The organism is Vreelandella hamiltonii, assembly GCF_014651795.1.
In the GTDB taxonomy this organism is placed as follows: Bacteria; Pseudomonadota; Gammaproteobacteria; order Pseudomonadales; family Halomonadaceae; genus Vreelandella; species Vreelandella hamiltonii.
The window spans coordinates 57,414-113,424 of sequence record NZ_BMXO01000004.1 but is presented as its reverse complement, the minus strand read 5'-3'; the positions used below and the strand labels follow the sequence as shown (position 1 = coordinate 113,424).

Sequence of the window (56,011 nt, the reverse complement as noted above, 5' to 3'; positions counted from 1 at the left end):
TCGCCACTTCCGCCGGGGTAGAGGGCCTGCCCAGCGGAATGCCGCCCAGCGCGCCCATGATGATCTGCTTGCCCCCCTCGTAATCGGTGCCTGCCTGCTCGGCCAGCCGCTCTGCCAAGGCAACGGCAGCCTCCGTCTCGATCCAACCCGGCGAGACGCGCACCACTCGAACGCCTTGCGGCGACACCTCCTTCGACAAACTCTTGCTGTAAGTCGAGAGCGCCGCCTTGGCCGCCGCGTAGGCGGTGGTGGATTCCGGCAAAGGCAGCTCCCGCTGAATAGAAGTCACGTGAACGATCACCCCTTCACCCTGGGCCAGCATGCCCGGCAGCAGGGCGCGGTCTAGCCGCACGGCGGGGAACAGGTTCAGGTTCAGCTCCTGCTGCGACTCGTCTTCACCCAGGGCCGCAAAGCCGCCCGCCGGGGCGGATGAGCCGCCCACCACATGCACGATGATATCCACACCGCCCATGCGCGCCTTCACGGCTTCTGCCACTGTCGCGCAGCCTTCGGCCGTGGTGAGATCGGCGGCGACGAACAGTTCTTCAGGTAGGGCAGCGGGGCGGTTTCGGGCGGTGGTGAGCACCTGCGCGCCCTCTTCACGAAACAGCGCCACCACAGCCGCGCCCGCGCCTTTACCACCGCCTGTAATCAATACGCGACGGCCACTAAGCTGCAGGTTCATGGGGTAATCTCCAGGCTGTGGATGCGCTCATCGACCAATTCGATATGGTGAAACAGCTGCACCGGGCTACCGGGAAAATTGCCGGTCACGGTGGTGGTAATCACCATCTTGTCGCCATCACGAGAGACATCGGTGGGCGCCACGTGGTACTCAAACTGGCGGCGGGTGTCGCGTAACCAGGCACGAATGGCGGCAATGCCCTGGTGGGTTTGCCCTTCATCCAGCACGCGGGCATCGGCGGTAAAGCACTCCGCCAGCGGGGCATCATCCGCGCCGTTGCTAATGGCGATATAGGTGGCAATGGGAGTAGAGAGTGACACGCTCATGGTAGGCCTTCCTCATCGTGGTTGCTGTACGAGGATCTTCTGCTTAGGCTTACCGATTATCAAGAACGCACAAAAAGGTAAGTGGCTTACCCATGAGAAGGATTTACACGCCCACTAGCGCGGCCAGCGGAGTGGAAGATGTATTAAAAATGCTGGAAGGGCGCTGGAAGCTGATTATTCTCTTCCACCTCTTTGACGGTAACGTGCAACGCTACTCCGATTTTGAAAAGCTGATCCCCGGCATCTCGCAAAAAATGCTCGCCCAGCAGCTACGGCAACTGGAAGCCGATGGCATCGTGGCGCGCAAGGTGTACCCGCAAGTGCCGCCCAAAGTGGAGTACCGCCTAACCGAGTGGGGCCAAGCGCTCTGCCCCGCGCTGGATGCGCTGCTGAAATGGGCCGAGCAGAAGGATCACTTCAACCACCTTGCCGAGCAGAACGAACAAGACGATGTCGCCACCCAATGAGAACCGCCTGATGCGCTACCGCACCATGACGATCAACGACTACGAAGCCGCCATTGCCCTGTGGAGCGAAAGCCAAGGCGTGCGGCTACGCGATGCCGATTCACGGGAAGGCATCGAGAAGTACCTACTGCGCAATCCCGGCCTCAGTTTTGTGGCCGAATTAGAAGGTGAAGGAGAGAGCAAAGAGGGAGATAGAAACCAAGAGAGAGCAGGAGAGCTGGTGGGTACCATCATGGCGGGCCACGATGGCAAGCGCGGCTATGTGCAGCACTTATCGGTATCACATACCCACCGCCGATTAGGCATTGCCACACAGCTGGTTAGCCTCTGCCTGGAAGCATTGAAGAACGAAGGTATTTTGAAATCACACCTGATGATTCTTCCTGAGAACGAAGCCGCCCAGCGGTTTTGGGCAAGCCAAGGCTGGGCCTACCGATCTGATATTTTGCTTTATTCGTTTGTTAACGGGGATAACCACAACGTTTAACTGAGCTGAGCCTCAATCGCAGCCTGCACGCGACATGGGGTGAATCAATCGCCAAAAGCTCAATATTGAAGTGAAGGTCCGGTATCTGCTCATAATTGGCTTCAAGCATAGCGCGATAACCCTCAAGCCCTAGACTGGTTGGCGTGCGGGCATTCGCCAAGGGTAAGCAGGCTCAGTATCATACGCAGTCTAAACCAAGCCAAAGAAGTTATCGTTTATGTCATGCCCACCGTGCCCCCATTGCCAATCCGAATTCGTCTATCAAGATCAAAGCCTATTCATCTGCCCCGAATGCGCCCACGAATGGAACCCTGCTGAGGTTCAGGCGGAAGACACCGTCACGGTAAAAGATGCCCACGGCACGCTGTTAGCGGAAGGCGACAAGGTCACGATGATCAAAGACCTCAAGGTCAAAGGCAGCTCACTGGTACTCAAGGTGGGCACCAAAGCCGTGATCAAGAGATTAATGGACAGCAAGGATCACCAACTAGACTGTAAGGTAGATGGCGTCGGCGACATGATGGTGACCGCCCACTTTGTGAAAAAAGCCTAAACCAGCCCAGGATGCTTCTTGCCACCTCACGACGCCGTCAGCAATAACCATCCAACAAGGAGATACGAATGAAAGCCATCGTGTTTGACGTATTTGGCACTATTGTTGATTGGCGATCCAGCTTGATTCATCAGTTCAGGGGACTTGAGAAAGAACTGGGGATCGATCTACTCAGTGAAGAACTGGCTGACCAATGGCGGCAGCTTTATGCGCCTTCCATGGACAGGGTGCGCAGAGGGGAAATCCCCTGGACGGTACTCGATGAGCTGCATCGAGAAAGCTTGGTCAAACTATTCGATCAACAAGGCATAGCGCTAGACGAAGCGACCATTGATCGCGTCAATCACTTTTGGCACCAATTAGACCCCTGGCCGGATGTACCGCTAGGCCTACAGCGCTTGAAAGAGCACGGCATCATCGCCACGCTAACCAACGGTAATGTCTCATTAATGGTCGATGTTGCCCGTCACGCCAAGCTACCGTGGGATATGATTTTTTGCGCCGAGTTATTCGAGCACTACAAGCCTGACCCAGAGGTTTATTTAGGGGCTTGCCGCTTGCTACGCCTGCCGCCGGAAGAGGTAATGCTGTGCGCCGCGCATAATGCTGACCTGCGTGCTGCCCGCGCAGTGGGCATGAAAACGGCGTTTATCCCCCGGCGCACCGAGTATGGGCCCCACCAGAGCAAAGATTTAGAAGCTGAAGAAGCGTGGGATTTTGTGGCTGAAGATCTCGTCGCGTTGAGCGAGCATCTAAGACAGTGAGCCAACAACACGCACCTTAAGCGCACGGCGGCGTTGGTTCGAAAGCGGGTTGGAAAGGGCACGCGGGGGCCGTTTAAAGGCGACACACTCTAAAAGTGTATTCTTCTAGCATCCCGCGTGCACCGCAGTCATCACTAGTCCCTCCCTTCTCACTGACAGATATGACTAACGAAAGTGGAGACTGGTGGTTGCCGTGCAAGCGTCTCCGGGCAGATGACGCTCAGGTTCTTGGCCAGCCCGGCATCACTGACCGGGATAGCACACAAAGTGCCCGCTCGGATCTCCGCTTCGACGCAAGCCGCCAGCACCAGTGATACGCCCAGGCCTGCTTTGACAGCCTGTTTAACCGCTTCGGTACTGCCCAGTTGCATTGAAACCTTCGGGAACGGCCCTCTTTCGCCGAAGAAACTCGCCAGCAACCGGCCCGTACCTGTTCCGGGTTCACCGCCCAGCAGGCTCATTCCTGCGAGGGTTTTCCGGTCTATTTCATGCCATTCCGCACAGGGGTGATCGGGTGAAGTAATTAACACCACGGGCTCCTGTCGCCAATCCATTGCCTGGAAGCCAGATTTCGGGTGCCACCACTCCATCACCGCTATATCCAGCTCGCCGCTAGTCAGTTGTCTAGCAATGTTAGGATTGTTATCAATCACAAGATCCAGCTCAGGTACCGCCGGAATGTTCTTGAACGTGCTCACGTAGGGCTGGAGCATGTAAATACCGATGTTGGAACTTGCCCCTACGCGTAAACGCGTACCGCTAACGACTTCTCGAGCACGCTCGTCCAGTTGCAACATACTAAGCGCAAGCGGCATAAGCGCCAGGGCTGCTTTGGTGGGCTCGCAACCCGTTTTACTGCGGCGTATCAACAGGGCACCTAGCTGTTCTTCGAGCTTTTGAATGTGCTGTGAAAGCGTGGGTTGTGCGATACCGAGAGCTTGGGCGGCGGCCTGAAAACGTCGGTGCTGAACCAGTGTGGTAAAACTTTTCAGCCAGACCAAGTTCAGCATGGAGTTGTCTCAGTGATAGTGGGCGAATTAGCCGCATCCTGAGGGCATTCTCCTTGTAACGCTTGAAGAATGTTGTCGGCAGCACGCTGTTCAATCATCAGCCGCACATCCTGGACGGCAGAGCCAATGTGTGCCGTAAATAGCGTGTTGGGATGTGCTCGCAAGGTGGGGCAAATCTCTTGCGGGCGATCCTCTCGAGCCCAATCTTCCATTTCAAAAACATCCGCTGCGTAGCCGCCTAACTGCCCTGACTCCAATGCTTCCAAAACGGCAGCTTCCTGCACTACAGAACCCCGGCATGGGTTGATCAAAAAAGCGCCTGGTTGCATCAGGGCCAAGCGCGCAGTGTTCATGGTATGCAGGGTTTGTTTATTGAGCGGCAGGGCCAAAATGACAATGTCGGCTTGCCCGAGCAGCTCTTCAAGCGACTTGCGCGCCACGCCTAGCGCGGCCTCCTCAGCAGCGGGCAAGGCGTCTGGCTGAGAATACAGCAAGCTCGCGCCCCACCCCTGGAGCCGTGTTGCCACTGCCTGGCCGATGGGACCCATGCCGACGATACCCACGGTCGCGCCGGCAACCCCCAGCCCATAAAACGTGGGCTGCCATCCCTTGAACTGGCCGGAACGAACGTACTCATCGGCCGCTCGGACATGGCGGATTAGGCTAATGGTTAGCCCGATGGTTAGCTCAGCCGTTGGCACCGTCAGCAGATCCGGCACGAAGGTCAGCCAAACGCCATGACGCGTACAGGCCTCCACATCAAAATTATCGTATCCCTTCAGGGCGGCACCAATAACTTTCAGCTTGGGACAGCCCGCTAGAAATTCCTCGCTGACCTGGTCCGGCATAAACACCATCATGGCGTCTGCGGTTGCCGCGCGGGCCTTTACCTCGGCGGCGGTCAAGGTAGTGGCTGACTGGTTGGTGATCACTTCACAGTGTTGTTCCAGCCTTTCCAACACACTGTTGTGTACCCGGTGGGTAATGAAAACCCTTGGTTTCATTTGATTTCCTTACTTGAATTTCTTACGAAGATGGCCGCTAAGGCTATCCACCATCGTCACCATAACGAGTATGACAATCAGGATGGCGCTGACTTCCTGGTACTGCATGACGCGTAAAGAGCCCATTAGCTCGAAGCCGATCCCGCCAGCCCCCACCATGCCCATCACCGTAGAGGCGCGGAAATTGTATTCCCAGCGGTAGATAGAGACATCAGCAAACTGCGGAAGCACCTGCGGGAGCACCGCGTGCCAATGAACCTGTAATCGCGTCGCGCCAGCGGCATTGGCGGCCTCTACCGGGGCTGGGTCGACATGCTCGATCGCTTCGGCAAAGAATTTACCCACCATGCCGATAGAATGAAGGCCGAGCGCGAGCACGCCCGGTAAGGCGCCAAACCCCACGGCAGCAACGAAAATAATGCCCATAATCAGCTCGGGCACCGAGCGAAGAGCGTTCAGCAGCGTGCGGGTTACGTGGAATACCACGGGGTGGGGCGAGGTATTGCGAGCGGCCAGGAACGCCAGGGGTACGGAAGCAGTGACCGCTATCGCCGTGCCGGCAATGCTCATGGCAAGGGTATCGACCAGCGGCGCTATCCAATCCATGGCGTTGGTAAAGTCGGGCGGTAGGGATTCTCCCATTAGGGTAGCGATGGCAGGCACCCCGTTGGCCAGGGTGCGAAAATCCAGCAGATCTACATACCAACTCGCCAGAAGAACCACTGCCAGCACCAAGCCCGCTTGGAAGAGCTTGCTCCGCCAGCCGCGGGCGTGTTCGTCCAACACGGCGTCAGGAGAAAGCGATGAAAGGGGTGGCGGCACTGTTTTGGACGGATTCATCATGCCCCCTTACATCTTGCCGAAGTCGAGGTTGAGCAGACTACCCATTTCCCGAATCACATCGTAATCGGCGTCCGTGATAACGGCGAAACCTTCGGCTTTTAGGTTGTCCAGAATCTCTTCATCATCGATGCTGATGAAGGCATCCTGGATCTGCTGCTTGAGTTCAGGGTCCAGGTTGGAACGCATCGCCCAAGGGTACTGAGGGTACTCCCCGCTGTGACCCAACACCCTAACCTGGTTGCGGTCTATCAGGCCGCGGTCCATTACGTGCTCAAAGATCACTTCCGATAGCCCGCCTGCATCCGCATTACCATTGGCCACGTTCACCGCCACGGCATCATGGGAGCCAACGAAATGGGCTTCATAGTCCTCGCCTGCTTCCAGCCCCGCCGATTCAAGCAGCACGGTTTTGGGAATCAGGTGGCTTGACGTAGAGGCACGGTCGCCATAGGCCATTTTCATGCCTTCGATATCCGCATAGGACTCAACGCCGGAATCGACATTGGCAATAATGATGGAGCGATAGGTGGGCTTGCCATCCACAATCATGGCGGCAAAGGGTTCGATCTCACTTTTGCTTCTTGCCATCACATAGGAGAGCGGGCCGAAGTAGGCGAGGTCGATGCGACCAAAGCGCATGGCTTCGATCATGGAGGAGTAATCCGTGGTGACGATTAACTCAATTTCTTTCCCAAGGGTACTTTCAAGATACTCTTTCAATGGCTGGTTGCGTTTGATCAGTTCAGAAGCGTTTTCATCGGGGAGTAGCGCGACTTTTAATAGATCCGGATTTGGATCAGGGTCCGCCGCCAAGGCCGGCATGGCGATTCCAAACATAAGACAGATGGCAAAGAAAAAGCTGAATAGCGGTTTCATTGGGCAATCTCCAGTTTTATCGGGGAGGGAGTGGTGGTTTGAGGGTTGGGTTCGGTGGTCTCAGCGGCGTCGGTCACAGCTCCGCGCGTGCCGTGGTAGATCTCGTTCAGGTGGCGTTGCTGTAACTGTGAGGGGGCCGCATCGAAAACGATTTGGGCATTCGCTAACCCGATAATGCGGTCAGCAAACCGCTGGGCATACTCCAGCTGGTGCAGTGAAATAATGGCGGTAATACCATCCTCACGGCATATATCTCGCAGTAGCGTTAGCACTCGCTCAGAGGTTGCCGGGTCAAGGCTGGCCACTGGCTCGTCCGCCAATATCATGGCGGGCTGCTGCGCCAAGGCACGCGCAATGCCCACCCGCTGTTGCTGCCCGCCGGAGAGTTGATCGACCCGGGTAAGCGCTTTCTCGGCCATGCCTACGCGGTCCAGGCAGTGCAGAGCAAGCGCCTGTTCCTGCCTGGGTAGCGGAAACAAACTGCGCCAGGTGCTGTGGTAAGCAAGCCGACCGGTCAGCACATTCTGGAGCGCCGTATGGCGTTCAATGAGCTGATGGTGCTGGAAAACCATGGCGGTTTTGCACCGATGGCGGCGTACCGTAGACCGGGTTTCGAGCGCACCTAGCTCGGCCGAGATCACTTTGCCAGTGCTGGGCCGCACCAAGTGGTTGAGAGAACGCAGTAACGTCGATTTACCCGCACCGGAAAGGCCGAGTAGTACCGTAAACTCCCCTTTGTGGAAATCGACGGTGGTGGGGCGGAGTGCGAGGACATTCCCAGGATATGTCACCCCCATTTTCTCGATGCGGAGCATTAAGTCAGAGGATTGAATAGGCTCCATTGGATCACCTTCTGCAATGTATAAGCTCACTTTATTGTGACTTACAATGCAACGGTAGCCCGCCTAAGTGACAAAGCTGTGTCGTTCAGGTGATAAGTTAATGACTATCCAAGGAGCGCAGGTAGCCAGTCAAACGGCTCAGATAACGCTTCTCTAGACCAATATCGTCACAAAACGAGGCCCACCAAGGCTGGGCGTACCGATCCGATATTCTGCTCTATTCGTTTGTTAATGGAGATAACCACAACGTTTAACCAAGCTGAGCCTCAATCGCGGCTTTATCAATGACCGACCAGACCTCCCTAATCTTGCCATCGCTAAACAGGTAGAACGCGTTTTCGCAAAACGTCACGTTTTTGCCATCCACCGCAAGGCCAAGGAAGCTACCTTTGGGTGTGACATCGAATCGCAACCTGCACGCGACATGGGGTGAATCAACGGCCAAAAGCTCAATGTTAAAGTGAAGATCCGGTATCTGCTCGTAATCGGCTTCCAGCATGGCGCGATAACCATCAAGCCCTAGGCGCCTGCCGTTGTGGTGGACATCGTCATGCACGAACTGGTCAAGGTTCGTCCAGTCTTGATTATTGAGGCAGGTGATGTAATCACGGTAGGTTGCTTCCAGGTCACGTTTGTTCATCCTGGTTCTCCTTTCTTGGGCAGGCGTGAAGGCATTCGCCAAGGGTATACAGGCTCAGTATCATAAGCAGCCTAAACCAAACCACAGAAGTCATCATTCATGTCGTGCCCACCTTGCCCCCATTGCCAATCCGAATTCGTCTATCAGGATCAAAGCCTGTTCATCTGCCCCGAATGCGCTCACGAATGGAACCCTTCTGAGGCTGAGGCAGAAGAGACCGTGACGGTAAAAGATGCCCACGGCACCCTGTTAGCGGAAGGCGACAAGGTAACGATGATCAAAGACCTCAAGGTCAAAGGCAGCTCATTGGTACTCAAGGTGGGCACCAAAGCGGTTATCAAGCGGCTCTTGGATAGCAAGAATCACCAACTGGACTGCAAGGTCGACGGCGTCGGCGACATGATGGTGACGGCCCATTTTGTGAAGAAGGCCTGCAGGAGCCAGTAGGCATCAGTAGCATTTGTTGGGATAGTGGCAGTTATAGGTATTAAGTATTTAAGCCGTGAGTTGGATTCCTGGGCCCAGGCTCAAGCAGATAGCGGAGGCAATCAAAAATATTTAAAAGGACACGCGATGTATTTGCAGAAAATGGCATAAACCGCAACATTCACGGTAACCCAAGGTAACCTATAAAAGTATTTTCTACGTACCTAAAAAAGGTAGTCACCATGTCAGCCACGATGAGCAAAGATGACGCGCACAAGCTAATTGAGCAACATTCCTGTGAATGCCACCTGGGAAGACCTTATGCATGAGATCTACATCCGGGAGACCATCGAAAAGGGCATGGCAAATAGCCAAGCGGGTAACATTACGAGTGTGGCGGATATTCGCAAGAAATACGGCTTGCCTGAATGAATGTGTTTTGGACAGCAACGCTATAGCGTATTGTCGCTACCCCATTCACGACGCAGTCAACTGAAGTTCATCCTCCACCACCGCATCACGCAACGTCTCAGCGAAGCTTGCCAGGGCGGGTGTCCAGGTTTCTGGTTCGGGGGCGACAAAATAGGTATCTATATTGGCGATGGACGCGGGCAGTGCCAGCGTGTGAATCCCGAACCGGTGCTGGTGGGCTTCAACCGTGCCACGGGGGAGCACCGTGTAACCCATTCCGGCAGCAACGCAGCCAAGCATTGCGTCCAGTGAACCAAACTCGAAGATCCGACCTGCATTGACACCCTGGGAGGCCAGCAGCAGCTCGATACGCTGGCGGTAGCTGCATCCCTGGCGAAACGCCAAGAAGGCAGATGTCAGCAGCGCTTGTGAAGAGGGCATCTTCGTCATCGGCGCAGAGCCGACTAATACAAGCTGCTCGCTAAACGCTTTGAGCGAGTGGTAGCGGCCATGCTCGAGCCGACCGGCCACGAAAACACAGTCCACCTGCCCGTTAAGCAACAACTCGACCAACTCAGCCGTAGGCCCGGTCTTGATCTGGATATCAACGTCAGGCTGCGCTGCGTGGTACGCCGCTAGTATCGGCGGAAGGCGCAACGCCGTCGTGGTCTCCATGGCGCCGATGCGCAGCCGCCCACACGCCTTCTCCTGGCCTTTGAACAGCGACACCGCTTCATCGTGGGCCGACAGCATGCGCTCGGCGTACTCCACCAGCGCCAACCCGGCACTGGTAGGGCGAACCCGCCCCGCACGGTGAATCAGCTGTACGCCTAACTCCTCCTCGAGCTTTTTAATGTGGGTGGTCACATTGGATTGCACCGTGTGCAGCTGCTTGGCCGCCGCACCAAAGCTGCCGGTGTCGGCCACGGCCACGAGCAGTCGCAGCGATTTAAGTTGCACGCGCCGTCTCCCTGTCAGGTTATCTATAAACAAGATAGTAGCTATCAAAACTAATCGTTTCTAGAAATAATTCCTCGCGCGTAGTCTGGCGATGTACCAACGTGCTGACGACCCCACCAAAGGGTGGCACAAAAAGGAATTGGCGTGATGAAGCGAACACTCACTACCCACGATCTGCCCGCGCTGATGACAGGCATAATGGCTACCCTGGCGGCGATTGGCATCGCACGCTTCGCCTATACGCCGCTATTGCCTGCGATCATTCAAGAGGGTTGGTTCACCGCGAGCCAAGGCGCTTACCTGGGGGCCGCCAACCTGCTGGGATATTTTATCGGCGCACTCGCCGCCCACTCGCTGAGTGAGCGCTTTTCTCCTCGCATGGTGATGGCCGCAAGCTTCGCGGGTATCGCGCTCAGCTTTGTGCTCTGCGCCGGGGCGGGTGGTTTTCTATGGTTCTTCTTCTGGCGGTTGGTCTCGGGGATTGCCGGGGCCATCTTGATGGTCGTTGGACCCTCGCTGGCGCTGGCAGCCACGCCCCCTGAAAGGCGAACGCGTGTCGGCGCCATGGTATTTACCGGTATTGGCTTTGGTGCACTGCTTTCGGCTTTCATCGTACCGTTACTCCTAGGGTTAAGCCTCTCCGTCACCTGGGGCACGCTTGGGCTGCTGTGTATTGCCGCTGGCCTTTTGTGCGACTGGGGAATAGCGCACTTGGCCTCACCGATCACGGCTAGCCCAAGGGGGAATAGTCCCATACGGGGTGCGGGTGTAAAGATAATCGTTATGTTGGTGGTGGGCGCTTACGCCCTGGATGCGATTGGCTTTGTGCCGCATACCGTGTTCTGGGTGGACTATCTCGCCAGGGAAAACGCCCTGGGCAATCAAGCAGCTTCATTGCAGTGGGGTATCTTCGGGTTGGGCGCCCTGTGTGGGCCGTTCATGATAGGCGCACTGGCGCATCGAGTGGGTTGGCAGGGGGGCTTGATGATCGCCTTTGCGGCAAAGGCCGCCGCCGTCTTACTGCCGGTGTTCTCGCTTGCACTGCTCAGCCAGTCGGTTTCCTCGTTTATGGTAGGGGCTATGATCCCCGGCATTGTGGCCCTCACCTCTGGCCGCCTTGCTGAGCTGGTAGGGCCAGCCGCCCACAAGAAACTCTGGGGGCAAGCCACCGCCGCTTTTGCTGCCGCCCAGGCAGTAGCAGGCTATGCCATGTCGGCGCTTTATGGCACTTGGGGCAGCTACGCGCCACTGTTTGCCATCAGCGGCCTTATCCTCGTCGCTGGCTTTTTGCTGGTGCTGCTTAGCCGTGGCTTACAGCAGCGCCACACGGATCCTTCTGCCCAACAACCTACAAAGCACTACAGGAGTCAATAATGGAACTCTACTTAAACGCAACCTCGCCCTATGCTCGCCTTGTGCGCATCGTATTACTGGAAAAAGGCCTGGCGGACACCGTGACGCTGAAGTGGTGCGACCCTTGGGCAGACGATGCCGAACTCTTAAAGGCCAACCCCGCCGGGCGTATTCCCGCGCTGGTAACGGAGGAGGGCACCACGCTTAGCGAATCAATGCTGATTGCCGTTTACCTGGATAGCGTTAGCCCCAACCCGCCAATGCTGCCAGCAGCCAGCCGGGGGGATGTGCTGCACCTAGCCGGGCTGGGCCAAAACCTGATGGATGCCGCGTTCACGACCGTGATTGCCAGAAAGCATTATGGCAACGAGATTGACGAGAGCGAGCTGGGTCAGCGCCGTTCGCGAGCCATTCAGCGGCTGCTTAAACAGCTGAACAATGAGCTTGGCGAAAAACAGCAGGCCTCAAACGTTAACCTGGGCGAAATCGCCATTGCGGTCGCGCTGGATTATTTGGCATTCAGGCTGCCAGAGGTGAACTGGAAAGAAGAGTATCCGCGGCTTCTGGCATGGCATGCGGGTGTGACTGCACGTGGAAGCTTTCAGGAAACTGCATTCGTTTAGCCAAGCGTACGCTAATATCCAGGCTGCTAATATCGCCTCGCGACTGCGGGGTGATATCGTCGGGTCAACCATCCCCAAGCTGCTTTTGTTTTTGGCCGATAAGCGGTATTTACCTTGTATGGCAAAAAACCGATAAAGGCACGGTGGGAGGTGGCTTTAGCCCGCGACCCTTCCAGCACCCAGCCAGCGAAGCAAAAAATGACAACCACCAAACCAGCCCCCATCACCATTGCACTCGCCCAACTGGCGGTTAGCAAAGCAGCGGTAGACGACAACCTACAAATGCACCTAACTTGCATAGAACGCGCCGCCGCGCTGGGGGCCAACGTGGTGGCCTTTCCCGAACTCTCGCTCACCGGTTACGAGCTGGCGCTACTCAGCCAACTGGCCATGCCCCGCGACGATGCCACCTTTGCCGTCCTCACCGCCGCTGCCGTCGCCAATAACACGGTAGTAATAGCAGGCTGCCCACTGCACAACCCTAACGGCAAACCCCACATCGCAGCGGTGATCTGCTTTCCCAACGGCGAACATACCTTCTACCTAAAACAGCACCTTCACGAAGGGGAAGATATTTACTGTGCCCCCGGCTGTGAGAGCGACCTGATAAACGTTAACGGCACACGCATCGCCCTGGCCGTATGCGCCGACTTCACCCACCCAAGCCACGCCGCTACCGCCGCCGCCCAACAAGCGGACGTATATCTCGCCAGCGCGCTGATCTCCCCAAGCGGCTATGCAAAAGATGCCGAGCTACTTTCCGCCATCGCAAAGCGCCACCAACTGTCGGTACTGCTTGCCAACCACGTTTCTACTACGGGCGGCTGGCAAACCTGCGGTAATAGCGGTAGCTAGAATACAGCAGGGGAGCTAACCGTTAAGGCCAACGGCACCCAGACCAGCTTAGTGCTGTGCCGCATTCACTGCGGTGTATTAAGCGGTGGCGTAAAAGTGATGACTCACCTACAACCCAAAGCATCCATTACCGACTAAAAGTTAAGCTCCCAAGGTAGGCTTAACTTATTTTTACTGCTAGTCTCGAAGCACTAGAGCGAACAACGCCGCAGGGACAACACGATGCAGAATGCACGCATAACGCTTCACTCAAGCAAGCAGCGCATGCAAGTGCGGGTGGGTGGCATTCTGTTAGCTGACTCTACCAATACATTGGAACTTCGCGAACACGGCTACCCGCCACGCCACTACTTCCCACGTGAAGACGTGCGGATGGACTTACTTACCACTTCGGAAACGATCACCCATTGCCCGTTTAAAGGGCATGCGGTGTATTTCTCGCTGGGTGAGCGGCGGGATATTGCTTGGAGTTATGAGGAGCCGATAGAAGGTGTGAGGGCTATTGCTGGAAGGGTGGCGTTTTATGAGGAAGTAAGCGAATGACGCTTTGCGACTCAAAGCTGACGTATATTGACCTGTAAGTATTGACTACGTCTAGATTTCAAAGACTTACATGCATTTAGCCTTGAGTCAACCAAGTTGAGCGAGATTCATGATTTTAACCAGATCAAAATGTTAATAAAATTATCTGCTTAGGAACTCTGTTCGATTCCCACTTGAATATGGATGTCGATTAAGTGAACGATACAATCAAAATACCACCTTTGCGCAAAGCTAAGCTGGATGGTCAGCTATACTGCCGTCGCCAACCGATAGAAAACATGCTGGTCGAAATTGCGAGCGTATCACTCGAAGTTTTCACAGAACGTGCGCGCATCCTTGATCGACGTTCGCCAGATTACATACCTTCGGAAGTTCTAGTTCATTGGGTTCGGCAAACCCGACATCACAAGTCTGACGCTCAATTTAACGTTCTGTACCCACTTCTAGAACAGCGGATTCGTCATGCTTGCCCGAAGAAGGAAATTCGTGGTGGCAGGTATACAGATCTTCAGGAGTACGTTCTTGAGCGCGTAGTTAAGCTCCTGCTTTGCGACAGATCAAACTACGAGGAAAAGCTTGATATTTACGAAGTGGTCTTTGACCGAACAATTGCAAGTCTTCGTGCCAGTGCTTTTCGGCATGGTTTTGCCAAAGACGTACCACTGACACCAATTGAGTATGACGAAAGTGGTGAAGTCACAAGTGAAGTAGAGGAGAGCCTGAGTCAGTACCAGCCAGGAGGTATGACACAAGAGGAGGAATTTACTTACCGGTTTCAGCTGCGTGCTGCGATTGACTCCCTCCCAAAGGATGAAAGAAGACTAATTGATATGGAAGAAGCAGGCTATTCTGACCAAAGTGAAGATCCAGAAGTACATACGATTGCAAAGCTACTTGGTCGTACACCAAAGACAGTTCGGGCAATGCGTAAGCGTGCTTATCAAAGAATCCGCGAACGCCTCTGCATTGAGGTGCAAGATGACTAATGACATTAACATGGAAGACATACTCGATGAGCTTACAATGGAAGAACCTCTGAATCATGCGGTTCTTAAGAGCTATATCGACAGATACCCCAGCTTGGCATTGGAATTGACAGACCTTTACCATGAGTTGGCATTGACGGATGCGCGAAATGATATACAAAGCGTGCAGCTGAAAACACGGCACTTAGCTCCCGCAACAGCAATTGGCCGTAATGGGATTGAGGAAGCACTGGCTGGCGATAAACTCCGATCTTTGGCTCGGAAAGTTGGTTTGCCTAGAGACTTCTTTGCTGGCTTTCGGGACCGCAAAGTTCGGCTTGGCTCTATACCTGAGCCAGTTGTAACAGGTTTAGCCCGAGAACTGGGTGTTGCGGTTCACGCTTTGGTTGACTTCTTGCGGAGTCAACCTCGGACGAGCATAGGTTTTGCTTTCAAGGCTGATGGAAAGCCAGACGAAGGGGCTGTGCTTGAGTATAACGAGTTTCTTGATAGTCTAGGTTTGAGTGATCAGGAAGAGCGCGCACTAGATCGGCTCTGCGAAGTAGATGGACGTAGCTGAGTTTGCTCGACAACGTGCAGCCGCGCTGCATGATGATCTCGTCTGCGCAGGATATGATCCAGCGCAGCCGTATACATTCGTCTTGGCGGAAGCTGCTAGGCGGGATATCGAGGTTCGAGGGTATCCACCAGGACACGCCATGCTCAATGGTGGTCGAGCGCTTTATGACCCTGCTGGAACCATTCGACACGAACGTACAGGCGATGAGTTTCTGGATGCATTTTTCGTTGCCCATGAGATTGGACACGCCGAGCTCGGTGGGCACGTGGGCATCACGACGAGCTCAGAGATTGATCCTACCCGCCCATCAGACGGCGGTGCCTCTGGTGCCGAACGAGCTGTTGATTACAGCCGGAAAGCTCGACAGGAAGTGCAAATGGACCTATTTGCGCGAGAGCTTCTGTTTCCACGAGCGCTTGCTCGCCGCTGGTATCTCGAAGAAGGACTTTCCGCTCAGGCAATAGCGGAAAAGCTTCGGGCTCCTTACGATATGGTCGCGGTCCAGATATTTGATGCAATCTGGCTTCCCACAGTCGCAGAAGCGAAAGTGTCAAAAGGCGATCATCCGAAGCCATTAAACGCCGCACAAAACCGCGCTGCATGCCACCGTGGCGGGCCTTTGTTGGTGCGAGCGGGACCCGGCACTGGGAAAACTCAGACGCTCATAGGCCGGCTGGCCGCGCTAAGGGACTCTGCGGTTGAGCCATCTTCCATACTTGTCCTGACATTTTCTAATAAATCTGCCGGTGAAATGGCGGACAGAGCGCTATCCGCGTGGCCAGAGGCGGCAGGGGAACTGACTATCGGCACCTTCCACTCATTTGGACTGGACATTCTTCGGCGTTTTCATGAGCGAGCGTCACTGCCGGCTGAACCGAGGCTGCTCGATACAGCCGAATCTGTCGCCTTGTTAGAGAATGAATTTGTTCGGCTGAATCTCCAACACTTTAAGGAGTTACATGATCCGACAGATATTCTTAGGGACCTGCTAGCTGCAATTTCCCGTGCCAAAGACGAAGTGGTCGACCACCAAGATTATAAAATACTTGCTCAATTGACATACGGCTCGGCTCAAAACGATGAAGAACGCATTCATGGCGAGAAGTGTTTGGAAATTGCCCAGGTGTATGAGGCATATGAGTCCCTTAAAGCCAAGCATGGTGCGGTCGATTTCGGTGACCTGGTATCTCGTACCGTTAGGCTTATCGAGACGGATGCAGATGTGTGTGGGCAGCTATGCTCACGTTACTCCCATGTCCTTGTCGACGAATACCAGGATGTCAATCGAGCAAGTGTCCGGTTATTGAAGGCGTTGAAGCCTGACGGGCAAGGCCTGTGGGTTGTGGGGGATGCCAAACAGTCGATTTATCGTTTTCGTGGTGCCTCATCAATCAATATTGCGCGATTTGAGACCGACGACTTTCCTGGTGGTCAGACAATGGGGTTGACGGTTAACTACCGTTCTTTCCAAGAGGTTTGCGATGCTTACGCTGGATTCGCACGTGCAAATATGAGAGCTGCCGAAGCTGGATTTCAGTCGGAGGCATACCGGGGCCCATCCGGCCAAAAGCCCATTTTTGTGCGTGTAGGTACGAAAGACGACGAACTAAATGAGCTTGCTGCTCGGATTACCGCTTGTAAGGACAGCGGAATCACCTACAAGAATCAGGCTGTCCTCTGTAAGTCCAATGATCGGCTGGCAGAGGTGGCTGCTAGTCTTGAAGCGCAAAACGTACCCGTCCTGTTTCTGGGCCCTCTTTTCGACCGGCCAGAAATCAAAGAAGCGCTCTCGCTACTTTCTCTTCTCGTCGACCCGCGTGCGATAGCACTCATAAAGGTTGCGACAATTCCTGAGTTTTCAGTGCCATTGCACGACGTTGTGGCCGCTGCAAAGGCCTTGGCTGATGCCTCTCCCCTTGAGCCGCTCGCCTGGCGCGTCTTACTTCCTACAGGTGGCGCAATTTCGTCTGAAGGTGCAAGCGGGTTTGCCGCTCTTGCGAAGGCGTTTAATGGGCTTAAGCCCGAGGCAACGCCTTGGAGGGCTTTCGCTTCGCTTTACCTTGATCGTACTCGCCTTGCAGCCCGATATGCACATGGCCTGACCGAAAAAGAGCCTTTGTCTGCGATCGCATTGTGGCAACTGCAAAATTTTCTGAGATCGACATATATTGAGCGGCGTGGTTACCCAGTTGGTGACCTGCTGGATCATATTCGTCGACTCGTCATTTTGTCGGACGAGAGAGACTTGAGGGATCTTCCCGTGGCCGCTCAATCCCTTGATGCTGTCCGCCTTTTGACGATTCATAAAAGCAAAGGGCTTGAGTTCAAGGCGGTGCATATGCCCTCACTGTCTGCCGGTTCATTGCCTCAATCCGCCAATCAAATTCGGGCCTTGTCGCCCCCAAATGGATTAATTGGTGGGGAAGGTATTCGGGGCCTCGATGCACTTAAGCCTGGGCATGATGAAGAACAGGAGTGTCTCTTCTTCGTCGCTTTGTCCCGTGCAGAAGACCGCCTCTTTCTCTACGCGCCTTCGAAACAGCGAGGCGTGCAATCACGGGGAGGCGCCAAATCCCAGAAGTCGTCACCGTTTATCGACCGTCTCGGTGATACGGTGAGCATCGAAGCGCCTCTGGCTGCAAACGAAGTGCCGCCGCTTTTGTCAAGCTGCGTAGACGTCCAGTTTGAGGAGACGGTTACCTTAACGCCTGCACAACTCGCGCTCTTCGACAAATGCCCGCGCCGCTTCTTGTTCACGCACGTCCTTAAATTAGGTGGGCGTCGTACTGAAAGTGCTTTTATGCAAATGCATGCCGCTGTTCAAGGTGCAATTGATGCTCTCTTAAACGGCCCTTCGAATGAAATTCCCGACTTTGATGAGTACTGGCAGGCGCGTGGCCCGGCAGAGAACGCAAATGCAGAAGATTATGAAGTCGCTGGACGCAGGCTGTTCGACTTTTTGATTACCCTCCGAAAAAGCGACAAACCACTAGCTCTGTGCGACTTCGAAATCGACATAGGCGCGGCTAAGATAGTGGTTAAGCCTGATGATTATGTCGAAAGGAGCGACGGTCGGCTTGTATTCCGTCGCATCTGGACCGGTCGTAAGACTTCCAACGCTACCGAGTCACTCGATGCTGCAGCATACCAGTTAGCGGCTGGTCGGGATGCAGAAGTAGAGTTTGTTTTCCTTACGGATGAGGTAGCCGCTCCTATTTCACTGAGCCAGAAGAAGATAAAAAATCGCCAAGACAAGATCGTTGACGCTGTCGGTAAAATTCTATCTGGCGATTTCCCACCCAACCCCAATCGAACCTGCCCCCGTTGTCCACACTTCTTCGTTTGTGGCAATCCTCCAGATGGGCCGCTCATCAAAAAAAATCTCAACTGATTTACCGGTCTTATGGAAATGCTGCGATTAACCTTCTGAAAGCGGGGCACAGTGCCCCGCAACTACAGAAGGAAGTACCTTATGACTGATAATCCTCAAGACCAGAATGTAGATGATCTCTTTGACGCCGTTCGAGACGGACGCCCGCTCAAGCCTGGTGCCCATTTTCGGGTATTAATCGCGGATGAAACATTGGACTTCAAAAAACATATTTTTGATGACCCTATGCCTCTGGGTCGCCAGTTCATCGAAGCAGCAGGTGGTGCTCCCGTTTACGAATATACAGCGACGGCAATCCTCCCCAGTGGTGATTTCGAGGATATTCGCCTCGATGAATCCTATGATCTGCGTGGTCGTGGCGCTGAACGAATACTGGTAGCCCAAACCGACCGCAAGTTTTTATTTAAGGTTGATGACAAGGATCTCGAATGGCCGAAGCGTTTCATTTCCGGCTTCGTTGTCAAAAAACTTGCTGCTCTTGCGCCTAACTATGCGCTTTGGCTCGATGTTCCGGGCGGCCATGATCAGAAAATCAATGATGACGATCTCATCGATCTCGGAAAAACTGGTGTCGAACGTTTCATCTCGATCATTGATCATACCACTGAGGGTAAGGAGTTAATTCCATCTGGGGATCGTGTATTTCTTGAAAGCCGAGCCCTTGACTTCGAAGTCGTTAAGAGTGGTGACATGATCGGGGTCATTCTTACCGCGTACTCCTTACCGCAAGGCAAATACGACCATGATATCACTGATGTCCTGATCATCTTGCCCCCCGGCTATCCGGACACTCCGCCCGATATGTTTTATACATCACCGTGGATCAAGCTATCTGCCAGCGGACGCGAAGCTCGTGCAGCGAATGTGAACCACAATTTTGCTGACCGAGTCTGGCAGCGGTGGTCGCGTCATTGCTCGGCTTGGCGTCCTGGGGTGGATGGCCTGCAAACAATGGTAGCCCGGGTTCGTGTGGCTCTCGAAGAGGCTCGTCCATGATGATTAGCTTTGATCTCGTTCTTCAGGCGTCACACGAAATGCAGATTAGGTCGCTACTTGAAAGTTCAAACGGCCATGAGGCTGCGGCAACACTGTTATTTGGTGTCGCCGATATTGAGAAGGATCCATGGTCTGGAGTCCGGCGTCGCCGGTTTGTCAGTCACTCCTTCCAGCATATTGACCGGGGAGAGGTGGTCGACACTTCGCCGGTTCACATCACCTGGACGACAGATAGCTTGATGCTCCTCTTTGGGGAAGCCGCGCGTGAAGGATGGATTCCGGCAATTGTTCACACACATCCAGATGGGATCGCTGAGTTTTCGGAGCAGGATGATCGCAATGAGGCTGAGCTTGCCCGTACGGCAAAATTGAAGGGTACACAGGGCCTGATTAGCATAGTAATCAACAGTGATGGTGTGATGGCTGCGCGGATATGGGGCTCGCGTGATCAAGTTGAGCCGATCGAACGTTTTCTTCATTCTGGACCACGCATTGCCTTAACCTCAGCTAAAGGCAACATTGCACCTCCTGATTTTCTTGATCGGCAGCAGCTTCTATTCGGGGATACTGCAAATCGCACTCTTTCAAATCTTCGTGTAGGTGTGGTTGGAGGTGGTGGCACGGGTAGTGTGGTGCTTCCGCTGCTGATGCGTCACGGCGTCCAGCAGGCGATATTGTTCGAAAGAGATAAGGCGGAGCTTTCCAATCTTAATCGGCTTCACGGCAGCCGTCGCAAGGATGTCGTAGACAAAACGTCCAAGGCGGAAATTCATCAACGTATGGTTCAAGAAACTGACATTGGAATGAAACTTGTCACGGTCGACGCATTTGTTGGTGATACTGGCACCGTGGAGGCCTTAAAAGCTTGTGATGTCGTGTTCTCTTGCACAGATGATCACGCTGGCAGACTGATCTTGAATAGGTTCAGCCGATTCTATGGCATCCCTGTTATCGATGTCGGCCTTGCCATGCAGCGACGACCAGATAGCGGCTTTGATCTCTTTGCTCGTGTTTCAACTCTAGTCGACGGCCATCCGTGCCTGCTATGTGGTGGAAATATTGATCCGCGGCGTGCGCATGAGGAAGCTCTTAAACGCCGTGATCCGGTAGGGTATGAAGCCTTAAAACAGGAGGCCTATGTACTTGGTGAGGGAGACCCCGCTCCAGCGGTGGCTGCATTTACGACAGAGGCTGGGTGCATGGCTATAAGTGAACTCCTCGCTGCGCTTACTGGCTTTCATGGACAGTCGGGTATGCATGCCACGCGTATTAGGCGCTTTCATGCCAGTGATGATCGGTTTCCTGGCGTGGCCTCAATACCTGGCTGCCCTGCTTGCGATGATCTCAATACCCTTGGCCGTGCAGATGTCGAACCTTGTCTAGATATGGTGACCTATTTATGAAGACATTGATTATAAATACTGCGAGAAAGCTCGGTTTAATTAAGGCTGACTTCACCGCGGAGATACGTACAAAGTTACCCCCGCGTGAACAGCGTGCAGCTGAAAACTTTGTTTTGGTCTGTGACAGCGGCATATCTAAATGGGCTTCATTTCGATGCCCTGGGGGTTGCGGAGAGCGAATTGACCTTTCGCTCAACCCTCACCTGCGGCCAAATTGGAAAGTTACTTTGGACTGGTGGCGTAGACCCACTGTCGTGCCTTCAGTCCATCAACGTAACAACTGTGGGTGCCACTTTTGGATTAGAAAAGGCAAGGTAGATTGGTGCAAAGGCGGGCAACCTTCTAAAGTACGCGAACGGTTTTAGAAGCTGAGCGAGCAGTTTATTATTTTACGTTGATGCTAATCGACTCAATATGCTCCTCTTCGTAAAGTGTTCAGCACAGTAGTACCTATTTTTAATTTTAAATAACTTTTCATTGTGAAGAGTTTTGTTTTTTCTGGAGGTGTTCTTGGATAAGTATCTAGAAGCTTTAAGAGCAGCAGGTGTTGCGGATAGTATCGTTCTTACATTTGTTCTTTTTATCGTAGTTGCGCCAGTTTTTTGGAAGCTAATGAAAGAAGCTGTTTCATTAAGAAGGACTGCGCGTAAAGATAAATTAGAGGGTGTTTTCGAGGTTCTTAGTAACGAAGGAATCAACTCTCACCCGCTAAGAGTTGAGTTGGCCTTCAGAGAGCTTTTTAATATCCGCATGACATTTTTTGAGATTTCATATTTCCTCAATGATAAAAGCCCGCTATCTAGTATCACTGACTACAAATATGGGCGGAGATATATGAGTTTTGGTGAGTCAATGTCTCATCCTGTTTTGTCACGAAGCTACTGTAAGCTATGGTGGCAAGAAAAATTTTCCGTGTTTTTTTTCATGGTATCGGCGCTTATGCTTATCATGTCTCTTCTTTTTACAGCGGCTGCTATGTCTTCTGACGTTGCTGGAGACGTAGCGATAATAGGAGTCGTTTCGGTGATGGCAAGTTTGATGCTAGCTTGGTTTTGTTTAGATTCAGTACGAGCTATAAACGCGGCCGTTCGAATTGTTGGTGGATGGTCTGCGATAAGTAAAAGAGCAAGCTCTCAGAGCGATGAAAATTAAAGTGCCTGCTCAAGGATATGCACTATAAATTTTAATGCGCCCATATGTTCTTTGCGATGATCAATAGTGTTTAGTGGCGGAGTTAGCATAGAAAGATCAACTTTAAGTTATCCAAAATTAGGACTTTTAGCCCAACTTCAACAAGATGCTGAAACTTATAGCATTTGAAGCTTGTGAGGTTGAGGTGAGTTTTAATCAACCTCCAACCCCACTAACCCTAACAACCTCCCTCACCACGGCCTCATTCAACACCCCGCGTTTGGTTTCCACCACCGTGAGCCATTCGCGGGCGCGGGTGATGCCGGTGTACACCAGCTCGCGGGTCAGAATGGGGTTTAGTGTGGGCGGTAGCAGTAGCGCGGTGTGCAAGAACTCCGAGCCTTGGGACTTGTGCACCGACATCGCAAACACGGTTTCCACCGCGTGCAGGCGGGAAGGCAGCACCCAACGGATTGGATTGTCGGTGTCGCTGGCGGCACTTGATGAAGGAAAGGCGACTCTTAATAACTTCTGCTGCGGATTGCGCGGATCAGGCACCGCCATTGTAATGCCGATATCGCCGTTCATCAGCTTTAGGCCGTAGTCGTTTTGGGTGACCAGTACCGGGCGGCCTTCATACCAGCCTTTCTCTAGCGTGTAGTCACTGCCGAACAGCAGCTTTTCGCGGCGCAATGTGCTGGCGATGCGTTGGTTTAACCCTTCAACCCCCCAGGGGCCTTTGCGCAGCGCGCACAGCAGTTGGAAGTGGCTATAGGCGCTGAGCACCTCGCTGGCCCAGGCGTTAAAAGCGGTTTGGTTTTTTTCGAACGACTCGCCCCGTGGGCGCTGGGCGTGCAGCACGTTTAAATAGTGGCGGTAGCCGGTGGGCGGGGCGATGGGCTGGCTTTGGTGGTCGGTGCGGCCTTCACCGTTGCCCGCAAAGCCGCTGGGGCTACCGTGAATTACCAGCTTATCCAGCGCGGCGTCGTCACTCATCACCAAATGGTGAATATCTGGGTAGCCGTGGCGCAGCACGGCCGTGACCGCCTGCTGTTTTTCCCGATCACTTTGCGCATGGCCAGGCTGGTTAATGGCTTTCGCCAACTGGCCGATGCCGCTGTGTTCATTGAAGCGGTGGCTAACCCGCAGCATGGTAATGGCCTGGTCCAGCGGTTGGCCTGCAGGGTCGATGAACTCGGCTGGCAGCGGCTGGCCGGTGGCTTGGGCCAGCCAGTCGGCGGTGGCGGGGGTGTAGTGTGAGGCTTCCGCGCGGCGGCATAGGTCGCCGAGTACCGAGCCTGCCTCTACCGAGGCGAGCTGGTCTTTATCCCCCAGCAGAATGCACTGGGCGTGGGCGGGCAGGGCGCTGAGGGTCGCGGCCATCATTTCGATATCCACCATCGAGGCTTCGTCGATCACCAGCACATCCAGCGCCAGCGGGTTGGCGGCGCTGTGGCGGAAGTGGCGGGTATCGGGGCGTGCGCCGAGCAGGCGGTGGAGGGTGGTAACTTCCGTGGGAATCGCGATCTCGCTGGCTGTTGCCGCAGGTGAGTGTTCACTGAGTAGCGTTGCCAATTCAGCGAGCGGTAACGCATTCACCTGCCCAGCAATAGATTCGTTCAAGCGGGCGGCGGCTTTGCCGGTGGGGGCGGCTAGGCGAATGCGCAACGGCTGGCTGGGGTGCTGGGCCAGTTGCAGGGTTTGCAGCAGGGCGAGCAGGCGTACCACGGTGGTGGTTTTGCCGGTGCCGGGGCCGCCGGTAATGATGCCGAAGCGGCTGCGGGCAGCCAGGGCGCAGGCGGTTTTTTGCCAGTCTAGGCCGTTGCTTTGTTTGAACAGTATGTTCAGGGCTTGGGGGAGTAACCCAGGGTGACTGGCGTCACCCGTCGCCCAATGAATTGGCCTCCCACCTTTGCTTTCTGAGCCTGTGCTTGCTGTGTGGCTAGTGGTTGGCTCGGTTGTCAGATGATTTGGCCTCCCACTTTGGCCTTCTGTGCCCGTGCTTTCTGAGCCGGTGCTGGTGGCTTCCAGGCGTGCGGCGATGTGTTGGTGCAGGCTTTGTTCGTACTGCCAGTAGCGGCGCAGGTAGAGCCGCGTGCTGGGGGTGCCGCTGACTGAGTGAGTGGTCACTACAACCAGCGGTGTGTTACCGGGGCCTTCGCTTGTCAGCAGCGGGTGGTGCAGGGCGGCTTGCCACTCGCTAAGCGTGAGCGTGGCCAGCACGTCGCTGGGCAGCGGCGGCGGGTCGGTGAGGTCGTCCCCTTCGGGCGGTAGCGAAAGGGCGAAATCCGGCGCGTTGAGCGTGGCGTTAATATCCAGGCATACGTGGCCGCGGCCTAGCTGGTGGCTGGCTAACGCGGCTGCCAGTAGCAGCAGCGTGGGGGCGTCCGGGGCTTCACTGGCTAAAAAGCGCACCAGGGCGCGGTCCAAGTCCCGCAGCCAGCCTCGCGCTACCCAGCGTTCGCACAGGGCCAGCAGTTCCGGGGTGCTGCCGAGTGCCGGGTGGGCGCTGGCGGCATCGCCGAACATATCGAAGGTGTGGCTATCGTGTTGGCGGCTCATGCCGTGGCCTCCTGCTGGGTGGCGTGTGGCTCGCCTGCAAACAGGCTATCCAGGGCTTCGATGAGTTCAACCGGGGCGGGCTCGCCGACTACACCGCGCCCAGGGCTGCGGCTGCCGCGCAGAAATACCGTCATCGAGCCGCCCAAGTGCTGGTGCGGGTCGTAATCCGGCAGGCGCGCTTTTAACAGCCGGTGCATGGCGAGCAGGTAGAGGGCGGCCTGCAGGTCGTAGCGTTTGGCCAGCAGCGCGTGGCGTAGGGCTTCGGGTTCATAGGCGCTGTCGTTGGGGCCTAGGTAGTTCGATTTCCAGTCCAGCACGTAAAAGCGCCCCTGGTGCTCGAAGGCTAGATCAATAAAGCCTTTCAGCATGCCGTTCAGGGTGTCGGCATCCAGCGCGGGGCGCTCTACCCCTGGCAGTAAGTGCTTGCTTACCAGCGCATCAATGGCTTGGGTATTCACCCGCTTGGCGGCAAACCAGAACTCCAGCTCTACTTGATAGCTTTCTAGTTCATTCAACGCCACGCTTTGCGGGGTGGGCGCGGCCAGCGGTAGCGGTGTGGTGAGCAGGGCGCTTAGCCAGCCCGCCAGCGGTTCTTGCCATGCTTGCCAGCCACGTAGCTGCACCCGCCGCCACAGCATGTCGTTGAGGGTTTCTCTATCCTTTGCTGCAGTATCGAAACCTTGCTTGCCCGCCCACTCCAGCAGCCCGTGCAGAAAGGTGCCGGGGCCGGGGCCACGTGGAAACTTATGTAAGTGAAACGCTTCTAGCTGGGATCGTTCTTGAGATAGTTCCCGAGGTTCATCCAGTACTTCGAAGGCGGTGGCTTCCTGGGCGGTGGTGGGTTCCAGCGGTGGCAACTCCGGGGCGGTAAGCGTGCCGGAAAGCCGCAGCGCGGAGTAGCTGGCAATCCACCAGTGCTCTTTGGCGGGGCGCGTGGGCGTGCGGGCGTGGCCCAGCGCACTGTTTTGCTCCACGGTGGCAACGCGCTCTGCAGTGGGTGCGGGTGGCTGGTGAATCTGTATCTCGCTGCCTTCCACCAGTTTATCGAGTGCGTTATTGAGCGCCTCCGGTGAAAGGGCATTGCCGCCTTTTAGCAGGTAGCCCAGCGCGCTGTTCTCCAGGCCTTTCAGCGGGGCCAGCCCCAGCCAGGTGGCGTGGCGGGCGCGGGTAAGCGCGACGTAGAGTTTGCGCAGGTCTTCCCCCAGCCGTTCGCGGTCGGCGGTGGCGAGTATCGTGTCATCCGCTTCTAAGCTGAGCTGTAGGTTGCCTTCGCCGTCGTGCCAGCGCAGCGGTACGTCCTCGGCTTTGACCGGGCGGTGGTTGGCGATGAACGGCAGGAACACCAGTGGGTACTCCAGCCCTTTGGATTTGTGGATGGTGACTACTTTGACCAAATCCGCGTCGCTCTCCAGGCGCAGCTTGTGGCTGTCGCCGTGGCTTTCCGGGTCGGCAATGGCGTCAAACAAAAAGCGAATCAGCGCGTGTTCGCCGTCCAACTCGGCGCTGGCCTGTTGCAGCAGTTCGCCCAGGTGCAGCAGGTCGGTGAGCAAGCGCTCACCCTCTTCAAACTCCGCCAGCAGGCGAGCGGGAATATTGAAATCCACCATCATGCGGCGCACCAGCGGCAGCACGCCCTGGCGCTGCCACAGGCGGTGGTAGTGGCTGAACTGCTCGACTCGCGCTTCCCAGGCCAGCTCGTTCTGCTGCAGGTGGTCCAGCTCGGCAAGGCTGAGCCCCAGCACTGGGGTGGCCAGCGCGGCGCGCAGGTGCGCTTCAGCCTGGCGGGAGCTAGCCAGCGGTTCGGCGCAGGCGCGCAGCCAGCGCTCTACCTGGGCGGCCATGGGCGAGCTAAATACCTTATCGTGATCCGAAAGATACACGCTCTTCACCCCTCGGCTAGCCAGCGCTTGGCGAATGGCGCGGGCTTCCTGCAGGCCGTTTACCAGTACTGCCATATCGGAGGGCTTGAGCGGGATGAGCGTATCGTCGGTTTGAAAGCCGCTCTTGCCGTGTTGGCCTGCGCTGAGCAGTTCCGCCATGTAGGAGGCGCAGCGTTCGGCCATCTCGGTTTGGTAGGCGGTTTTGGAGAGCGGCTCGTCGGCTTCCAGCGGCCAGAGCGTCATGGCGGGCAGCGGCTGGCCTTGGTGAGTGAGCTGCTCACTGCGGCCTTTGGCCTCTACCGGCAGAAAGGGCAGCGGGTTGTTGCCGCCTTCTTCGCGGAACAGGAACGCCCCGGCCGGGTGCTCATCGGCGTAGCGGAAGCAGTGGTTCACCGCCTCTACCATGGCGCGGCTAGAGCGGTAGTTGGTGCCCAGTGTGACGTGGCGGCCTGAGGTGTCTTCGCGGGCTTTTAAGTAGGTGAAGATATCCGCGCCGCGAAAGGCGTAAATGGCCTGCTTGGGGTCGCCGATCAGCAGCATGGCGGCGTCTCGGCGGGGCTTGGCGACCTCATACACCGCGTTGAAAATACGGTACTGAATGGGGTCGGTGTCCTGGAACTCGTCGATCAGCGCCACGGGGAACTGGCGCAGTATCTGCGCGGCCAGGGCCTCTTTATTGGGGCCTTGCAGGGCGCGGTCCAGGTGGGTGAGCAGGTCGTTGGGACCCATTTCGGCGCGTCGCTCCTGCTCCCGCTCCAGGCGCACTTTGCACCACTGCACGGCGTGAATCAGCAGGTCGTTGCGCGGCTCGGGCAAGGCGTTCAGGGCGTCGGGAAGTTCGGCCAGTGCTTCCCAAACGGCGGGGCAAGGGGGCGCGCCCTCTTTCCATATTTCCGCCATGCCCTCTGGGGTGAGGCGTTTCCAGGCGGCGGGGGTGAGCGCAGGGCGGGTGGCGTCGCTGTCGCACCACTCCCGCAGTGCGCTTAGCCAGTTGGCGCGGCTTTTGGCATTGAAGCTTTGGCCTTTGAAGGCTTTGCGCTGGGCGGCGTCCTCCAGTGCGGGCACTAGGTCGTCTAGCCATGCGGGCCAGGGGGCTTTTAGCTCGGTTAGCCGTGCGTGGCGCTCAGCTTGGGCGGCGCTTAGGGTTTGCTTAGGTTCGGGGCGTGGGGCGCCCAATGCGTCGCTTTCGTGGAGCAGTTTGCGCACGTCTTGGTGTAGCTGATCGGGGGATTTCCAGTAGCCGGTGATGCTGCCCAGGGCCTCGGCGTCCAGCGGGTAGTAGAAGGTGCGCCAGTAGTCGCGGACTACCTCTTGTTCCAGCTCTTGCTGGTCGTTTTCCAGGTTGAGCGAGAAGAGGCTGCCGCTATCGAAGGCGTGCTCCCGCAGCATGCGGTAGCACCAGCTATGGATGGTGGACACGGCGGCTTCGTCCATCCACTCGGCGGCCAGCTCCAGGCGTCGGGCGCAGGCGGGCCAGGTGGCTGGGTCGTATTGGTCGCGGAGTGTTAGGAGTAAGGGATCTAGTGCAACCACCGGGGCTTCCCCGGCGGCAAGCCTACGTGGAGGCGCTGTGAACCCATCCTTGGGCGCTACATTCAACATCCCTGTTGAATGACCTCCACTACGGCTTGCCCCCGGCGCCCCTTCGCTTGTGCCCTCAGCTCGAAACACACCAGCGGCTTCCACCAGCCGGTGGCGAATGCGTTCGCGCAGTTCCTGGGTGGCGGCGTTGGTGAACGTGACCACCAGAATTTCCGGCGGGGTGAGCGGGCGTACGAAGGCGGTGTCGTCGTCGCCGTGCTGCCCGCCCAGCACTAGGCGCACGTAGAGCAGCGCGATGGTGAAGGTTTTCCCCGTGCCCGCGCTGGCTTCGATCAAACGGCTGCCGTGAAGCGGCAGCGTCAGCGGGTTCAGCGGGGCGGGCTGGCTCATTCTTCAGGCTCCAACAATAACGCGCCCCTGCTTGGGGCCTAGACTGTATGAGTGCTTCGCCACCTGCTAATCTAGCCGCCAAGCCACTCTTAGGATGCTCAGTTTACGCTACCAGCGGCTTCGGTTCACTCACACGAAGGGATCTCATGCTGACCTCGCTTCTGGATAACGATTTCTACAAGATCACGATGCAGAATGCCGTGATCAAACGCTTTCCCTATGCTCACGCCCGTTACGCGTTCATCAATCGCGGGGAGCATGCCTTTCCCGAGGGCTTTGGTGAGGCGCTACGCGGGGAGGTAGACCGCATGGTGGCGCTGTGCTTGACCGAGGAGGAGAAGCGCTATCTGGAAACCACCTGCCCTTACCTGGACCCCACCTATCTCGATTTTCTGGCGGGCTTTCGTTACGACCCCCGCGAGGTGACCATCGAGCAGCAGGGCGGCGAGCTGTCGGTGGTGATCGAAGGGCCTTGGTACCGCACCATTTTATGGGAAGTGCCGCTGATGGCGCTGATCAGCGAGCTTTGGTATCGGCTGCGCGGCGTGGTGGTGTCGGAAGAGGATGAAGCGCTCATCGAGCAGCGCACCCGGGAGAAGATCGAACTCTACCGCCAGCACGGGCTGAAGATTGCCGAGTTCGGCACTCGTCGGCGCTTCTCGTTTGCGGTGCATGACCGGGTGGTGGAAGCGCTGCGCCACTACGGCGGGGAGGCCTTTAGCGGCACCAGCAATGTGCTGCTGGCCAAGCGCCACGGGGTGAAGCCCATCGGCACCCACGCCCACGAGTGGTTCATGTTCCACGGGGCGCGTTTCGGTTTCAAAATGGCCAACAGCCTGGCGCTGGAGCACTGGGTGGATGTGTACCGTGGGGATTTGGGCATCGCGCTCACCGATACGTTTACCACGCGGGCGTTTTTCGAGAGCTTCGACAAGAAGTTCGCCAAGCTGTTTGACGGGGTACGCCACGATAGCGGCGACCCGATCGAGTTCGCCGATGCCACCATTGCCCATTACCGGCGCCTGGGCATCGACCCGCTGAGCAAGACCATCATCTTCTCCGATGCGCTTACCCCTGAAAAAGTGGAGCGCATTCGCGCCTTCTGCCAGGGGCGCATTGGCATGGCCTTCGGGATCGGCACCAACTTCACCAACGATATCGGCGTGGCGCCCATGAACATGGTGATCAAGATGGTCGAGGCCCGCCCCGAAGGGCAGGGCTGGCTGCCGGTGGTGAAACTGTCCGATGTGCCCACCAAGAACACCGGCGACCCTGAGATGATTGCGTTGGCGAAGCGCATTTTATCGCTGGGCGGCAAGGGAGATGAAAGCCCGCTGATCTGAGGCTGCCTGGGGCAGCCGCATGCTAAACTGCTCTTTGTATCGCACTTTGTGTTCTGGAGGCCGCCGTGCAGGATGCCCATCGCCGTAAGCTCCCCATCGGGATTCAGACGTTCTCGGATATCCGCGAGGGCGACTATTACTACGTGGATAAAACGCCGCATATCGAGCGCCTGGTCAACCAGAACAAATACTACTTTCTCTCGCGGCCGCGCCGCTTCGGCAAAAGCCTGTTGCTGGATACGCTGCGCTGCCTGTTCGAGGGCCGCCAGGCGCTGTTTGAAGGGCTATATATTCACGACAGGTGGGACTGGCAACAGCGTTACCCGGTCATTCGTATCAGCTTTGCCGATGGCGTCATGCAGAGCCGTGACGCGCTGGATGAGCGTATTCGTGATCAGCTCCGGGTGCAGCGTGAGCGGCTGGGCATTACCCAACACCATAAGACGGATATACCCGGTGAATTTTCAACTCTGATTCGCAGCGCCCACCAGCAATATGGCCAGCGGGTGGTGGTACTGATCGACGAATACGACAAGCCGATTCTGGATAACATTCTGGAACCTGAGCGCGCTCGGGAGCTGCGCGAAGGGCTGAAAAATCTCTACAGCGTGCTGAAAGATGCCGACCCTCATTTGCACTTCGTGCTGCTCACCGGGGTTTCCAAGTTCAGTAAGGTGAGCTTGTTTTCGGGGTTGAACAACCTCAATGATATCACCCTGGATGCTCACTTAAGCACAATCTGCGGTTACACCGACGAAGACATCGATACGGTGTTCGCGCCGGAGCTACCCGGCTTGGATCGTGAGGCCATTCGTCAGTGGTACAACGGCTACCGCTGGGGCGGGCGCGAGGTCGTGTCTGTCTACAACCCCTTTGATGTGCTGCTACTGTTTCAAAAGCGCGAGTTTGCGCCGTACTGGTTCGAGTCTGCCACGCCGACGTTCCTGGTCGATATTCTCAAACAGCGGGGGGTATTTACGCCCTCACTGGATCACTGGGAAACCGAGTATGAACTGCTCAGCCAGTTCGATGTGGATCAGATCAGCACCGAAGGCCTGCTGTTTCAAACCGGCTACCTGACCATCCAGCAGGTAGAGGAGCCGCTGCTGGGATACCGCCAGTACACGCTGGGCTTCCCTAACCGTGAGGTGGAAACCAGCCTCAACCACGCCTTGCTGCCATCGCTGGGGGTCGAAAACGCCCCGCGTGAACGCAGGACGCTGTTCCGCCATTTAAGCCAGCATGACCTTATCGGCTTAGAAGCGCACCTAAAGGCGCTTTATGCCGGGCTGCCCCATGACTGGTACCGCAACAACCCGATTGCTCGCTATGAAGGCCATTATGCAAGCGTGTTCTACAGCCACTTCGCGGCCCTGGGGCTGGAGGTGACGGTGGAAGATGCCAGCCACCACGGCAAGGTGGATATGAGCGTGAACTTTGGCGGGCGTATCTACCTGTTCGAGTTCAAAGTGGTGGAGCAACTGCCGGAAGGTCAGGCGCTGGCGCAAATCAAGCAGAAGGGGTACGCCGACAAGTACCGCGCCTCTGGCAAGCCCATACACTTGATCGGCGTCGAGTTCTCCAGCGCCAAACGCCAGATTGTGGCGTTCGATGTGGAAACGCTCGACGCGGTGTAACCCCCTTGATGGTTTACCCTTTGACGGCCTTATGAAGCGGCGCGTAAAGTGATTCGGCCAGTGTGGCAAAAGTGTGCCCGTTGGCCTGCTCGAAAAACAGCCGCTCGAATCGGGGCCACTGGTGGCTCAAGTACGCGCTTTGCGCGGCTTCGCCGGTGACCTTGTAACCCCCTTCATAGGCGGCTTCGGCGGCAGCAAAGGCGTCGCTGTCTCGGCCTTTCTCCTGCGCTATTTCCGGCGTGCCTTGCTTGGCCAGCCAGGCAAAACCGGCCTGTGGGGCCAGCGGCAGCGGGGTTTGCTGGCCCGCTTGCCAGGCGGCGAGCTGAGTTTCCAGGTGCTGGCGGGCGGTGTCGGCGGCTACGGGTTCCAGCGTGACATGACCGGCTTTGGAAAGTAGCAGGGAGGTCATCGGGCCGCTGAGGTTGCCTGCCAGGTGGGCGACCCAGGGGCGCAGCAGGTGGCTCCAGCGGTACTGGCCGCGCCCGCTGCCCTGGCTGATCAGGCTGCTGCTGAGCAGCAGCAGGCGGCAGCGCTGGCCTGCCTCATCCTGGCGCAGCTCGCCCAGGGGTTCTTCCAACGTGAGGCCGTGGGCCTCGAACTGCACCTGTGCGTCTGGCAGCGCGTGCGGCCACGCCGTGAGCGCTTCTTCGTAGGCGTTGAACAACCCTTCCATGGGGTCGGCGAGGGCATCGCGCATGCGCTCGCCGAAGGCACCCATGGCCAGTACCCCTTGGCCTTGAAAGCGCTCCAACGCGTCGTGCAGCGCCTCGATACGCGGCTGGCCGTGATCCACCGCGTGGCGCTGGACGGCAATCAGCTGGTCCTGGAGCTGCCAGTTTTGCAGGCCATCCAGCGCGAAGGGCTCGGCGTCCAGCTCGGCGATTGCCTCTTGCTCGAAATAGACCCCCAGCCGGGTATTGAAGAAGCTGCGCACCGGCTCGCGCAGAAAGCCGCCCAACTGCGCCAGCGAGAGGCTGGTGGGGGCGTTTTCCGGCGCGGGTAGCATGCGCTCCACCGTGGGCGGCGTGCGGGGGGCGTGCACTTCCCGCCATTCGTGGGCGTAGGTGAACAGGCGGCTGGCCGGTTGGTTGAAGTAAGCGCGGCTGAACGGCTGCAGCGGGTGTTCGGTGGTGAGACTTTCCAGCAGCGGCGCGCCGGTGTGCGTTTGCCAGCCAGCCTCCAGGTGGTCGCGCAGTTGGCCCACCAGTACCGAGGGGGGCAGCGGGGAGTTGTCGATCTGGCTGCGGCCCATCCAGCTGATGTAGAGCTGGTCCCGGGCGGAGAGTAGCGCTTCGAGGAACAGGTAGCGGTCGTCTTCCCGGCGGGAACGGTCACCGGGGCGGTAGTCGCTGCCCATCAGGTCGAAATCCAGCGGTGGCTGGGAGCGGGGGTAGTCACCGTCGTTCATGCCCAGCAGGCACACCCGTTTGAAGGGGATGGCGCGCATGGGCATCAGGGTAGCGAAGTTGACCGCTCCGGCCAAAAAGCGCTGGGAAAGGCTGTGTTCATCGATTTGTGCCAGCCAGTGTTCGCGCACCATGGAGAGCGGCAGCGGGTCGTCGAGTTCTGCTTCCTGGCTGCTTTCCAGCATCTGCTGCAAGCCGTTTTCCAGCCTGGTGAGCATGATGCTTTCCTGGGCATCGTCGGTGAGGAAGAAGGTTTCCAGCAGTGCCCGCAGCCGCGCCACCCAGGTGGCGGCATCGGTGGGTTGGCAGAAGGTTTCCCAGGTGGCGTCGAGCTTCTCCAGCAGCGTGGCCAACGGCCCTGCCAGGCCCGCTTCCAAGCCGCCAATATCATCGAACGGCTCAATGCCTTGCCAGGCGTGGCCGTCGCCGACGGTGTAGCCCAGCAGCAGGCGGCGCAGGCCGAAGGCCCAGGTGTTCTGGCTCAGCCCGCCGGGCAGCTCTAGCCGCTGGCGCTGCTGGGCGTTCAGCCCCCAGCGGATGCCCGCGCCTTCCATCCAGCGCTCCAGCACCGGCAGGTCGCGCTCTTCCAGGCCAAAGCGCTGGCGCAGGGCGGGCACTTCCAGCAGGTCGAGCACATCGCTGACCGTCAGGCGCAGCTCTGGCAGGCGCAGCAGTTTTTCCAGCGCGATCATCAGCGGCAGGCGGTGGCGGCTGGCCTGGTCCGAGAGCGTGTAGGGAATATGCCGCGGGTCATCCGTGGGCAGCTGGCCAAATACCGCTTCGATGTGCGGGGCGTAGCGGTCGATGTCCGGGACCATGACGATGATATCGCGCGGACGCAGGGCGGGGTCGGCGCTGAAGGCGGCCAGCAGCTGGTCGTGGAGAATCTCCACTTCCCGCTGGGGGCCGTGGGCAATATGAAACACGATGGAGTCATCGGTGGCGGCCAGCGCTGGCCACTGGCCTTGGGTTTCTGCCACCGGGCGCAGCTCGCGGATATCGTCTTGCAGCTGGCTGAGCAGGCAGTGGCGCTCCTCGCCGCTGAACGGCTCGAACATATCGATGCGCAGCGCCTGCTGCTCGAAAAGCGTTTGGTAGTTGCCCGCGTCGTCGTGCTCATCGAGCAGGCGTAGATAGTCGCGGCCCTGCTTGCCCCAGGCGGCCAGCAGCGGCTGAGCGTGCAGGTGCAGGGCATCATCGGCATCGCCGGTGCCCAGTACGTCCAGCGTGTCGGGCATGCCGGTCTTGCGCCGCTGGCGATAGCGCTGGGCGCGCAGCAGGTCTTTGTGTTCGATGATGTCCGCCCAGTAGAACTGGCAGGGGTTGTGCACGCACAGCACGATCTGGCAGCAGCGGGAGAGCGCCGCCAGGGCTTCCAGGGTTTGCTGAGGCAGCGACGAAATACCGAAAATGATCAGCCGCCGGGGCAGCCGCGGCGGGCAGGCCTGGCCTTCCAGCTGTTCGGTGGCCTTTAAAAAGCGCTGGTGTACCTGGGCGCGGCTGCTGTTCAGCCCGGCATCACCTTGGGTGGCGGCCACATCGTCACGCAGGATGCGCCACAGCGCAGGCTGCCAGCGCTGGTGCTCTTCCAGCGGGCGGTGTTCGCCTCGGGCGGTAATCAGCACATCGTGGCCGTTGGCCCAGGCGTCCAGCCAGTCGGCGCGGTACACCTGGTACTGGTCGAAGAGATCCGCCAGCCGCTCGGCCAGCTGGTAATGCTTGCGCTGGTCGCGGTCGGTTTCCAGAAACTGCGCCAGTGGTTCGAACACCGGCTGCCCGGCCAGGGTGGGCAGCAGGCGCAGTAGCCGCCACACCAGGCGCGATTTATCGAACGGCGAGGTTTCCGGCACGGCGTCGGCATTGTGGGAAACGTGGGTGAGCACCCGGCGGTAGGCCTGCCATAAAAACCGCGCGGGCAGCATCACGTCCAGCGCCGCTGCAATGCCCGCGCCGCCGTTCTTCGGGTCTTCCGCCAGGGCCAGCTTCAGCCACTGCCCAATGCCGTTGCTCTGGACCAGAATGGTTTCGTTCTCCAGCGGCCCCAGCGGGTGCCGCCGCATCCACTCCACCGCCAGCCCCCGCAAATCCTCCAGGCGATTGGCGTGCACCACCATGAACCCGGGGGTGAGCGAAGTGGGAGAGAGCAGGGCATTGGCAGGCATACGGCGGCGTTCCTTCACGGCAATCGGCGTCACGGGGATGCGGTGACGCTATGGTGCCATAAGATGGAGGTTGTCGTGTGTCTCTGGAGTAGGAACTTTTACACATCCTGAGTTATCATAAAAGATAACTTGATCGGAGCTGTGCTATGGAGTAGCAGGTTGAGTTTTACCCAGGCGTAAAGCAAGAAGTTTTAAGCATGCCACCCAAAATACAGGCCAGAATGCTTCGGTTGCTGGAGATGGTAGAGCAGCATGGTGCTCACTTAGGGCCTCCTCACACGGAGTCCATGGGTGACGGCCTGTTTGAGATTCGAGCAAAGGCACAAGAGGGGATTGGCCGTTCCTTGTTCTGTTACGTGCATGGGAAACACATCGTCGTCCTGCACGCATTCGTCAAGAAAAGCCAGAAAACGCCGCGTCAGGCGTTAACATTAGCGCGGACAAGACAGCGCGAGGTGCAGTCATGATGAACTTAAAGGCACTAAAAGAGCAGGCGCTTCAGAACCCTGAGGTGAAGGCGGAATATGAACGTCTGGCACCGGAGTTTGCATTGGCCTCCACGCTTATTTCAATGCGCCAGCGTGCCGGGCTGACTCAGGAAGAGCTTGCCAAACGTCTGGAGACGCAGAAAAGTAACATTAGCCGCCTGGAGCGAGGAAGTAGTAACCCCGGTTGGAAAACGTTGCAGCGCTATGCAGATGCCTGCGGCTTCGAGCTGACGGTACATGTGGAACCACAAAAACAACCCTCCCACTAAACAACCAATTGCTCCCATGACGGCGGCCTTTCGTGCGTCATTGGTTCAAGCCGAAAGTCACCGGAGTCTTCTAAAGCTGCCGATGGGAGGGCGAGCATCATTACCAAAAGGAGCGGCTTACGGCGCTTCTTCTTCCTTGAACGCCTTCAATCCGCCTTCGATATTCACCACTTGGGTATAGCCCAGTTGCTGCAGGGTGTCGGCGGCCAGGGCGCCGCGATTACCGCCTGCGCAATGGCACACAATGGGCGTGTCTTTATCGGGAATCGCTTCCTGAATGCGCATTTCCAGCGTGCCTCGGCTGATGTTGAGGGCGTTTTCGATATGGCCCTGCTCGAACTCTTCCTTGTCTCGCACGTCCAGCACCACGTGGCCCTGGGCGATGCGCTGTTTGGCATCGCTGGGCGATACCTGGGTGGTACGCAGCTTGGCGGCTTCTGCAAGGCGTAGAAACTCTTCTGAATGATGGGCCATGGGGTGCTCCTGGTAGGCGGCGTTGGAAGGATTCTCAACGTTGCTCAACCGTCATGGGCATGTCAATAAAATCGTGTATGGTTATCGGCTGCCTGTTGTTCAACGTTGCAAGGAGCCGAGCTTATGTCGGAACCCCGTCCTTCCTCTGATACTGCCGTATCGCCTGCTCGCATTCGAGAGGTGTTCTGGGCCTTTTTGGCGCTGGGGCTTACTTCATTTGGCGGGCCGGTGGCGCACCTGGGCTATTTTCGTACGGAGTTCGTGGCCCGCCGCCAGTGGCTCAGCGAGAAAGCCTATGCGGATTTGGTGGCGCTGTGCCAGTTCTTGCCGGGCCCGGCCAGCAGCCAGGTGGGGTTTGCCCTGGGCCTGCTGCGGGCTGGCCCTTGGGGGGCGGCCATGGCCTGGCTGGCCTTCACGCTGCCTTCCGCGCTGGTACTGGCGCTGTTCGCCATGGGCGCGGCGGTGCTGGATGGGCCGATGGCCAGTGGCATCATCCACGGCTTGAAAATCGTCGCGGTGGCCATCGTGGCCCACGCCGTATGGGGCATGGCGCGCAATCTTTGCCCGGATAAAACCCGGGCAGGCATTGCCCTGGCGGCGGTGTTTGCCGTGGCCATGGTCAGCGGCCCGCTAGGGCAGGTGAGTGCGATTGTGCTGGGGGGTATGGCAGGGCTGTTGCTCTGCCGCGAAAGCGCTCAGGGCGAGCTGGCGGATTCGCTGCACTTTGCGGTGTCGCGCAAGGTGGGCTTGATCTCTCTGGGGCTGTTCGTGGCGCTGCTGGTGCTGTTGCCGCTGCTGGCGGGCGGCGCCATGTGGCTGGCGGTGGTGGATGCCTTCTACCGCTCGGGGGCACTGGTGTTTGGGGGCGGTCATGTGGTGCTGCCGCTGCTGGAAGCCGAAGTGGTGCAGTCGGGCTGGATCACGGCGGATGAGTTCTTGACGGGCTATGGCGCCGCACAGGCCGTGCCGGGGCCACTGTTCACCTTTGCGGCTTACCTGGGCGCACTGCTGCCTGGGCTGCCCAGCGTGGTTGGTGCAGTGCTGGCGCTGCTGGCGATTTTCATTCCCGGCTTCCTGCTGCTGGTGGGCGTGCTGCCGTTCTGGAACCGTTTTCGCCAATGGGGCAGTGCCCAGGCGCTCATGCGCGGTGCCAACGCGGCCGTCGTGGGGATTCTGGGGGCTGCGCTCTACGACCCCGTCTGGACCAGCGCGGTGGTTGGGCCGTATGAGTTTGCTCTGGCGCTCACGGGCTTTTTGCTACTGACCGTGTGGAAGCTGCCAGCCTGGCTGGTGGTGATCGTGGTGGCCTTGGGTGGGGTAGTGATTGCGGCGTGAAGCGCGGCACCTGACATGAACGATTCGCCCCACGAGCGTGGGGCGATCAGGCATTACCCATGTACAGCGCACGCCTATGGTGCAGTGCAGGTGTGGTGCCGAGGTGTGATGGGGAAGTGACGTCGAGGCTGCGGCTATGGCGCCTCCAGCTCTAGGGTGCGACGCAGGACATTGAGTTCATCGATGTCCAGATGCTCCAGCCTTCCGGCGAGCAGGTCGCTGATCTTCTGTACTGGCAAGCCTGCCCGGCGGGCAATTTCTCGGCTTCCCAGGTCTGATACGGCGATCAGACGTGTGATGATGCGCATGAGGCGCGTGCGTTTTTCCAGTTCCCTGACATCGAGGTCAGGGCTGCTTCGCGGAGGATCCTGCACTTCTGCGTGAGCAGTCGAGTATGCCGTACTCATGTGACTCCATGGGTCTGAAATGACAAACACACAATGCCGCCAACTCACGCGCTTTTCAATGCCTATTTAGATGAAAATTTCACGACCATGAGACAGCCCGCAAACGCGCTGGCTCTGGTAAACTATGCCCCTTCCCATTTTTTCAATGAGCCGCAGCCTGTACGCGGCTCGTTCCACTGTTTTTCGCTAGAACAGGCCATGGGCCGAGGAGTTATTGCATGTCGAACAGCGCACCCAAGGTGGGCGTGATCATGGGGTCGAAGTCGGATTGGCCGGTCATGGAGCACGCGGTGGCGATGTTGGAACGGCTGGGTGTTGCCTACGAAACCCGCGTGGTCTCGGCACACCGTACCCCGGACCTGCTGTTCGACTATGCGAAAAGCGCAGCGGAACGTGGCCTTCAGGTCATCGTGGCGGGCGCTGGCGGCGCGGCGCACCTGCCGGGCATGGTGGCCTCGCAAACGGCGCTGCCGGTGCTGGGTGTGCCGGTAGAGTCCAAGGCCTTGAAGGGGCTGGATTCGCTGCTCTCCATTGCACAAATGCCGGGTGGCATTGCCGTGGGCACGCTGGCCATCGGCAAAGCCGGGGCCACCAATGCGGGGCTGCTGGCGGCGCAAATCGTCGGCTTGCAGGACAGCGCCGTGCGTCAGGCCGTCGAGGCCTTCCGAGCAGAGCAAACGCAGCTGGTGCTGGATAACCCGGACCCCCGCCCGGATGCGCCTGCGGCCAGCGAATCGGCACAATAGGAAGCCCATCATGAGCGTGCATAGCAATCGCGTAAAACACATTGGCGTACTGGGTGCCGGGCAACTGGGCCGTATGCTGGCGTTGGCGGGCTACCCGCTGGGCAACACGTTTACCTTTCTGGACACCACCGGCAGCCCCAGCGTCGGTATCGGTGAGGTGGTGGTCGACCCGGATAATCAGCATCTGGCGGCGTTCCTCGACAAGGTCGATGTGGTGACCTACGAATTCGAGCACCTGCCCGTGGCGCTGGTGCAGCAGATCGAACAGCACAAGCCGGTCTACCCCAGCAGCCGTGCCATTGCCGTGTGCCAGAACCGCGTGGAAGAGAAGGCGCTGTTCGACCGGCTGGGCATCCCGACGCCTGCCTACCGGGTGGTGGAGAGCGCCGAGCAGCTGCAGGCCGCTGCCACTGAGCTGGGCTGCCCCGTAGTGGCCAAATCCGTCACCGAAGGGTACGACGGCAAGGGCCAGGCGGTGCTGAGAGCGCCAGAGCAGGCCCAGGCCGCCTGGGAGTCGATTGGCCATTCCCGGTTGATCGTGGAAGCCTTCGTCGATTTCGTGCGCGAAGTGTCGCTGATTGCCGTGCGTGGCCGCGATGGAGAAGTGGTGTTTTACCCCATGGCAGAGAACCAGCACGTAGACGGCATTCTGCGCTATTCGGTGGCGCCGCTGCCCGACCTGGACGACAGCGTTCAGCAAACCGCCGATGGCTACATTCGTGCGCTGCTGGATGAGCTGGATTACGTGGGCGTGCTGGCGCTGGAGCTGTTCCAGACCCGCGACGGTAGCCTGCTGGCCAATGAGATGGCCCCGCGGGTGCATAACTCCGGCCACTGGACCATGGACGGCGCGGTGACCAGCCAGTTCGAAAACCATCTGCGGGCCGTACAGGGCTTGCCACTGGGCTCGACTCAGGCGATTGGCCCCACCTGTATGGTCAACGTGATTGGGCAGGAGGGCGACAACCCCGCGCTGCTGGCGATTCCCCATACCCACCTGCATCGCTACGACAAGGCCGAGCGGGCGGGGCGCAAGCTGGCCCACGTGAACGTCGTGGCGGCCAGCCATGCCGAGCTGCTGGAAAAAGTACGCGCCTGCCAGGCACTGCTGCCGGGTGCCCCGGCGGTCGAGTGGAGCTTTGCCGACACGCTCTGAGCCGTGCGTTCGATGGCTGTCATGCTCTCTTCAAAGCCGCCCTTCGAGGCGGCTTTTTCATGTTCGAAGGCTACTTTTGCTGCGTAAACATGCTAAAAGATAAGGCGTGATAAAACGTTTGTATTAATCAATAAGATTGGCCCATAGGCCAACGAAAACGGGGGTTCTATGTCGCCCAGCAAGCCAGCGGCGTCGACGGCAACTGCGTCAGGGTTACGCAGCGGCTACCAGCGCGATCACCATCTCACCTTGCAACAGCTGCGCGGAGAAAAAGTGCGGATGTTGTATGACAACCTTTGGCAACCGGTGCTCAGCAGCGTTTTGGCGGGCGGCTTGCTGGTGGCGGCGATGTGGCCCGTGGTGGAAGGCTGGGTACTGCTGGGTTGGTACACCGCCTTGGTGGTGGTGTCGGGATTGCGTTTGGCGTTGGCTCACCGTTTCAAGCGCTTGCCGATTCAGCAGCAGCAACGGCACCGGTGGCTGCGCTGGTTTGCCATGGGGGCCATCGTTTCCGGGGTGGTGTGGGGCAGTACGGGAGTGCTGCTGTTCAGCCCTGAATATCCGGGGCAAATTGCGGCGCTGGCGATCGTGCTGGCCGGTATCGCGGCGGGGGGCGTCACGACGCTGTCGTCGGTGTGGTGGGTGGCCACTGGCTTCGTATTGCCCATCCTGTTGCCTTTGAAGCTCCAGTTCATGCTGATGGGAACCTCGCTTTCCGTGTTGATCGGGCTGATGCTGGTGCTGTTTCTGCTGTTAATCCTGATCACCAGTCGCCGCTTGAGCCGAACCATTCATGACAATATCGCCCTGCGCGTTACCATGGCGGCCCGTGAGGCGCAGCTTCGGGAAAGCGAAAACCGCTATCGCTCGATTTTCCAGCACTCCCCCCTGGGTGTTTTGCACTTTGACGACCGGGGGCAGATCACCGACTGCAACAACAAGCTGCTGGAGATCCTGGATGTCGAGCGTTCTCGGCTGTTGGGCTATCGCATGCTGGACCGTTCAGCCGACCGAAGCGTCGCCCGGGCCGTTTCCGCGGCGCTGGAAAAAGGCACCGGCTACTACGAGGGTACCTATCGGCTACCCAAAGCCAGTGAGGGAACGCCACTGCGGGCGTTCTTCAACGGTGTGCATGGTATGGGCAACCGGATGGTCGGCGGCGTGGCGATCATTGAAGACTTCACCGAGCGCAAACGTAGTGAGGAGATCATTTATCGTCAGGCGTACTACGATGCGCTGACGGATCTGCCCAATCGACGTCTGTTCATCGAACGCATGGCAACGCTGTGCCAGGAGGAGGAGACGCCGCAGCGGGGTGGCCTGGTGATGTTCATGGACATGGACCGCTTCAAACTGATCAACGACACCCTGGGACATGCCGCGGGCGACGACCTGTTGGTGCAGGTGGCACGGCGCTTGGAGTCGTGCCTGCGCGACGGTGACATGGCCGCTCGGTTGAGTGGTGATGAGTTCGTGCTGCTGGCGCAGTTTTCAGAGCCTGATCTGGACAAGCTGAGCGCCCTGGCCGAGCAGTACATGCAGCGAGTGAAGCAGGCGCTGTCGGGGGAGTATCGGCTGGAGAGCCGCTGGGTAGAGGTGACCCCGAGTATGGGGTACACCTGCTTTGAAGCATCGACCTGTGACCATGCCGAAGTGCTCAAGCAGGCAGACACTGCCATGTATCAGGCCAAGCTGGAAGGTCGTGATCGGCTGCGCCGCTACCAGCCCTGGATGCAGGACGAGGTCAATCGGCAGGTGGCAGAAAAGGCGTTCAACCTGCCAGTTGGCCGCTAAGCAATAGCCATAGGGCAATCAGGGCGAAGTGCCCCGGGTACCAGGCCAGCCACAGGCGGCGGGGCATGGCCAGCGCCACGGGCGGTACGCGCTGGGCGGCGCCCGCGGCCAGCATCAACACCAGAACGCAGGTGCCGACGGTAAAGGATTTGGCCATGTCCGACGCGTTCATCTGCCCGGCGATCCACAGCAGCGGAAACGCCGCCAGACCCGCCCATAGCCTTGATTTGAGGGCATCGCGGGTCTCGCTGAGGGCCTGCATGGCAAACATGAACAGCGGAATCAGCAGCAGGCCGTTGTGGCCATACTCCACCCAGAAGCCCAGCAGATACCAGGCGGTGACACACACGGCGGCCCCCAGCATCAGCCAACCCAGGCCCAGCGTCTGTGCCTGATAGTGCTGCCACCCCTGGCGTACCAAGGCACCGAGTGCCAGGCCGCTGGCCAGCGTAAAGCAGACATTCAGGATAAACGCATCCGAGGCCCTGGGCATCATCATGTAGGGCACTTGTGCCGCGATACCGATGATCAGGATACGGCGCGCGTAGCGCAGCGGGTTGCGGGTGTTGAACAGGCCGTGCCAGGCCACCATGGCAGCAAACAGCGGAAAGGCAATGCGCCCAATCGAAGAGCCCGCCCAGCCCAGGTCCCAGGCATCGGGCAGTACGTAGCGGGTCAGGTGATCCACGGTCATGGTGAACAGCGCAAGCCACTGGCCCCAGGCGGTCCAATGGGAAGGGGGGCGCATCGTCTCGGGTAGGCCCGTGGCGGGCGTTGTGTGTGCCGCTGAGTGTTCTGCCATGTTACCTCCTTGTAAAAGCGCATTATGCCATTAAAGACCGGCATTGGCTGAGCAAGTTCGCTGGGCGGCCTCGGGCGCTCAGGGGGCGCTGAAAATCGGTTTGCCCAGCGCCCACACGTGGTCAATGGCCCAGCGTCCTTCGCTCAACACGATGAAATCGGCATCCGAGCCGGGTATCAGGCGGCCTTTTTGGGGAGGCTTCAAGGCATCGGCAGCGAGGCGTTGGCGTCCGAGGAGAGGCTGAGCTGGCTCGGGTCGATCCGACCCGCGCTTTCAGTGCCCGCGCTACCGCCTCGGAGGTGGGCACTTCGCCACCGGCCAGCAGCTCGGGGGGTACTGGTGGTGAAGTCGATGCGCCCGCTTTCACGGGCAAAGCGCAGGCCGTCTGCGAACAGTGCGCCGGTACGGTTCGTCGAACCACTCGCTCAGGTAGAAGCGGGCAATGGTGCCACGGGTACCTGGACGTTGCGCATGGGCGTAGAGGGGAGTCGGCGGTCTGGAGTCATGGTATTGGCGTGCTGCCATGCCTTCCCTGAGGAAGGCATGGCGAGACGGTCAATGTTTACTCTTCGCCAAAGTAGCGAGCGTAGATTTCATCGTAGGTGCCGTCTTCCTGCAGCTCGGCCAGTGCTTCGTTGAAGCGCTCGGCCAGGGCCTGGTCGCGCTGACGGAAGGCGATGCCGAAGCCGTCACCGAAGTACTCCTTGGGCTCGCTGATGCGCTCGCCTACGACCACGTACTCGGTGTCTTCGTTATTCAGCAGGGTGGACTGGCCGATCGGATAGTCGAGGAAGACGATATCCAGGCGCTGTGCCTGCATGTCCAGCACCATGTCGTCAGCGGTGGAGTAGCGGCTGACGCTGGCGATACGGCCGTATTGGTCGGTCACGTAGTTGTCTTGCAGGGTGCCGCGCTGTACGCCGATGGTCTTGCCGGCTAGGGTCTCTTCGTTGGCGTCACTGAGTTCCAGGCTGGCGGGGGCGAACCAGGCCGACGGCATGGTGATGTAGGGGTCGGAGAACAGCACCTGCTGACGACGCTCGTCGTTGATGGTCATCGACGACATGATGGCATCGTAGTTACGTGACATCAGGCCCGGAATGATGCCGTCCCACTCTTGCTCGATCCACTCGCAGGTCACGCCGATGCGCTCGCACAGAGCGTTGCCCAGGTCGATATCGAAGCCGGTCAGCTCGCCCTCGGGGGTGCGGTATTCCATGGGCTCGTAAGGTACGTCCACGCCGATACGCACGTGGTCGTAATCACGAGCTTGGGCAGAAGACGCAGCAGCCACGGCCAGGCCCAGCAGAGAAACGGTCAGCAGTTTTTTCATTGTAGACTCCAAAGGAAGCAGGTTCACCGGAGGTGATCCCCTTTAAGCTACCCCAGCTTGCGGTTGGCGAAAAGGGGGGTGACCTGAATTAAACCAACGCTTGTTTTACGTTGGCGTACGTTGGATTGTTCGTCATGCTCAGGTTTGTGGCCGCAAATGTGCCAGCAGCCGTTTTTCCAGATAACGGAAAAAATACAGGATGGCAAAAGTGAGGCACAGATAAATGGCCGCCACGAACAGGAAGGCATCGAAGGGGGCATAGAAGCGCGCATAGACGAAGCGTGCGGCCCCGGTCAGGTCCATCAGGGTGACGACGCTGGCAATGGCGCTGGCATGCAGCATGAAGATGACTTCGTTACCGTAGGCGGGCAGGGCACGGCGAAAGGCGCTGGGCAGGATGATACGGCGCATCATCAGGCTGTTGGACATGCCATAGGCCTTGGCGGCTTCGATTTCACCCCGTGAGGTGGCCTTGATGGCACCCCGGAAAATCTCCGTAGTGTAGGCTGCCGTGTTCAAGGTGAAGGCGATCAGTGCCGGGTAGAAGGCTTCGCGCAGCAGTGGCCACAGGAAGGTTTCCTGAATGCCATCGATGAACACCACCCCGTAGTAGATGATGTAGAGCTGAATGAGCAGCGGGGTGCCACGAAACACATAGGTATACACATAGACCGGCAGGCTGATCCATTTGTGCTTTGAGCTGCGCATGATGGCCAGCGGGACGGCCAGGATCAGCCCGGCCACCAGCGAGAGGAACACCAGCTGGGTGGTGGTCACCAGGCCTTCCCAGTAGTAGCCCAGGGTGGTGGGGGTGAAGACCAGGTTACCCGCCAGTAAATCGTTGAACCATGCAGAGATGTCCAGCATGTCACTGCCCCCCGAAGCCGATGTCGTAACGTTTTTGCAACCGTGCGAAGACCCACTCGGAGACGCTGGCAATCAGCAGATAGGCCGCCGCCACCGGAATGAGGAAGACAAACGGCTCGTGGGTGGCCCGAGAGGCTTCTGCCGCCACCCGCACCATGTCCGTCAGGCCGATCACCGACACCAGGGCGGTGGTCTTGAGCAGCACCATCCAGTTGTTGGAGAGGCCGGGCAGCGCGTGACGCATCATCTGGGGAAAGCGAATACGCCGAAACACCAGTGCGTTGCTCATGCCGTAGGCCTTGCCTGCCTCGATCTGGCCGTTGTCGACGGCCATGAACGCCCCGCGAAAGGTTTCGCCCATATAGGCGCCGAAGATGAAGCCGATGGTGAGGACACCGGCCGCGAAGGCGTTGAAGTTGATGTAGATATCGATGTCGTAGCGGTCATAGAGCATATCGCTGATCGCATTGACCCCGATCTGCCCGCCGAAGAACAGCAGCATCATCAGCACCAGGTCGGGCACACCACGAATCACCGTGGTGTAGACCGTTGCGCTACGGCGCAATAGCCAGTTGCGGGACATTTTGGCGCTGGCGGTCAAGAGCCCCAGCACAATCGCCAGGATCAGCGAGAGGAGGGCCAACTGAACGGTCACGCCTGCGCCTTCCAGCAGGCGGGGGCCGTAGCCTTGCAAATCAAGCATCGTGCATGCCTCGCGGATCAGTATTTGGGCGCCAGAAACTGCTTCAGGCGCGGCGATTGCGGGTTGCCCAGCACGTCATCGGGCGTGCCGGCTTCTTCCACGAGGCCCTGGTGCAGGTAGATCACCTTGCTGGACACGTCCCGGGCAAAGCTCATCTCATGGGTCACCACTACCATGGTGCGCCCTTCGTTGGCCAAATCGCGCATGACCTTGAGCACGTCGCCCACCAGCTCAGGGTCCAGCGCCGAGGTGGGTTCGTCGAACAGCATGACTTCCGGGTTCATGGCCAGCGCCCGGGCGATGGCGCCACGCTGCTGCTGACCACCGGACATTTGCGCCGGGTAGGCGTTGGCACGCGCGCTGAGGCCGACTCGGTCGAGCAGCGCGTGGGCGTGCTCGATGGCTTCTTTCTTGGGTTTACCCAACACATGAATCGGCGCTTCGATGATGTTTTCCAGCAGCGTCATGTGGGCCCACAGGTTGAAGCTCTGGAAAACCATGGAGAGCTTGGCGCGCATCTGCACGACCTGTTTCCAGTCGGCGGGTTCGCGGCCATGGCGGGTGGTCTTGAAGCGGATCTGTTCGCCGTGGACGATCAGGTCGCCGTCATCGGGCTGTTCCAGCAAATTCATGCAGCGTAAAAAGGTGCTTTTGCCAGACCCTGAAGCACCGATCAGGGTGATCACATCACCTTTCTGGGCTTCAAGAGAGAGGCCTTTGAGGACTTCTGTATCGCCGAAGCGCTTTTTGATGTTACGCACTTCAAGGGGAGTCGGCGTAGCGGCCATAACTTAGGCTCCAGTACAGGGTTGCCGCAGCAACAACGAATGAGTGTTCGTGTTTCTGTGCGGCTGGCGCGAAAAAAGGGGCGATTCTATCAGGAGTGCGCCGGAGACGCGTACTTTATCAGGGCGACATTGGTCGTGTTGCCTGAAGAGCACTCCTGATGGCCCCTCTACGTTATTGTTATCTAACTGCCTTTTTCATCAACGGGGCTTTCTGTTGGCTAGAGAGCCGTTCGTTCCGGCGCCACCAGCAAGGCGGCTCGGGCACCTATCTCGACCTGAGCGTTGGGAAACACCACGTGTAGCGGCGTCTCTTCCACCACGAAGTCACCGGCGGTGGCATCCTTGGCCAGGCAGGTGCCGGTATCGAAGCGGCTGAAGTTGGGCACGTCTTCATCGAAACAGAGCGTGAAGTCCTCGGAGTGACGCATCAGTTCATGCTGCACCCGGTAGAATGCCATGGTGCTGGCCGACTGGGAGGGGGGCGTATAGCCGCTGCCCAGCGCACTGATCAACGTGAGCATGGGAGCCAGGGCTTCCATGTCGTTGTGGCCGAACGGGGCGACTTGCCCCAGCTCGAAGGTAAAGGCCTGGGCACCATGGTAGTGCTTGCTGTAGTGAGAAAACGTCCAGCTATGCTGATGCTGGTGCAGCACGGCCTGCATGTCGGCGGCGGCCAGCCACACCCACTGTTCAGGGTCGGTCGCCGACTCGGCGAACGGCTCGACCGCGAAGCGGGTATGCAGGCTGCCGCGGATGGCGGTATGCAGGTCGTAATGCAACCGAGGCAGGGCGTGATGGCGGGCATAGAACGTATCCACGGCTTCCATCAGTTGGCGCGCCCGTTCGGGCTCGCCGCCCTGGTCGGCCAGTTCACGCTTGAACAAGCGATTCAGGTTGGTGGTGATGTAGCGCTGCTGGGCCTTGAGGGCGGGAATGTTGCCCAGAATCACCAGCACGGGAGCGCCCAGTTGCAGGGTGCTGGCTTCCAGAGCGGCCAGCCATTCGCCCAGCAGTTCTACCGGAGCGGTCTCGTTGCCATGAATGGCGGCAGAAAAGACACAGGCCCGGGCATCGGGGCGCAGAATGTTGGGCGTTAGCTCCAGTATGCCCGGTCGGTGCAGATGGTAGCTGCCGCTGGCAAAGCGGCCTATGCGTGGCGACGGGCGTTCATCGTCAAGGGTCCAGTCGAGCCATTGGCCTAGCATGAAAGTGTCCTTGTGCATGGGCATCTACTTGTGTTGCCCTACCTTTACCACGCTCAGCTCGTGTCACAAGGGGTGGCGTCGTGCGCGTGAAAATGGTCGGTGCGAGGATGAAAGTAACCCGTAAAAAAGCGCCCATGGCGTGAGCCACAAGCGCTTTGCAATACCGGGCGGGTAAGGCCGGGAGGTCAGCCCGACCGTTGGCGCTGCATTTCGTCCTGATACTCCTTGGCCAGCGTGGTTTTCTGGGCTTCCTGCAAGCCCCGACCGGCCAGTTGAAACACCTCCTGTTCTTCTTCGTCCAGATGGTGGGTGACCAGATGCTGCAGCTGCTTGGCGTGGGTGAGCCAGTGGCTGGCACTGTAGTCGGTGTCGTCCAGCAGCTCGATCAGCTCATCGATCTCGTGGTGTTCGGCAACGCTGTGGCGCGCCTTTTCCTGGGTGAGGTCGAGGTCCATCATCGGAATATACAGAGCCCGCTCTTCAGCGTTGGCATGGTACTTCAGCTCCGCCCGTACCCGTTGGTAAAGAGAATCGCGGGCGTCGCTGTCACCGTGGGTCTCTACCAGTTGGGCCAGCAGGTCACGCTGAATATCGTGGTCTTTACGCAGTGCTTCGAAAATGGTCATGCCTGGCTCCTTGGCGTTGTATCCGACAAGTTGAATACAAAAAAATTAGTGCCGAAGTGGCAAAAGTGCAAGGTGCCCACATCGATGAAATCGATTCAGAGCGTCGAAAACTTTCGCTAATAAGTGGCTGGGGCTGGACTATGCTGTAACCAGTCCTTGCTGCCCGTCTGGGGCAGCGTGTCGTCACCTGAAAGGAGTGAGCCATGACGAAGATATTGGTACTGTATTACTCGATGTATGGGCACATCGACACCTTGGCGGCCGCCGTGGCAGAAGGCGCCGAAGGCGTGGAGGGGGTCGAGGTCACCGTCAAGCGCGTACCGGAAACCATGCCGGAAGATGCGTTCAAGAATGCCGGTGGCAAGCAGGACTTCACTACTCCGGAAGCCACGCCTGGAGAGTTGGCCGACTACGATGCCATCATCTTCGGCACGCCGACGCGCTTTGGCAACATGGCGGGGCAGATGCGTACCTTCCTCGACCAGACCGGCGGGCTATGGGCGAAGGGTGCACTGCGTGGCAAGGTCGCCAGCGTATTTACCTCGACCGGCACCGGCGGCGGCGACGAGATGACCATCACGTCGACCTGGACCACCTTGGCCCACCACGGCATGGTCATCGTGCCGATTGGTTACGGCATCGAAGAGCAGTTCGATATCTCGAAGGTCAGCGGCGGCACGCCCTATGGCGCGGCGACGCTGGCAGGCGGCGACGGTTCGCGTCAGCCGGACGACCGCGAGCTGAAAATAGCCCGTTTCCAGGGTAAATACGTGGCTGAAGTCGCTGCCAAACTGACCAGCTAACGCTCAGCGCGCACAGTGTGAACGCCTGCCCCGTTGAGGGCAGGCGTTCGCGCTTTTACAACTAATTTTTATCAACTACCGTTTCAACCACCTTTACCAACCACCTTTACCAACCACTTTTACCAACCACATCGATCAACGACATGGCCAGTGGGGCCTGGCGCTAGCCGCGCAGGCGCTCGGCAATGGCCTTGCCCAGGCTTTCCGTGGTGCCCTGGCCGCCCACGTCGCGGGTGAGCACCTGCGGGTTCCCTTCACTGAGCACGGCTTCGATGGCCTCGACCATGGCGTCGGCGGCTTCCTTGTGTCCCAGATGTTCCAGCATCATGGCGCCTGACCAGATTTGGCCGATGGGGTTGGCAATGCCCTTGCCCGCAATGTCGGGTGCGCTGCCATGAACCGGCTCGAACAGACTGGGGAACTTGCCTTCCGGGTTGATATTGGCGGAAGGCGCGATGCCGATGGTGCCGGTGCAGGCGGGGCCCAGGTCGGAGAGGATGTCGCCGAACAGGTTGCTGCCCACGACCACGTCGAACCAGTCGGGGTGCAGCACGAAGTTGGCCGTGAGGATGTCGATATGGAACTTGTCGACGTTGATATCCGGGTACTGTTTGGCCATCTCGGCGACCCGCTCGTCCCAGTAGGGCATGGTGATCGAGATGCCGTTGGACTTGGTGGCCGAGGTGAGCTTCTTGCGTGGTCGCGTCTGGGCCAGGTCGAAGGCGTATTTCAAGACTCGGTCGACCCCGGTGCGGCTCATCACGGTTTCCTGAATGACGATCTCCCGCTCGGTGCCTTCGAACATCTTGCCGCCGATGCTGGAGTATTCGCCTTCGGTGTTTTCACGCACCACGTAGAAGTCGATATCCCCCGGGGCGCGACCGGCCAGCGGGCTCTTGATGCCCGGCATCAGTTTGCAGGGGCGCAGGTTGATGTATTGATCGAACTGGCGGCGGAACTGCAGCAGCGAGCCCCACAGGGAAATATGGTCAGGCACTTTGTCCGGCCAGCCCACGGCGCCATAAAACAGCGCATCGAAGCCCTTGAGCTGCTCGTACCAGTCATCTGGCAGCATCTTGCCGTGTTCGAGGTAGTAGTCGCAGTTACCGAACTCAAAGGTGGTGAACTCCAGCGCGAGGTCGAAGCGCTCTGCCACCGCTTCCAGTGCGCGAATACCTTCCGGCATGACTTCGGTGCCGATGCCGTCGCCAGCGATGACTGCAATCTGATGGGCCATGGGGCCTCCTTTTTTATGGTCGTGTGAAAGGCGTACCGTTCATGCAGTGTAGCGGCTGTTGGCGATGAGATAATCAGGCTACTATTCAAGCCATTGTTGCTTTCAGGTGTAGAATCCCATGGCTCCACTGGACGATCTGGCGTTTTTTCAGCAGTTGGCTCGAGCGGGCAGCCTGACGGCAACGGCCCGGGAGTTGGGTATTTCCCTCTCGGCGGTGAGTAAACGGCTGAAGCAGCTGGAGGCGCGGCTGGGGGTGTCGCTGGCGGCGCGCACCACCCGCCGCCTGACGCTGACCGCCGAAGGCGAGCGCTATCTTGCTCAGGGCAGCCTGATTCTCGATGAGCTGGACGCCCTGGAGAGTGACCTGCGCGACGCGGCCAGCCAGGGGCTGCAGGGGCGCTTGCGGGTCAATGCCACTTTTGGCTTTGGGCGACGCCACATTGCGCCGCTGCTGTCACGCTTCTGCGTTCGGCATCCGGGCGTTGAGAGCTGGCTGGAGCTGACCAACTTTCCCCTCAATCTCAGCGACCATGGGTTCGATGTGGGGATTCGCATTGGCGAACCGCCGGATTCACGGCTGGTGGCTCGGCGTATCCTGCCCAATCGGCGCATGCTCTGCGCGTCGCCGAGCTACCTTGCCAGCATGCCCGCCCTGCGTACGCCGCAGGATCTGGCGCAGCACCGCTGCCTGTTGATCCGCGAGAACGATAGTGACTTTGCGCTATGGCGATTCGAACAGCGTGCAGCGGCGCGGCGCCAGCAATCGGTCAAGGTCAGTGGCCACCTGGCCAGCAACGATGGCGAAGTAGTGACGCGACTGGCGCTGGATGGCCATGGCGTCATGCTGCGCTCCTGGTGGGATGTCAACGAACACCTGGCCAGTGGGGAGCTGCAGCTGCTGCTGCCCGAGTGGCAGGGCGTACGGGCAGACTTCTATGCGGTGTTCGAGCAGCGCCGCCATACCCCGGCCCGCATCCGTGCGCTGATCGATTTTCTCCAGCAGGAAATCGCGGGCCGAGTGCCTGCGTTGCCTGACGCTGAGTAGGTGCTGTGCAGGCGAGCCTGGCAGAGCCTAGCGGCCGGGACAGCGCTCGTCTTGCACCACATCGATCAGCTCGTCGGTGGGGAAGTCCAGCTCGGCGGCTTGCTGGCGCAGGCGAGCTTCCAGCTCGCTATCCAGCGTCGGTGTACGTGCCAGAATCCACAGGTAGTCTCGGTTCGGGCCGGAAACCAGCGCCCACTGATAGTCGTCATCCAGTGCCAGCACGTTGTAGCCACCGTAGAACGGGCCAAAGAAGCTTACCTTCAGGCGGCCAACGCTGTCGTCATCGATGAAATAGGCCCGGCCTTCGGCTTCGTCCCAGCTGCCTTCTGCCAGGTTGTAGCCCCGGTTGATGACCCGCACACCGCCATCGTCGCGCAGGCTGTAGTTGGCGGTCACGCAGTCCAGGCCGCGCTCGAAGGAGTGGTCCAGGCGAGCAATTTCATACCACTCCCCGAGGTACTGATCGAGCTCGAACCCGGTGACGGCCTCGGTGCCATCGGGGATGCCCGTGCATCCGGCCAGCAGCACGCTCGAGACACAAAGCGCCGATGCCGTTGCCAGCTTCCTTGGCGACAGTAGGGAATAGCGCATGACGACCTCCATGTGAACGGTTCCTTGCAAGCGATGAGAATATCGCCATTCAATTTAACAGCGAGGCGACGCCACCGCCATGGCGGCGATGACCTGTGGTGAGTTTTATGGGTGCGCGGCGAAATAGGCTATGGTTGAACGAAACGTTTGGGTTTGACGACACCCATGCTTGTTTGCAGGCCCACCATGACAAAGGAGTGTTTATGTGGCACCAACAAGAGATTCACCTGCCCGACATGCCCAGAGGCTTCCATCTGATCACTGATGAGATTGCTCGGGCACTGCCCTGCCTCGAAGAGTGCCATCAGGGGCTGGTGCACTTACAGCTTCTGCATACCTCGGCCTCCTTGACCCTGAATGAAAACAGCGACCCGGATGTACGTCACGACCTGAACGCCTTTCTGCGTCGCCTGGTGCCCGAAGGGCTGGATTACTTTCGACATACCCTGGAAGGGCCGGACGATATGCCTGCCCACGTGGTGTCCAGCCTGCTGGGTAGCCAGCTGTGCCTGGCCGTGCGCGATGGGCGTTTGGCGCTGGGCACTTGGCAAGGCATCTGGCTGGGCGAGCATCGCGAGCAGGGCGGGCCCAGAAGAATCCTGGCGACCATCACGGGCTGCTGAGCATGGCGCAGCGTTTCTTTCCGTGTATGGACTAATTTGCCATTTTTCTTGCCATTTTGGTGCAGCCGTGAAGAATGATGCGCCTTCACTTTATTCAATCAAGGTCGATTAACCATGGATGCGACACTTTCATCCCTGTTGACGGCGGTCGTGGATCGCAGCAACGGGCTGTTATGGGGCAGCGTACTGATTTATCTGCTCATTGGAGCAGGTCTCTATTTTACCGTGATGACACGGGGAATTCAGATTCGCTATTTTGGCCACATGTTCAAACTGCTGCGTACCTCGCGGCAGTCCAATGGCGGGATCTCCTCCTTTCAAGCGCTCTCGACCAGCCTGGCGGCCCGAGTGGGAACGGGGAACCTGGCCGGGGTGGCGGTCGCCATTTATTTCGGTGGCCCAGGGGCGATTTTCTGGATGTGGATGACCGCCATGGTGGGCATGGCGACCAGTTTCGTGGAGTCCACGCTGGCGCAGGCCTACAAGACCGACCACGGCGACAATACCTTCCGTGGCGGCCCGGCTCGCTATATCGAGCGTGGCCTTGGGCTGCGCTGGCTGGCGGTGCTGTTTTCGATCTGCCTGATCATTGCCTTCGGTCTGGCCTTCAATAGCGTGCAGGCCAACTCCATTGCCCAGGCCATGGAGCAGGCGTTTGCCATTCCCACCTGGGCCATGGGGCTGGTGCTGATGGCCGTCGTGGCGCCGATCATCTTTGGCGGCTTGAAGTCGATTGCCAAGGTGGCCGAGCTGGTTGTGCCGCTGATGGCCCTGCTGTATCTGGTGCTGGCGCTGATCGTGGTGGCCATGAATATCGGCGACCTGCCCGCCGCGCTGCTGACCATCGTGCAGAGCGCCTTCGGCATCGAGCAGGCCGCTGGCGGGGCCATGGGCTATGCCATTTCCCAAGCCATCATCAACGGTATTCAGCGTGGCCTGTTCTCCAATGAGGCGGGCATGGGCTCTGCTCCCAACGCGGCGGCCACGGCCAGCACTCGGCCGGATCATCCGGCGGCCCAAGGGTTCATTCAGATGCTGGGGGTCTTCCTGGATACGCTGGTGATCTGTACCGCCACGGCGGCCATCATCATCATGGCGGGCCCGGAACTGCTGGCCAGCGAGGAGAGCAACGGCATCCAGCTGACGCAGATGGCGCTCTCCAGCCATGTGGGCGAGTGGGGCGGCATGTTCATTGCGGTAGCGATTCTGCTGTTTGCGTTTACGTCCGTGATTGCCAACTACTCCTACGGTGAGTCCAACATCGAATACCTGGCTGGCCGCCGGGCACCGCTGGCGGTGATGCTGTATCGTCTGGCCGTGCTGGGCATGATCATGGTGGGCTCGGTGGCCAGCCTGGGAGCCATCTGGAATTTTGCCGACCTTTCCATGGGCATGATGGCGATCATCAACCTGGTGGCCATTCTGATGCTGTCGCCCATTGCCTTTGCTCTGTTCAAGGATTACGACGCGCAGTTGAAGGCGGGCAAGGAGCCGGTGTTCGACCCCAGCCAGTTCCCCAAGCTGGCCAATAAGGTGGACCCCAAGGCCTGGCCCAAAAAGCCCTGAACGCGTCATGAAAACGCCCCGCCCGTGTTGCCGCCATGGCCACGGAGCGGGGCTTTTTTTATGGAGCACAATTCGATTTTGTCGAATGAACGGCGGAAAACGTTGCGCTTTTGCTTATTGGAAAGCGCCTTAGAATAGCGCCATCTCTTTAATCTTTGGCAAGGAATCTTACGATGGCAACTCGCACTCTGTTAGTCACGTCTTCCGTTCTGGGTGAAAACGGCCAGTCCAATGCGCTGGCGAACCATTTTCAGCAGCAGGCCGCTGCCCGTGGCGGCGTGGAGGTCAGCCACCGCGACGTGGTGGCCAATGCGCTGCCCCACCTGGACATCGAAGAGCTGGGCGCATGGCAAACCCCCGCCGACGAGCGCAGCGACGCCCAAAAAGCACTGGCGGCCCGCTCCGATGAGCTGCTGGCCGAGCTGCGTTCCCACGACGTGCTGGTGCTGGCGGTGCCGATGTACAACCTGGGGATTCCTTCGCAGTTGAAAGCGTGGTTCGACCGCGTGCTGCGCGCTGGTGAAACGTTCCGCTATACTGAAACTGGCCCGCAGGGGCTGCTGGAAGGTAAGCGCGCCATCATCCTGGCGGCCCGCGGTGGCCAATACGCTGGCACCGAGTTCGATAGCCAGACCCCGCACCTGAAAACCATGCTGGGCCTGATGGGCATCAGCGATGTGGACGTGGTGTTCGCGGAAGGCCTCAACATGGGCGACGCCCAGCGTGATAGCGCACTGAAAGAAGCCTTCCAGGCCATCGATCAACTGGTGGATGGCCTGTAAGCCACTTCACCTTGGAGTTCACGCATTCGAGGTAGCCATGCCGCGTCCCGAGCTGTTGGAGCAGATCTATACCATCGTCGATCAGATCCCGGCGGGGCGGGTGACCACTTATGGGCGCGTGGCCAGCATGACCGAAGGGGCCTCGCCGCGCATGGTGGGGTCTGCCATGCGACACTTGCCCGAGGGGCACCAGGTGCCCTGGCACCGCGTGATTGCGGCATCGCTGACGCTGGCCGACCATGGCGGCGCGGCGCGCCAGCACCAGAAGTTGCGTGACGAGGGCGTGGTGTTCGATGCCAAGGGCAGGGTGCCTGCCCATCTGGTATGGCCGGATTAGCACAGCCGTTTCTTATCCAGCCATCACGGCAGCCGAAGGCTTACTCTTCCCGTAGGGCTTACTCTTCCCGTTTGGCGCCGGACTTCAGCGACCAGTCCCGCCAGCGCAGGTCGAAGAGATCCTTGCGGCGGTCCTTGAGGTTGGTCACCGAGCCTTCTGCACGCACTACGGTCAGGCGGGTCAAGTCCAGGTCCGAGAAGATGATCATCTCGGTGTTGGGCGTGGTTTCGGCCAGCACCGCGTCATGGGGGAAGGCAAAGTCGGAGGGGGTGAATACCGCCGACTGGGCATACTGGATATCCAGGTTCTCGATGGACGGCAGGTTGCCGACGCTTCCGCAGATGACCACGTAGCACTCGTTTTCGATGGCCCGCGCCTGAGCGCAGTGGCGCACACGCAGGTAGCCATTTTTGGTGTCGACCCAGAACGGCACGAACAGAATGTCCATGTCCTGGTCGGCCAGCAGGCGGCCCAGCTCCGGGAACTCCACGTCGTAGCAGATCAGGATGCCGACACGGCCGGCATCGGTTTCGAACACCTGCAGGTCGTCGCCGCCTTCGATCACCCAGTCGCGCCGTTCCTGCGGGGTGATATGCAGCTTGGACTGTTTCTCCACCTCGCCGTCCCGATGGAACAGGTAAGCCACATTGTAGAGGCGGTCGTCCTCGCCCACCTCGATCATCGAACCGCCGACGATATTGATATTGTAGGACACCGCCATCCGCGACAGCTCGCTCTTGAAACGGTCGGTGAAGCCCGCCAAAAAGCGGATGGCGGCGGTCTGGTCTTTCTGGGCGGCGCGATCCTGCAGGCCCATCAGCGGCGTGGTGAACAGCTCCGGGAAAACGGCAAAATCACTTTGGTAATCCGAGAGCGCATCGACGAAATACTCGATCTGCTGAAGCGCTGCTTCCACCGAGGCAAACTCACGCATTTGCCACTGGACTGCCCCCACACGAACCTGCGTCGGGCGGGTAT

Annotated in this window: 55 protein-coding genes (2 of these 55 only partly in view); 30 read left to right on the top strand and 25 right to left on the bottom strand. The window is 58.6% G+C overall.

All coding sequences use genetic code 11. The annotated features are described in order from the left end of the window. Together IE061_RS06335 and IE061_RS06330 are read right to left on the bottom strand one after the other, a co-directional pair. Positions 1–685: the 5' portion of an SDR family oxidoreductase gene (locus IE061_RS06335; protein ID WP_044628434.1), read on the bottom strand. Its footprint begins 89 nt before the window's first position; the window shows 685 of its 774 coding nt (coding positions 1–685); the start codon lies at positions 683–685; its stop codon lies beyond the left edge, outside the window. Continuing rightward, complete coding sequence (locus tag IE061_RS06330; protein ID WP_044628435.1) at positions 682–1,011, bottom strand: nuclear transport factor 2 family protein; 330 nt, start codon at positions 1,009–1,011, stop codon at positions 682–684. Before IE061_RS06330 ends, IE061_RS06335 begins: the two co-directional genes overlap by 4 nt. 92 nt (positions 1,012–1,103) lie before the next feature. Here IE061_RS06330 and IE061_RS06325 point away from each other — a divergent pair, with 92 nt between their 5' ends. Together IE061_RS06325 and IE061_RS06320 are read left to right on the top strand one after the other, a co-directional pair. Then, the gene (locus IE061_RS06325) at positions 1,104–1,478 is read left to right on the top strand and encodes a winged helix-turn-helix transcriptional regulator (protein WP_044628436.1); all 375 of its coding nucleotides are present in this window, start codon (positions 1,104–1,106) and stop codon (positions 1,476–1,478) included. 10 nt (positions 1,479–1,488) lie between these two features. Then, positions 1,489–1,965, top strand: a complete 477-nt coding sequence (locus tag IE061_RS06320; protein ID WP_044628527.1) for a GNAT family N-acetyltransferase — start codon at positions 1,489–1,491, stop codon at positions 1,963–1,965. Here the strand turns inward: IE061_RS06320 and IE061_RS06315 are convergent. Continuing rightward, the gene (locus tag IE061_RS06315; RefSeq protein WP_228168641.1) at positions 1,940–2,125 is read right to left on the bottom strand and encodes an ester cyclase; all 186 of its coding nucleotides are present in this window, start codon (positions 2,123–2,125) and stop codon (positions 1,940–1,942) included. The two genes, IE061_RS06320 and IE061_RS06315, sit on opposite strands and share 26 nt — an antisense overlap. 57 nt (positions 2,126–2,182) lie before the next feature. Between IE061_RS06315 and IE061_RS06310 the strand changes: the two genes are divergently transcribed. Together IE061_RS06310 and IE061_RS06305 are read left to right on the top strand one after the other, a co-directional pair. Beyond that, on the top strand, positions 2,183–2,518 hold the full coding sequence (locus IE061_RS06310; RefSeq protein ID WP_044628437.1) for a zinc ribbon domain-containing protein YjdM: 336 nt from the start codon (positions 2,183–2,185) through the stop codon (positions 2,516–2,518). 68 nt (positions 2,519–2,586) lie between these two features. Then, positions 2,587–3,282 (top strand): haloacid dehalogenase type II, encoded by a 696-nt coding sequence (locus IE061_RS06305; protein ID WP_044628438.1) that lies wholly within the window; start codon positions 2,587–2,589, stop codon positions 3,280–3,282. A 149-nt stretch (positions 3,283–3,431) separates the two neighbouring features. Here the strand turns inward: IE061_RS06305 and IE061_RS06300 are convergent, their stop codons facing one another. The 6 genes from IE061_RS06300 to IE061_RS06275 all read right to left on the bottom strand — a co-directional run bounded on the left by IE061_RS06300 (position 3,432) and on the right by IE061_RS06275 (position 8,497). Beyond that, positions 3,432–4,292 carry a LysR family transcriptional regulator gene (locus IE061_RS06300; protein WP_009287603.1) on the bottom strand — a complete coding sequence of 287 codons (861 nt, stop codon included), beginning with the start codon at positions 4,290–4,292 and terminating at the stop codon, positions 3,432–3,434. Further along, on the bottom strand, positions 4,286–5,296 hold the full coding sequence (locus IE061_RS06295) for a phosphonate dehydrogenase (protein ID WP_022522623.1): 1,011 nt from the start codon (positions 5,294–5,296) through the stop codon (positions 4,286–4,288). Before IE061_RS06295 ends, IE061_RS06300 begins: the two co-directional genes overlap by 7 nt. A gap of 9 nt (positions 5,297–5,305) precedes the next feature. After that, entirely contained in the window at positions 5,306–6,136 is an 831-nt protein-coding gene (phnE, locus tag IE061_RS06290; RefSeq protein ID WP_027960098.1) for a phosphonate ABC transporter, permease protein PhnE, read from the bottom strand. A 9-nt stretch (positions 6,137–6,145) separates the two neighbouring features. Next, complete coding sequence (gene phnD, locus IE061_RS06285) at positions 6,146–7,015, bottom strand: phosphate/phosphite/phosphonate ABC transporter substrate-binding protein (RefSeq protein ID WP_022522625.1); 870 nt, start codon at positions 7,013–7,015, stop codon at positions 6,146–6,148. Then, positions 7,012–7,857, bottom strand: a complete 846-nt coding sequence (gene phnC, locus IE061_RS06280; protein WP_022522626.1) for a phosphonate ABC transporter ATP-binding protein — start codon at positions 7,855–7,857, stop codon at positions 7,012–7,014. The genes phnD and phnC overlap by 4 nt, the downstream gene beginning before the upstream one ends. 250 nt (positions 7,858–8,107) lie before the next feature. Continuing rightward, positions 8,108–8,497 (bottom strand): ester cyclase, encoded by a 390-nt coding sequence (locus IE061_RS06275; protein WP_022522627.1) that lies wholly within the window; start codon positions 8,495–8,497, stop codon positions 8,108–8,110. Between the two features lie 99 nt (positions 8,498–8,596). Here IE061_RS06275 and IE061_RS06270 point away from each other — a divergent pair, with 99 nt between their 5' ends. Beyond that, positions 8,597–8,944: a zinc ribbon domain-containing protein YjdM gene (locus tag IE061_RS06270; protein ID WP_044628442.1), complete on the top strand. Its 348-nt coding sequence runs from the start codon at positions 8,597–8,599 to the stop codon at positions 8,942–8,944. 456 nt (positions 8,945–9,400) lie between these two features. Here IE061_RS06270 and IE061_RS06260 read toward each other — a convergent pair whose 3' ends face one another. Further along, a complete protein-coding gene (locus IE061_RS06260; RefSeq protein WP_044628443.1) occupies positions 9,401–10,294 on the bottom strand; it encodes a LysR family transcriptional regulator in 894 nt (297 codons plus the stop codon). A 147-nt stretch (positions 10,295–10,441) separates the two neighbouring features. Between IE061_RS06260 and IE061_RS06255 the strand changes: the two genes are divergently transcribed. The 11 genes from IE061_RS06255 to IE061_RS06210 all read left to right on the top strand — a co-directional run bounded on the left by IE061_RS06255 (position 10,442) and on the right by IE061_RS06210 (position 22,155). Further along, positions 10,442–11,668 (top strand): YbfB/YjiJ family MFS transporter, encoded by a 1,227-nt coding sequence (locus IE061_RS06255; RefSeq protein WP_058578241.1) that lies wholly within the window; start codon positions 10,442–10,444, stop codon positions 11,666–11,668. Continuing rightward, a complete protein-coding gene (locus IE061_RS06250) occupies positions 11,668–12,270 on the top strand; it encodes a glutathione S-transferase family protein (RefSeq protein ID WP_044628445.1) in 603 nt (200 codons plus the stop codon). Before IE061_RS06255 ends, IE061_RS06250 begins: the two co-directional genes overlap by 1 nt. A gap of 198 nt (positions 12,271–12,468) precedes the next feature. Next, positions 12,469–13,125 carry a carbon-nitrogen hydrolase family protein gene (locus tag IE061_RS06245; RefSeq protein WP_228168538.1) on the top strand — a complete coding sequence of 219 codons (657 nt, stop codon included), beginning with the start codon at positions 12,469–12,471 and terminating at the stop codon, positions 13,123–13,125. 222 nt (positions 13,126–13,347) lie between these two features. Continuing rightward, positions 13,348–13,668, top strand: a complete 321-nt coding sequence (locus tag IE061_RS06240; RefSeq protein ID WP_044628446.1) for a DUF427 domain-containing protein — start codon at positions 13,348–13,350, stop codon at positions 13,666–13,668. Positions 13,669–13,862: 194 nt separating this feature from the next. After that, on the top strand, positions 13,863–14,654 hold the full coding sequence (locus IE061_RS06235; protein ID WP_044628447.1) for a sigma-70 RNA polymerase sigma factor region 4 domain-containing protein: 792 nt from the start codon (positions 13,863–13,865) through the stop codon (positions 14,652–14,654). 10 nt (positions 14,655–14,664) lie between these two features. After that, complete coding sequence (locus IE061_RS06230; protein WP_152621766.1) at positions 14,665–15,213, top strand: hypothetical protein; 549 nt, start codon at positions 14,665–14,667, stop codon at positions 15,211–15,213. Continuing rightward, the gene (locus IE061_RS06225) at positions 15,200–18,604 is read left to right on the top strand and encodes an ATP-dependent helicase (protein WP_193461260.1); all 3,405 of its coding nucleotides are present in this window, start codon (positions 15,200–15,202) and stop codon (positions 18,602–18,604) included. The genes IE061_RS06230 and IE061_RS06225 overlap by 14 nt, the downstream gene beginning before the upstream one ends. Positions 18,605–18,685: 81 nt before the next feature. Next, a complete protein-coding gene (locus IE061_RS06220; RefSeq protein WP_044628450.1) occupies positions 18,686–19,600 on the top strand; it encodes a multiubiquitin domain-containing protein in 915 nt (304 codons plus the stop codon). Beyond that, positions 19,597–21,003 (top strand): ThiF family adenylyltransferase, encoded by a 1,407-nt coding sequence (locus IE061_RS06215; RefSeq protein ID WP_044628451.1) that lies wholly within the window; start codon positions 19,597–19,599, stop codon positions 21,001–21,003. Before IE061_RS06220 ends, IE061_RS06215 begins: the two co-directional genes overlap by 4 nt. Beyond that, a complete protein-coding gene (locus tag IE061_RS18290) occupies positions 21,000–21,368 on the top strand; it encodes a DUF6527 family protein (RefSeq protein ID WP_353956170.1) in 369 nt (122 codons plus the stop codon). The genes IE061_RS06215 and IE061_RS18290 overlap by 4 nt, the downstream gene beginning before the upstream one ends. 145 nt (positions 21,369–21,513) lie before the next feature. Continuing rightward, the gene (locus IE061_RS06210) at positions 21,514–22,155 is read left to right on the top strand and encodes a hypothetical protein (RefSeq protein WP_152621767.1); all 642 of its coding nucleotides are present in this window, start codon (positions 21,514–21,516) and stop codon (positions 22,153–22,155) included. Between the two features lie 195 nt (positions 22,156–22,350). On the opposite strand, the gene recD is transcribed toward IE061_RS06210, so the two are convergent. Next, complete coding sequence (recD, locus tag IE061_RS06205) at positions 22,351–24,696, bottom strand: exodeoxyribonuclease V subunit alpha (protein ID WP_193461259.1); 2,346 nt, start codon at positions 24,694–24,696, stop codon at positions 22,351–22,353. Beyond that, complete coding sequence (gene recB, locus IE061_RS06200; RefSeq protein WP_193461258.1) at positions 24,693–28,508, bottom strand: exodeoxyribonuclease V subunit beta; 3,816 nt, start codon at positions 28,506–28,508, stop codon at positions 24,693–24,695. Before recB ends, recD begins: the two co-directional genes overlap by 4 nt. Before the next feature lie 146 nt (positions 28,509–28,654). Between recB and pncB the strand changes: the two genes are divergently transcribed. Then, a complete protein-coding gene (pncB, locus tag IE061_RS06195; protein WP_193461257.1) occupies positions 28,655–29,851 on the top strand; it encodes a nicotinate phosphoribosyltransferase in 1,197 nt (398 codons plus the stop codon). 65 nt (positions 29,852–29,916) lie between these two features. Continuing rightward, positions 29,917–31,488 (top strand): ATP-binding protein, encoded by a 1,572-nt coding sequence (locus IE061_RS06190; protein WP_193461256.1) that lies wholly within the window; start codon positions 29,917–29,919, stop codon positions 31,486–31,488. Positions 31,489–31,501: 13 nt separating this feature from the next. Here IE061_RS06190 and recC read toward each other — a convergent pair whose 3' ends face one another. Then, positions 31,502–35,056 (bottom strand): exodeoxyribonuclease V subunit gamma, encoded by a 3,555-nt coding sequence (recC, locus tag IE061_RS06185; protein ID WP_193461255.1) that lies wholly within the window; start codon positions 35,054–35,056, stop codon positions 31,502–31,504. Between the two features lie 197 nt (positions 35,057–35,253). Here recC and IE061_RS06180 point away from each other — a divergent pair, with 197 nt between their 5' ends. Together IE061_RS06180 and IE061_RS06175 are read left to right on the top strand one after the other, a co-directional pair. After that, entirely contained in the window at positions 35,254–35,523 is a 270-nt protein-coding gene (locus tag IE061_RS06180) for a type II toxin-antitoxin system RelE/ParE family toxin (RefSeq protein ID WP_193461254.1), read from the top strand. Further along, positions 35,520–35,813, top strand: a complete 294-nt coding sequence (locus tag IE061_RS06175) for a helix-turn-helix domain-containing protein (RefSeq protein WP_229800821.1) — start codon at positions 35,520–35,522, stop codon at positions 35,811–35,813. Before IE061_RS06180 ends, IE061_RS06175 begins: the two co-directional genes overlap by 4 nt. Positions 35,814–35,930: 117 nt before the next feature. Here IE061_RS06175 and IE061_RS06170 read toward each other — a convergent pair whose 3' ends face one another. Next, on the bottom strand, positions 35,931–36,287 hold the full coding sequence (locus tag IE061_RS06170; RefSeq protein ID WP_193461253.1) for a rhodanese-like domain-containing protein: 357 nt from the start codon (positions 36,285–36,287) through the stop codon (positions 35,931–35,933). Positions 36,288–36,410: 123 nt separating this feature from the next. Here IE061_RS06170 and chrA point away from each other — a divergent pair, with 123 nt between their 5' ends. After that, positions 36,411–37,622, top strand: a complete 1,212-nt coding sequence (gene chrA, locus IE061_RS06165; RefSeq protein WP_193461252.1) for a chromate efflux transporter — start codon at positions 36,411–36,413, stop codon at positions 37,620–37,622. Between the two features lie 134 nt (positions 37,623–37,756). Here chrA and IE061_RS06160 read toward each other — a convergent pair whose 3' ends face one another. Next, positions 37,757–38,029: an XRE family transcriptional regulator gene (locus IE061_RS06160; RefSeq protein WP_016916522.1), complete on the bottom strand. Its 273-nt coding sequence runs from the start codon at positions 38,027–38,029 to the stop codon at positions 37,757–37,759. A 218-nt stretch (positions 38,030–38,247) separates the two neighbouring features. Between IE061_RS06160 and purE the strand changes: the two genes are divergently transcribed. From purE to IE061_RS06145, 3 genes are all read left to right on the top strand, one after another. Next, complete coding sequence (gene purE / locus IE061_RS06155) at positions 38,248–38,775, top strand: 5-(carboxyamino)imidazole ribonucleotide mutase (RefSeq protein ID WP_016916523.1); 528 nt, start codon at positions 38,248–38,250, stop codon at positions 38,773–38,775. A gap of 10 nt (positions 38,776–38,785) precedes the next feature. Then, positions 38,786–39,931 carry a 5-(carboxyamino)imidazole ribonucleotide synthase gene (locus IE061_RS06150; protein WP_193461251.1) on the top strand — a complete coding sequence of 382 codons (1,146 nt, stop codon included), beginning with the start codon at positions 38,786–38,788 and terminating at the stop codon, positions 39,929–39,931. 168 nt (positions 39,932–40,099) lie between these two features. Continuing rightward, entirely contained in the window at positions 40,100–41,725 is a 1,626-nt protein-coding gene (locus IE061_RS06145) for a diguanylate cyclase domain-containing protein (protein WP_193461250.1), read from the top strand. Here IE061_RS06145 and IE061_RS06140 read toward each other — a convergent pair. The 7 genes from IE061_RS06140 to IE061_RS06110 all read right to left on the bottom strand — a co-directional run bounded on the left by IE061_RS06140 (position 41,703) and on the right by IE061_RS06110 (position 48,049). After that, positions 41,703–42,527: a TraX family protein gene (locus tag IE061_RS06140; RefSeq protein ID WP_193461249.1), complete on the bottom strand. Its 825-nt coding sequence runs from the start codon at positions 42,525–42,527 to the stop codon at positions 41,703–41,705. The two genes, IE061_RS06145 and IE061_RS06140, sit on opposite strands and share 23 nt — an antisense overlap. A 562-nt stretch (positions 42,528–43,089) precedes the next feature. Then, positions 43,090–43,860 carry a transporter substrate-binding domain-containing protein gene (locus tag IE061_RS06135; protein WP_016916529.1) on the bottom strand — a complete coding sequence of 257 codons (771 nt, stop codon included), beginning with the start codon at positions 43,858–43,860 and terminating at the stop codon, positions 43,090–43,092. 138 nt (positions 43,861–43,998) lie between these two features. Next, positions 43,999–44,727 carry an ABC transporter permease gene (locus IE061_RS06130; RefSeq protein WP_193461248.1) on the bottom strand — a complete coding sequence of 243 codons (729 nt, stop codon included), beginning with the start codon at positions 44,725–44,727 and terminating at the stop codon, positions 43,999–44,001. A 1-nt stretch (position 44,728) separates the two neighbouring features. Continuing rightward, positions 44,729–45,430, bottom strand: a complete 702-nt coding sequence (locus IE061_RS06125) for an ABC transporter permease (RefSeq protein ID WP_016916531.1) — start codon at positions 45,428–45,430, stop codon at positions 44,729–44,731. 17 nt (positions 45,431–45,447) lie between these two features. Next, positions 45,448–46,218, bottom strand: coding sequence for an ABC transporter ATP-binding protein (locus IE061_RS06120; RefSeq protein WP_016916532.1), 771 nt, complete (start codon positions 46,216–46,218; stop codon positions 45,448–45,450). A gap of 218 nt (positions 46,219–46,436) precedes the next feature. Beyond that, the gene (locus IE061_RS06115) at positions 46,437–47,423 is read right to left on the bottom strand and encodes a succinylglutamate desuccinylase (RefSeq protein ID WP_193461284.1); all 987 of its coding nucleotides are present in this window, start codon (positions 47,421–47,423) and stop codon (positions 46,437–46,439) included. A 185-nt stretch (positions 47,424–47,608) separates the two neighbouring features. Continuing rightward, positions 47,609–48,049, bottom strand: coding sequence for a hemerythrin domain-containing protein (locus IE061_RS06110; RefSeq protein ID WP_016916534.1), 441 nt, complete (start codon positions 48,047–48,049; stop codon positions 47,609–47,611). A gap of 203 nt (positions 48,050–48,252) precedes the next feature. Here IE061_RS06110 and wrbA point away from each other — a divergent pair, with 203 nt between their 5' ends. Then, positions 48,253–48,852 (top strand): NAD(P)H:quinone oxidoreductase, encoded by a 600-nt coding sequence (gene wrbA / locus IE061_RS06105; protein ID WP_081135310.1) that lies wholly within the window; start codon positions 48,253–48,255, stop codon positions 48,850–48,852. Between the two features lie 163 nt (positions 48,853–49,015). On the opposite strand, the gene IE061_RS06100 is transcribed toward wrbA, so the two are convergent. After that, entirely contained in the window at positions 49,016–50,089 is a 1,074-nt protein-coding gene (locus tag IE061_RS06100; protein WP_193461247.1) for a tartrate dehydrogenase, read from the bottom strand. Positions 50,090–50,207: 118 nt separating this feature from the next. Between IE061_RS06100 and IE061_RS06095 the strand changes: the two genes are divergently transcribed. Further along, positions 50,208–51,134, top strand: coding sequence for a LysR family transcriptional regulator (locus tag IE061_RS06095; protein WP_193461246.1), 927 nt, complete (start codon positions 50,208–50,210; stop codon positions 51,132–51,134). Between the two features lie 27 nt (positions 51,135–51,161). On the opposite strand, the gene IE061_RS06090 is transcribed toward IE061_RS06095, so the two are convergent. Then, entirely contained in the window at positions 51,162–51,725 is a 564-nt protein-coding gene (locus tag IE061_RS06090; RefSeq protein WP_193461245.1) for a lipocalin family protein, read from the bottom strand. A gap of 203 nt (positions 51,726–51,928) precedes the next feature. Between IE061_RS06090 and IE061_RS06085 the strand changes: the two genes are divergently transcribed. From IE061_RS06085 to IE061_RS06070, 4 genes are all read left to right on the top strand, one after another. Continuing rightward, on the top strand, positions 51,929–52,348 hold the full coding sequence (locus tag IE061_RS06085) for a secondary thiamine-phosphate synthase enzyme YjbQ (protein ID WP_193461244.1): 420 nt from the start codon (positions 51,929–51,931) through the stop codon (positions 52,346–52,348). A gap of 114 nt (positions 52,349–52,462) precedes the next feature. After that, positions 52,463–53,914, top strand: coding sequence for an alanine/glycine:cation symporter family protein (locus IE061_RS06080; protein ID WP_193461243.1), 1,452 nt, complete (start codon positions 52,463–52,465; stop codon positions 53,912–53,914). Positions 53,915–54,087: 173 nt separating this feature from the next. Next, positions 54,088–54,696 (top strand): FMN-dependent NADH-azoreductase, encoded by a 609-nt coding sequence (locus IE061_RS06075; RefSeq protein WP_096921236.1) that lies wholly within the window; start codon positions 54,088–54,090, stop codon positions 54,694–54,696. Between the two features lie 37 nt (positions 54,697–54,733). Beyond that, positions 54,734–55,033, top strand: a complete 300-nt coding sequence (locus IE061_RS06070) for an MGMT family protein (protein ID WP_081192250.1) — start codon at positions 54,734–54,736, stop codon at positions 55,031–55,033. Between the two features lie 58 nt (positions 55,034–55,091). On the opposite strand, the gene IE061_RS06065 is transcribed toward IE061_RS06070, so the two are convergent. Then, positions 55,092–56,011 carry the 3' portion of a bifunctional GNAT family N-acetyltransferase/carbon-nitrogen hydrolase family protein gene (locus IE061_RS06065; protein ID WP_193461242.1) on the bottom strand. 649 nt of this gene lie beyond the right edge of the window, so the window shows 920 of its 1,569 coding nt (coding positions 650–1,569); the start codon falls outside the window, past its right edge — the gene reads right to left on this strand; its stop codon occupies positions 55,092–55,094.

Bases quoted from the DNA above. Each gene is read 5' to 3' on its own strand.
- IE061_RS06330 (WP_044628435.1), bottom strand. From the start codon at position 1,011: ATGAGCGTGTCACTCTCTACTCCCATTGCCACCTATATCGCCATTAGC.
- IE061_RS06325 (WP_044628436.1), top strand. From the start codon at position 1,104: ATGAGAAGGATTTACACGCCCACTAGCGCGGCCAGCGGAGTGGAAGAT.
- IE061_RS06320 (WP_044628527.1), top strand. From the start codon at position 1,489: ATGCGCTACCGCACCATGACGATCAACGACTACGAAGCCGCCATTGCC.
- IE061_RS06310 (WP_044628437.1), top strand. From the start codon at position 2,183: ATGTCATGCCCACCGTGCCCCCATTGCCAATCCGAATTCGTCTATCAA.
- IE061_RS06305 (WP_044628438.1), top strand. From the start codon at position 2,587: ATGAAAGCCATCGTGTTTGACGTATTTGGCACTATTGTTGATTGGCGA.
- IE061_RS06300 (WP_009287603.1), bottom strand. From the start codon at position 4,292: ATGCTGAACTTGGTCTGGCTGAAAAGTTTTACCACACTGGTTCAGCAC.
- IE061_RS06295 (WP_022522623.1), bottom strand. From the start codon at position 5,296: ATGAAACCAAGGGTTTTCATTACCCACCGGGTACACAACAGTGTGTTG.
- phnE (WP_027960098.1), bottom strand. From the start codon at position 6,136: ATGAATCCGTCCAAAACAGTGCCGCCACCCCTTTCATCGCTTTCTCCT.
- phnD (WP_022522625.1), bottom strand. From the start codon at position 7,015: ATGAAACCGCTATTCAGCTTTTTCTTTGCCATCTGTCTTATGTTTGGA.
- phnC (WP_022522626.1), bottom strand. From the start codon at position 7,857: ATGGAGCCTATTCAATCCTCTGACTTAATGCTCCGCATCGAGAAAATG.
- IE061_RS06275 (WP_022522627.1), bottom strand. From the start codon at position 8,497: ATGAACAAACGTGACCTGGAAGCAACCTACCGTGATTACATCACCTGC.
- IE061_RS06270 (WP_044628442.1), top strand. From the start codon at position 8,597: ATGTCGTGCCCACCTTGCCCCCATTGCCAATCCGAATTCGTCTATCAG.
- IE061_RS06255 (WP_058578241.1), top strand. From the start codon at position 10,442: ATGAAGCGAACACTCACTACCCACGATCTGCCCGCGCTGATGACAGGC.
- IE061_RS06250 (WP_044628445.1), top strand. From the start codon at position 11,668: ATGGAACTCTACTTAAACGCAACCTCGCCCTATGCTCGCCTTGTGCGC.
- IE061_RS06245 (WP_228168538.1), top strand. From the start codon at position 12,469: ATGACAACCACCAAACCAGCCCCCATCACCATTGCACTCGCCCAACTG.
- IE061_RS06240 (WP_044628446.1), top strand. From the start codon at position 13,348: ATGCAGAATGCACGCATAACGCTTCACTCAAGCAAGCAGCGCATGCAA.
- IE061_RS06230 (WP_152621766.1), top strand. From the start codon at position 14,665: ATGGAAGACATACTCGATGAGCTTACAATGGAAGAACCTCTGAATCAT.
- IE061_RS06225 (WP_193461260.1), top strand. From the start codon at position 15,200: ATGGACGTAGCTGAGTTTGCTCGACAACGTGCAGCCGCGCTGCATGAT.
- IE061_RS06220 (WP_044628450.1), top strand. From the start codon at position 18,686: ATGACTGATAATCCTCAAGACCAGAATGTAGATGATCTCTTTGACGCC.
- IE061_RS06215 (WP_044628451.1), top strand. From the start codon at position 19,597: ATGATGATTAGCTTTGATCTCGTTCTTCAGGCGTCACACGAAATGCAG.
- IE061_RS18290 (WP_353956170.1), top strand. From the start codon at position 21,000: ATGAAGACATTGATTATAAATACTGCGAGAAAGCTCGGTTTAATTAAG.
- recD (WP_193461259.1), bottom strand. From the start codon at position 24,696: ATGAGCCGCCAACACGATAGCCACACCTTCGATATGTTCGGCGATGCC.
- recB (WP_193461258.1), bottom strand. From the start codon at position 28,508: ATGAGCCAGCCCGCCCCGCTGAACCCGCTGACGCTGCCGCTTCACGGC.
- pncB (WP_193461257.1), top strand. From the start codon at position 28,655: ATGCTGACCTCGCTTCTGGATAACGATTTCTACAAGATCACGATGCAG.
- recC (WP_193461255.1), bottom strand. From the start codon at position 35,056: ATGCCTGCCAATGCCCTGCTCTCTCCCACTTCGCTCACCCCCGGGTTC.
- IE061_RS06180 (WP_193461254.1), top strand. From the start codon at position 35,254: ATGCCACCCAAAATACAGGCCAGAATGCTTCGGTTGCTGGAGATGGTA.
- IE061_RS06175 (WP_229800821.1), top strand. From the start codon at position 35,520: ATGATGAACTTAAAGGCACTAAAAGAGCAGGCGCTTCAGAACCCTGAG.
- IE061_RS06170 (WP_193461253.1), bottom strand. From the start codon at position 36,287: ATGGCCCATCATTCAGAAGAGTTTCTACGCCTTGCAGAAGCCGCCAAG.
- chrA (WP_193461252.1), top strand. From the start codon at position 36,411: ATGTCGGAACCCCGTCCTTCCTCTGATACTGCCGTATCGCCTGCTCGC.
- IE061_RS06160 (WP_016916522.1), bottom strand. From the start codon at position 38,029: ATGAGTACGGCATACTCGACTGCTCACGCAGAAGTGCAGGATCCTCCG.
- purE (WP_016916523.1), top strand. From the start codon at position 38,248: ATGTCGAACAGCGCACCCAAGGTGGGCGTGATCATGGGGTCGAAGTCG.
- IE061_RS06150 (WP_193461251.1), top strand. From the start codon at position 38,786: ATGAGCGTGCATAGCAATCGCGTAAAACACATTGGCGTACTGGGTGCC.
- IE061_RS06145 (WP_193461250.1), top strand. From the start codon at position 40,100: ATGTCGCCCAGCAAGCCAGCGGCGTCGACGGCAACTGCGTCAGGGTTA.
- IE061_RS06140 (WP_193461249.1), bottom strand. From the start codon at position 42,527: ATGGCAGAACACTCAGCGGCACACACAACGCCCGCCACGGGCCTACCC.
- IE061_RS06135 (WP_016916529.1), bottom strand. From the start codon at position 43,860: ATGAAAAAACTGCTGACCGTTTCTCTGCTGGGCCTGGCCGTGGCTGCT.
- IE061_RS06130 (WP_193461248.1), bottom strand. From the start codon at position 44,727: ATGCTGGACATCTCTGCATGGTTCAACGATTTACTGGCGGGTAACCTG.
- IE061_RS06125 (WP_016916531.1), bottom strand. From the start codon at position 45,430: ATGCTTGATTTGCAAGGCTACGGCCCCCGCCTGCTGGAAGGCGCAGGC.
- IE061_RS06120 (WP_016916532.1), bottom strand. From the start codon at position 46,218: ATGGCCGCTACGCCGACTCCCCTTGAAGTGCGTAACATCAAAAAGCGC.
- IE061_RS06115 (WP_193461284.1), bottom strand. From the start codon at position 47,423: ATGCTAGGCCAATGGCTCGACTGGACCCTTGACGATGAACGCCCGTCG.
- IE061_RS06110 (WP_016916534.1), bottom strand. From the start codon at position 48,049: ATGACCATTTTCGAAGCACTGCGTAAAGACCACGATATTCAGCGTGAC.
- wrbA (WP_081135310.1), top strand. From the start codon at position 48,253: ATGACGAAGATATTGGTACTGTATTACTCGATGTATGGGCACATCGAC.
- IE061_RS06100 (WP_193461247.1), bottom strand. From the start codon at position 50,089: ATGGCCCATCAGATTGCAGTCATCGCTGGCGACGGCATCGGCACCGAA.
- IE061_RS06095 (WP_193461246.1), top strand. From the start codon at position 50,208: ATGGCTCCACTGGACGATCTGGCGTTTTTTCAGCAGTTGGCTCGAGCG.
- IE061_RS06090 (WP_193461245.1), bottom strand. From the start codon at position 51,725: ATGCGCTATTCCCTACTGTCGCCAAGGAAGCTGGCAACGGCATCGGCG.
- IE061_RS06085 (WP_193461244.1), top strand. From the start codon at position 51,929: ATGTGGCACCAACAAGAGATTCACCTGCCCGACATGCCCAGAGGCTTC.
- IE061_RS06080 (WP_193461243.1), top strand. From the start codon at position 52,463: ATGGATGCGACACTTTCATCCCTGTTGACGGCGGTCGTGGATCGCAGC.
- IE061_RS06075 (WP_096921236.1), top strand. From the start codon at position 54,088: ATGGCAACTCGCACTCTGTTAGTCACGTCTTCCGTTCTGGGTGAAAAC.
- IE061_RS06070 (WP_081192250.1), top strand. From the start codon at position 54,734: ATGCCGCGTCCCGAGCTGTTGGAGCAGATCTATACCATCGTCGATCAG.